Genomic DNA, 57,671 nt, shown 5'->3' with positions numbered 1-57,671 from the left:
ATGAAATACTTCACAGTCACTCTTTTTACCTTCAAGGAAAGCGAAAAGTTTTACGTGTAGCCTGCTAGATATTCGTTGGTGTTTTACAGAAGGTGATGGTGACATGAACACAACTCCATCAACATATTCCAGCAAGTTGTCCGTTTTCCCGCGCATCGCATAAAATTCTTCTATACTTACAAATCTTTCTTGCGCCATGCTCATTTTCTACACCATCCCTCCCTGCTTTTTTAGACGAACTTTATATTACGATTATAATACATCTTTACCTTTCTCTATTGTACGTTATAACAAGAAAGTTTAGCTTTGCGTATCATCCGGCTTGTCGTAGAACCAGTCGCCCTCTTTGGGGTTGGAGATAATGCATACAAACGAAACAAACTCCCTCTGCTACTATGGCAACAAGGGAGTTTGTCTGCAAGCTGAAGCCCGGATCATATCCGGGCTTACTCATTTCTGCCACTATCCACGCATTTTTGTAGCACGCAAGCGGGCGCATACTTTTTTTAATCGTTCATGGTGCCTTAACACACGCTGCCTCGCGTCCTCAGCTTCCGGCATACTCGGGCGAAGCAAAGGAATGGCCCAGTAATCTACTAATACGTCAAATACTTGATCAAAATATTCAACGGGGCCATAGGATGCTTCGCGGGCAATAACGCTCATTCTTTCTCCATAATCCGGCATAACAGCGCCAGGCATCGTAAAGTTAATCATTACGCCAGCTATATAGTAAATATAATTCTCGTCAACTTCCAAATGCGCTTTAACTGCATCGCGGTAAAAAGCATAATGCAAAACTTCATCTTTTGCCAAACGGCGCAAGAGCGTAGAAAGCACCGGATCTTGCTCTTTTGCGACGCGCGCCACATTATTGTAGAACACCATGGTAGCCAATTCTTGCAAAGTCGTATACGCCAGCGTTTCCAATGGTGTCATGAAATTCCCTACCCAGCCGTGTTCAACCGTTTGCTTGCGTAACTGATGAAGCTTCCGCGGGTCGCCGTTACGGGTCAGCAACAGATACGTCTCCAGTAGGCTGGAATGCTGATCCTCTTCCGCTGTCCACGTATGGATAAAATCATGCATCACTGAAAATGAACCCTTAAACGTCTCGCACAAATAACTGGTAAACCAGGGCAAATTTACTTCTGTCAGAAGCGCTGTTTCTACGGCGATGCGAAGCGCTTCGCTCAAGTTGCCTTGCCCCGGCTCATACGGCACACTTTTGAAATCCTGTCCCCTATCCCATGGCAAAAATTCATGGTAACTCCAATCGATTTTTCGAGATCGTTCCAAATGCGTTGTGTATAATTCCCGAAATCTTTTTTCCAAACGATGGTCTAAATGGCTGTTTAATAACAAAACAAAACCTCTTTTCTCCTCACGGCTGTTCTTTTCCTACATGCTTTGCAGTTAGTCTTTCATTATCGGTATTATACCACGCGAAAAAGAAATGTCAGCCTTTTCGGGAATTTTTTATGGTTTCGTCTTGTTTTATACAAGGATACGTCCGCATTCATCACATGTAACTAATGGCTTTCCTTTATGCCATGCTTCCATTTTTGCAACGGAAAGCGGGAGGAAACAGCCCATGCAGGAACGGCGTCTAACTTCGACTACAGGATTTTCTACATTTTCTTTTACCTTATAGTAAAGCTCAAGTGCTTTTAGACTAAGCGAAGCCTCAAGTCCAGCCGCTTTGTCTTCCCATTCCCGCTTGCTCTCATGCAGGGAAAACTCCTTTTCAAAGCGCTCTTCCATAAACCGTTCCGTATCTTTATTCACCAGCCACAACTCCTGTTGGGCAAGCGCAAGCGCGATTTTTCCATCAATATCATCATCGGCCGGTTCACCGATTTGTTTGATTTTTGCCTCGACCTCCCGTCGTTTGGCTTCTAATTCTGCTTCCCGTTCTTTTAGCTGATCAAGCGCTTGTTGCACCGCTTTTATTTTTTCTTTCGCCTGATGCCATTCCAGCAATTTTCTCGCTTCCACCATTCTTTTCTCTCTCCTGATTCAACATCTTCTCAGATTGTTGACAAATCTACCACTTCTTCCCGATACTTCTTCCTCGGCTTGGTTGATTTTCTGCAAAGAAGTGATAGCTATCCGCACGCACAACATCTGGGTATAAGGTCTGTCTACAATCTGTTCTTTCCTCTATATCATAGAAAAGTAAACGGATCAGTATTGACTTTAGATACAATGATTTCTGTTTCTAAATGCTCTTCCTTTAACCGTTTATCCAGCACATTTTTAACGCCTTGCTTCATGATTTTTTCAACGTTATGGCCAGGGTCAACAATCGCAAGGCCCCCCGCCATGGCATCATGCGCTGTATGATAGTAAATATCGCCAGTAACAAGCACATCGGCTCCCTTAAATATCGCTTTAGGGACGAAACTGTTGCCATCTCCGCCGAGCACGGCTACTTTCTGAACTTTTCGCTCCAAATCGCCGACCACACGCAATCCTTTAACTTCGAAAGCTTCTTTGACCTGCAAAGCAAACGTACGCAACGGTACAGGCTCTTTCAGTTTGCCGATACGACCGATGCCAAAGGTCGCTCCTGTCTGTTCCACCGGATAAATGTCATAAGCAACTTCTTCATATGGATGGGCTTTTATCATCGCTTTCAATACGCGCGACTGCGCCTCTTCCGGCATAATCGTCTCCAGGCGCACTTCTTCGACCTGTTCCAGCTTCCCCTGTTCCCCGATATACGGATTGGTACCTGCACGTGGCATAAATGTGCCAGTTCCCCGTACACCGAACGTACAATGGCTGTACTGCCCGATCCAACCCGCGCCTGTCTGCGACATCGCGTCGCGCACAATATCGATGTGCGACAGCGGCACATAAACCACGATTTTTTTAAGTTTTTGTTCATGCCATTTTTCCAGAATCTCGACTTCTTCCAAACCGAGCGCTTCGGCCATTAAATCATTGATGCCACCTTCCGCCACATCCAGATTAGTATGAGCGACATACACCGCGATATCGTGCTTAATTAGTTTCTCATATAGACGCCCTGCCGGAAGGTCGGTACGCAAATTCTTTAGCGGACGGAAAATCACCGCATGGTGCGCAATAATTAAATCCACCCCTTCCGCAATGGCCTCATCCACCACCTCCTCAAGCACGTCAAGCGCAATCATCACTTTTTTTACATTTTTCTGCAATGTCCCGACTTGAAGGCCAATTTTGTCGCCTTCCATTGCAAGATGTTTGGGCGCGAATTCCTCGAAATACTGAATTATTCTCTGTCCATTTGCATACATGCGATCATCTCCTCCATCCATGCCAGTTTTTTTTGTACCTCTCGCTTTTTGTGCTCCGCTTCCGGGCTTTTGGCATATTGCAGCTGGTGTTGCACCGCCTTCAGCTTCTCCTGCTCCTGCACAAGCTTCTTACGAAGTACCGGAGATTTTTCCTCCCATAAATACGGTCCAATTTCAAGTAAGTCTTCAAGTTTTTTATCTCTGTTACGGTATGGCAAAATAGGATCACCTGGCACAGCCTCAAGAATTTCATAAATAATGCCGTCTTCTTCAAGAATCTTCTCCCGGCTAAGCTGAAAGCCATGCTCAAGAAGCCAGCGCCTAACGATAGGCGCCGCCACATTTGGTTGCAGCAACAGCTGGGATACACCGGAGAGCTTCTCCGCTCCTGCTTCCAAAATGGAAGCAATAAGGCTTCCTCCCATGCCGGCGATGCATATGGTATCTACTTCTCCGAGCGCCACAACGGCCAGACCATCGCCCAATCGAACGTCAATTTTGTCCGTAAGCCCGGCGGCTTGCACCTGGCGCACGGCCGCCTGCCAAGGCCCATAGTTTACTTCACCAGCGATGCAGCGCAGTGCAATTCTTTTTTGAACTAAATATGTAGGGAGATAGGCATGATCAGAGCCGATATCCGCCACTATACTTCCTTTTTTCACCATATCTCCGATTGTTTGCAGTCGTTTTGAAATTTCAATCATCTATTTCGCTCCTCACTCATACCTTCCCTACTAGATTAACATTCTCGGTTAAAATTTAACAACAGAACAATAGCCGCTTAACCTTATGCTGATACGCTATGATTAGGAATCTTTGTCTTAAATCGAATCCGTGTCATTTATCTGTCGCCCGTCTTTAGCATGATATTCAAGGAAAGGCGTGATTATTTTGAATACGCTGCCTGCTCTCCAAGTAAAGCTGGCTGATTGTGAGGACGAACTGAAAAAGGCGTTGCGTTTACGCTATGAAGTGTTCGCAGAAAAGGAAGCGAATCCGGCGCTGTATAACGAAAGCCGAATGGAAAGCGACATCTTCGACGAGCATTGCGACCATCTTATCGTAAAAGATACAAATACGAATCAGGTGGTTGGGACGTACCGTTTGCTCCCAGGCGAACGCGCTGTCATGCATAAAGGGTTTTATTCAGAAACAGAATTCGATCTATCCGGATTCACTGTCCCTAAATCCCAAATACTTGAAGTGGGACGAAGCTGCGTTGCTCCCGAGTATCGAGATGGAAAAACGATTCAACTCCTGTGGGAAGGCATCGCTGGCTACATCATGGATGGTTTATTCTCACATCTTATCGGCTGTGCCAGCATTCCCGTCCAGAACATACATGAACTAAACCGGATGTACACGTTTCTTTGCGCTAAAAAGATGATAACGGACCGATTCAAAGTACAACCGCTAATGTCACACCGGGTTACAGGATTGCGTACGGTGGATATAACCGGGCAGGAAAAAAACATTCTGCGTACGCTCCCGCCCTTGATTAAAGGATACCAACGATTAGGGGCGGAAATCGCCGGGGCCCCCGCATTCGACCCGATATTTCAGACCACCGATTTTTTCATTGTGCTGGAAACGTCACGCATCGCGCAAAAATACAAGCGGCACTTTATAAAAACTCCATAGGAAAGGGGCGTAACATCTTGTACGAATGGCTTGCAAAAATCACGACATCGCCGTCTCGCTTGCGCCTTTTACGCTGTGCAGGAACCAAACTTCCGGGATGGCTTGCCTGGCTGCTCTGCGCATTTTGCGCTTTTCTGCTTTATATATGCTCCACGAACCTGCGCGGCCGTATAAAACAAAATATCAGCGAAATTCTGCCACAGCGGAAAAAATATTCTTTATCCTTTCTTAGCTATCGTTATTTCTTTCATTTATTCCGCTTTTTGTTTGAAATAATTATCGATGTGCAACAAACTCCTTCTCGCCAAAAAGTAACGGTAAAAACGGAGGGACTCTATCATCTTGAACAGGCGTTGCGGCTCGGACGCGGCGTAGTGCTGCTCACTCCGCATACAGGCAACTTTTTCGCTTACTATATGTATCTTTCAAAAAAATATCCCTGTTTAACGGTAGCTACCGCAAGCAGCCCGGAACTGTTCCCTCTTTATGAGACATTTAGGCAGATGGGTTGCCGTGGGTTGGATTACGATACGACTCCGCCGCGCGAATTGTGGCGCACTCTTCGTCAACATCTGAAAAAGAACGGGGTCGTTATGCTGCTAGGCGATTTCTTCCGTCCCAACTTTCCACCCGCATACCTGTTCGGAAAACCGACGCGCTGTCCTGCGGGCAGCGTGACGCTGGCCTTGGAAAGCCGGGTGCCTATCATTCCTTTTTACGGATGTTGTACCGGTGGATTCTCCCACCGTATGGTCTTTCTGCCGCCGCTGTTTCTTTATGAACAGTACGCCCCGCAAGAGCGCGAAAAAGCAATGGAAGCTCTGACCCGAACGCTTGAATTTCTTATCCTGCAGGCACCTTCCCAATGGTTATACTGGTTCAACGCGGATGAACGCTGGATTCGTAGGCCTGAAGAAAAACAAGAGGCTGTCAATTGATGCTGGCAGCCTCTTGTCCATTTCAGTTTGTTTTCAATCCAAATGCTTGAATCGCGTTTTCCCGCAGGCGAAACTTCTGTATTTTTCCAGAAGCGGTCATCGGATATTCATCTACAAATTGCACATAATGGGGAATTTTGTAGCGGGCAATTTTACCGTTGCAGAATTCTTTTACTTCTTCTACCGTCATCGTCTCGCCCTCTTTTACTTTAATGCATGCAAGGATTTGCTCGCCGTACAGTTCATCTGGCACGCCGACAACCTGAACATCAAAGATTTTCGGATGCTGGTATAGAAATTCCTCGATTTCGCGCGGATATACATTTTCACCGCCACGAATAATCATATCTTTCAGTCGGCCGGTAATTTTGTAATAACCATTTTTATCAACAGTAGCCAGATCCCCCGTATGCAGCCAGCCTTCGCTGTCAATCGCTTTTGCCGTCTGCTCCGGCATCTTATAGTAGCCTTTCATCACATGCACGCCGCGCGTGCACAGCTCTCCTTGTACGCCTGGCGGCACTTCTTCGCCTGTGGCCGGGTCGATAATTTTCACTTCCACGTGCGGCAATACGCGCCCAACGGTGGTGACACGCTGTTCAATAGTGTCATCCGGACGTGTCTGTGTAATAACCGGTGAGGATTCCGTCTGTCCGTATGCAATGGTAATTTCACTGATGCCCATTACTCCCACCACTTTTTTCATCACTTCAATCGGACACGGGGAGCCGGCCATAATACCCGTGCGCAACGAACGCAAATCAAACTTACTAAATTCCGGGTGGTTTAGCTCAGCAATAAACATCGTCGGTACGCCGTAAAGGGCCGTGCACTTCTCATCCTGTACCGCCTGTAGCACCTTCAGGGGATCAAACGAAATGAGCGGCACCATGGTTGCGCCTGTGGCCATGCAAGCTAACGTTCCCATCACGCAACCAAAGCAATGAAAGAACGGAACCGGAATGCAAATCCTATCTTTCTCCGTAATGTTCTGGCAGGCGGCGACATTAATAGCATTGTTGACAATGTTTTTGTGCGAAAGCATCACGCCTTTCGGGAAGCCAGTCGTCCCGGATGTATACTGCATGTTAATCACGTCATCTGCGTCCAAGCTGCCCTGTATACGCGCAAGTTCTTCGTCTGATACTTCCGCTGCGCGCTCGAGCAAGTCCGCCCATGTAAACATGCCAGGCTTGCGTTCGTCTCCGATAAAAATCACATTTTTTAAGCAGGGAAGGCGCTTTGATTTTAGCTGTCCAGGTTCGCATTCTTTCAGCTCCGGGCAAATTTCGTACATCATATCGGTATAGCTAACCCCCCGGAAAGAGTCAATGAGCAATAATGTTGTGGAGTCAGACTGGCGCAGCAAATATTCAAGCTCTTGTACCCGGTAGCTTGTGTTAACCGTAACGAAAACGGCTCCCATTTTCGCGGAAGCGAACTGAGTAATCACCCACTCCGGCACATTGGTCGCCCAAATGGCGATATGTTCACCCGGCTTAATGCCCAGCGCGATTAACCCTTTCGCTACCTGATTACAAAGCGCCTGAAACTCGGAAAATGTGTACCTCAGCCCCAATTCGGGATAGACAACCGCTTCTTTATCTGGGAACCTGGCAGTCGTCTGATCCATCAATTCCCCAATGGTGATTGTTACCGGCTCGCTCACTTTCATTCCTCCTTCATTTCCCTGGTTTAATTATCTGCAGCCAATTTCGCGAGAGATAACCATGCGCAACACTTCAGAAGTCCCTTCTCCGATTTCAAGTAATTTAGCATCGCGGAAGAAGCGTTCAACCTTATACTCTCTCATATAGCCGTTTCCGCCGTGGATTTGAATCGCCTGGTCACATACCCGCATGCACATCTCCGAGGCGAACAGCTTCGCCATAGCGGCCTCTTTCGTGAATTTACGCCCTTGATCCTTAAGCCATGCTGCTTTGTATACCATGTTGCGCGCTAGCTCAATATTCATCGCCATATCAGCTAACTTAAACTGAATCGCCTGAAACTTGGACAGTGTCTGTCCGAATTGCACCCGCTCTTTGGCGTAGGCAAGCGCTTTTTCGTACGCTCCCTGCGCAATGCCGACCGCCATCGCGCCAATGCCAATGCGCCCGCCATCCAGCACAGCAAGAAACTGTTTGAAACCGTTTCCTTCCACACCGAGAATATTTTCGTGCGGAACGCGTACATCTTCTAAAAACAGTTGGGTTGTATTGGACGCGTGTAAGCCCATCTTTTCGTAATCCGCCACAACAGAAAAGCCTTTGGCGTCCGTAGGCACAATAAAGGCAGTAATGCCGCTTGTGCCTTTGCTTTTATCGGTAACAGCAGTGAGCGCAAGTGCTTTGGCATAACTAGCATTGGTAATGTAGCATTTAGAGCCGTTAAGCACCCACTCATCGCCATCTCTGACGGCTATGGTCCGTGTTCCGCCCGCATCAGAGCCTGCTTGCGGCTCAGTAAGGCCGAACGCGCCCAAGTATTCACCTCGTGCAAGCGGCGTTAAATATTTTTGCTTTTGTTCGTGGGTACCAAACATATTAATCGGCGCGCCGCCAAGCGAAATATGGGCTGAGTAAGTAATGCCTGTGGAGGCGCATACGCGACTCAATTCTTCTACGACGATGGCGAAACTAATGGTATCGGCGCCCGCTCCGCCGTACTCTTCTGGAAACGGAAGCCCCATCAAATCCAACTTCGCCATTTTTTTGAACACTTCAAGTGGAAATTCTCCCGTTTTATCTCTTTCATCTGCGCCAGATTCCACCTCTCCTTCCGCAAAGTCGCGGATTACATTTTTAATCATCCGTTGTTCCTCAGTGAGGTTAAATTCCATGCTCTCCCCAACCTTTCATCAACTATGATTGAGCGCTAGCTCATAATTGTGAACCTAAAAATAAAAACGTTTACATTTCTAATTTATCTTATTTTTCATAATTATAATTATATTTTTTTATTCTACATTTTACTAAGGTTTCCTGCTAACGTTTTCAATTATTTAAGAAAATCGTTAAAAAAAAGCCGGTTTTAGAAAACCGGACAAATACGTGGTTAGTGAAGAGAATACCGATCGCCAAACCAAGGCCACCAGAAATTTTTAAGCGAGAGGAGAAGGAAAGAGGCAATAAATATTTTGAGGTAAAAGAAAGAAAGCAACAAATCTTTGTCAGTCGACGCAATAAACAAAGTGGCGATCTCAGCGCCAAAAAGAGCAAGGATTCCATTAAAAAAAAGGACGGCCGATGTGCGCTGTTGACGGCGTTTCCAGAGCAATCCAAAAGTAAGAAGCAGCATCGCAACCGGAATCCAAAATGCTTCCATTCGCCACCAGGTGAATTGATCGTATACTTCGCAATACGTTATCCATCCGTAAATTCCCTGAAATCCGAGCAACGCGCAAAAAGAAAAGTAACGCTTGCCTGCTGTAATACCGACGATATACCAAATCAGGCAAGAAGCTGCTACATATGAAATAATCTCCATCGCTCCGTATCCATAAAATCCCAGTACATATACCCCACCGAGCGCGAGCAAAACGGAAGCCAATCCGAGAAATACATGACTCGAGACCTTCTGCCGCTTAACAAATCCCAAAATATAAAAAAACAGTGTCAAAAATCCAATCAGCGCCATTTGCATTGTCAAAGTAAAATCGGTAAAATGAAAAGCAAGATAGAATAACACAATAATGAACAAAGCGATGCCTGCCCATTTTGCCTCCGGTTTTGGAACGGAGAATATCGGAAGCGCTTCGAAAGTTACAGTAGTCTCGTTGCGTGTATGTTTAGCGGCGGCCTCGCCTTCCGTATACAGATTAAGCAAAAAATCGCAATACTGGCGAGGCAAAAGATTGTTTGTGCGCCAATACTCAATTTCGGACGTAATTATTTTCTTTTTCTGCTCATTCATCGAACTTCACCTCTCATGCTAATCTGTATCTGCGAGAAGAAAAAAGAAAAAGCCTACGCAGTTCATGCGGCGCAGGCTATCTGCAATCAATAGCGCAAAGGATTATTCTAAGAAGTCTTTCAAACGTTTGCTACGGCTTGGATGACGAAGCTTGCGCAGCGCTTTCGCTTCAATTTGGCGAATCCTTTCTCTTGTCACGCCGAAAACTTTGCCTACTTCTTCGAGTGTGCGAGTTCTGCCGTCGTCTAGTCCGAAGCGTAAACGAAGCACATTTTCTTCCCGTTCGGTCAGCGTGTCAAGCACGTCTTCTAATTGCTCTTTCAGCAATTCGTAAGCGGCAGCATCGGACGGCGCCAGAGCATCTTGATCCTCAATAAAGTCGCCTAGGTGGGAATCATCTTCTTCTCCAATCGGGGTTTCCAGCGAAACAGGTTCCTGTGCGATTTTCATGATTTCCCGAACTTTCTCTGGCGTAAGATCCATCTTTTCGGCGATTTCCTCAGGGGTAGGCTCACGTCCCAGTTCCTGTAATAGCTGGCGAGAAACACGAATTAATTTATTAATGGTTTCCACCATGTGAACCGGAATACGAATAGTACGCGCTTGATCCGCAATCGCTCGTGTAATGGCTTGTCGGATCCACCATGTGGCGTACGTACTAAACTTATAACCTTTCTGGTAATCAAATTTTTCAACCGCTTTAATAAGACCCATATTTCCTTCTTGGATCAGGTCAAGGAACAGCATGCCTCTTCCCACGTAGCGCTTGGCAATGCTGACAACAAGACGCAGGTTAGCTTCTGCAAGACGGCGTTTCGCTTCTTCGTCACCTTGTTCAATCCGCTTCGCCAGTTCAATTTCTTCTTCCGCTGACAAAAGCGGCACTCGGCCAATTTCTTTTAGATACATACGAACAGGATCATTAATTTTTACCCCTGGCGGTACAGATAAATCGTCGAAATTGTAGTCTTCGTGATCTTCACTGTCATCCTGCGGTATAATATCATCGTGATCATCATCTTCTGATTCGTTAATTACTTCAATCCCTTGATCATTGAGGTATTCAAAGAATTCGTCGATCTGATCCGAATCCTGATCAAAGGTGGCCAAGCGTTCCATAATTTCTTTGTAGGTGAGTACTCCCCTTTTTTTTCCTTGTTCAACAAGTTGCTCTTTCACTTGCTCAAGATTCTGTTCCATTTCTGGTTTGCTCTCTGTTTTCTTGGCCATGGTGTTCCCTCCTTCCGGCGCTCTTATCTTTCTTTACTTATTTTAAAGCTCGTTTCAACGGGATGAGTTCCAGACTGATTCGGACTGCTTCCGCTGTGTTTCCCATACGTTCGTATTTCAGCTTTTCCTTTTCCAGCTTTTCTATTTGCATACGCTTTGAGTTTTTTATCACATGCTCCATATAATCTTCCAATATGCGTGGAGACATCAGGTGCGCCTGCACATCTATAGTGGCAAGCTCAGCGGCCTTCTCCACCAGCCGTTTCTCGTCCTGCAGATACGAAATGAACCGGGCCACATCTGGCTTATATCCTTCCGCATAATAGCGATAGAGATGAGCCGCGAGCGCAGCGTGGTCTTCAATGGCAAAGTCAGCGCCGACTTTCGCCTGTACCTGCTCCGCAATTTCCGCACTATGCATCATCAGTACAAGCAAATATTGCTCCGATTTAATGTAGGCGGGCAGCATCGGTTTTTCGGCAACATATCTACTACTATCTATACTATTATTCCATCCATCTTTGAGATTATCCCTGTTTCCTGCCTTTTTTTGCTGTTTAAAAATCTTTCTTTGCTCCTGTTTTATCGCATCGAGCGAAAGGTGAAATTCATCGGCCAATTGACGCAAGTAATGATCCCTTTCCACCGCGCTCGGCAAACGGGATATTTCTTCAAGCGCTTCATGAATGAATTTCATCCGCTCCGTCTCATCGTTCAATGCGTAACGCGAACGGATAACCTGCAAACGGTATGAAGGTAACGAAAAAGCATTTAGCAAAATTTCCTGCTTAAATTTCTCTCCGCCGTGTTGCCGAATATAATCGTCCGGATCCATACCTTTCGGCATCTGCGCCACTTTTACGGTGCAACCCGCGGCAACGAGCAAATCCGCCCCTTTAAACGCCGCTTCAATTCCAGCCTGATCCGAATCATAGCAGAGAATCACACTTTCCGCATTGCGACGAATCAGCCGCGCCTGCTGTTCGGTAAGCGAAGTGCCAAGCGAAGCGATCCCGTTATGCACTCCGGCTTGCCAGGCAGAAATTACATCGACGTATCCTTCAAACAATATGGCTTCCTGTTGCCTGCGAATATGCGCCCGGGCACGATGCAGATTGAAAAGCAATTGGCTTTTGTTGAAAAGAGGAGTCTCTGGACTGTTTAAATACTTGGGCTGTTCATCCCCCAGCGTACGGGCACCAAACGCAACCACCCGTCCCTGAGAATCATGAATCGGGAACATGACCCGTCCCCGGAACCGATCGAATGGTCGGCTGTTTTTGTCTTTTCGGCTCAATAATCCCGCTTCTTCCATCAGAGACAGTGAAAAGCCGCGCTTCTCAAGAAAGTGAGTGATAAAATCCCAGCTTTCCAGGCTGTATCCGAGCCCAAACTCCTCAATTGTAGCAAGTTGCATCTGTCTGTTCAAGAGATAGTTTCGTGCTCGGCTCCCGTGATCCGTATTTAGCAAAAGGTGATGATATAATTTCGCCACAAGGTCGTGAGCGGCCAGCATGCTTTCTTTCCTTTTGCGGGCTTTCTCATTCTCGGATGTGCCTTCTTCTCTCGGTATATCGATCCCTACGCGCTGGGCCAGATTGTGCACCGCTTCCGGAAATTCGAGACCCTCTATTTTCATAATGAAAGAAAACACATTGCCGGACTCACCGCATCCGTAGCAACGAAAAATCTGTTTGTCAGGATGTACAGCGAATGAAGGACTTTTCTCAGAATGAAACGGGCAAAGCCCAAAGTAGTTGCGCCCGGTCTTCTTTAGATGAACATATTGCCCAACAACATCCATAATGTCATTCTGCGCACGCACCTGCTCGATGACATCTTCAGGAATTCTTCCTGCCATGCTCCTCACCTGTACTTCCTATCTTGGCCTTCTTGGTTACTAAAAAGGCAACGGAATAATAATATTCGTCAAAACCTCTTAAATTCCTTCTTCGTTGCACAAAAGTTTTCGTAGATTTTGTCGAAAACACTCGACTTCGTTAGTAGTCAACGGACGCAGCCCTTTCAGCCTTTTCCCGGCTTTAGCCGTTTGCCGCGAAATGTGACGGTTCATAAGCAGAAAAGAGATATTATCTCCAGTATACCCTTTTCCTCTTGTTCCCAACGCTAGACATCCTTTTCCCAAGGCAAGGCAGGCCAACCCATAGTCATCGGTAATAATCAGATCGCCTGCTTTCACACCATTGATAATATACATATCAACGGATTGATAACTGGCATCCACGAAAATCACGCGGGCCAGCGGATGTGACAACGACAAATAGTGGTTATACGAAGAGACAAAAATGACCGTGATTTGCTTCTGCTCAGCCTCTTGAAGAATGACATCTTTCACCGGACAGGCATCAGCATCAACCCATATTTCAGGCTTTATTTTATTCATATCCGTAGTATTCTACATGAATGTTTTTTTTCCTGCACAAAAAATATAGTTTGTCAATTTCGAAAGTTGTCGAAAGTAAAGAAAATGAAGAGAAAGCATATGTTGCTTTGTCATCGTAAAGCAACATATACTTTCTTATGCGACAAAAAAACGCAGCATGAAGGCTGCGCTTTCGCTTTTATTTTTTTATTCCGTTGCGCCGAATGATTTCCATGATAATATTGGCTGTTTCTTCAACGGCTTTGTTCGAGACATCGATGACGGGACAACCAACTCTCTCTATAATTTTGCTTGAATATTCAAGCTCCTGCTTAATACGCTCCATGCTTGCATAGTTGGCTTCCGGCGTAAGACCAAGCGATTTTAGACGCTCGGTACGAATCATATTTAGCTGATCCGCATTAATCGTCAAACCGATGCACCGTTCACTTGGAACAAGAAATAATTCTTCCGGTGGTTCGACTTCCGGCACGAGCGGAACGTTGGCGACTTTCAATCTCTTGTTGGCTAAATACATCGACAACGGTGTTTTGGATGTGCGGGATACGCCAATAAGAATAACATCAGCCCGCAGAATACCGCGCGGGTCACGACCATCATCGTATTTCACAGCAAACTCAATCGCCTCAACTTTGCGGAAATAATCTTCATCAAGCTGGCGAACAAGTCCGGGCTTATTGTTCGGCTCTTTGTTCAAATACATCTGTAGCGCGTCTACCATTGGGCTCATAATATCGACGGCTACCACATTTTCTTCGGCCGCCTTCCGCTTAATGTGTGCTTTGAGCGTGGGAATAACAAGTGTATAAGCGATAATTGCCTTTGATTCAGCAGCAGCCCGGATAATTTCATTCAATGTCCCTTCATCTTCTATGTAAGGAAACTTACGAATTTGCACAGACTGCCCCGCGAATTGGGTGGCTGCAGCCCTTACTACAAATTCGGCCGTTTCACCGACGGAATCGGAAACAACATAAACGGTTGCATCATGTAGAAATGTAGGAAACATGGTTCCTCCTTTGCTATACGTTTATTTCATTGCCCAGCTCCACAAATCCCCGAGTAATCGTTGTTTTCGTCACACGGCCCACCACTTCATACGCATTTTTTCCCGCGTCTTTTGCCGGTCGCACAACCGGAAGGGAGTCAATCTGATAATCAATTAATTTTTTGGCCGCGTCCAACAGGCTATCTTCTGGCGTACAGATAATGATATTAGGCATCCGCGTCATAATAATGCTAACCGGCATATCTTCAAGGTTCTGCTTGCCCAGCGCAGCCCTAAGCAAATCCTTGCGGGAGACAACTCCCGCCAGATGTCCCTTGCCGTTTACAACAAACAAGGTCCCCACATCTTCAAGAAACAAGGTGCATATCGCGTCATATACAGAGCTAGATTCTTTAATAATAATAGGCGGGGCTTTATAGTCTTTCACAATTTTACGACTGACTTCTTCTTTAATCAACTGATTGCTGTCTTTTCCGGTATAAAAATATCCGACTCTTGGCCGTGCATCCAAAAATCCGGCCATGGTCAAAATCGCCAAATCGGGACGCAACGTAGCACGCGTAAGCGACAAACGTTCAGCGATTTGTTCACCTGTAATCGGCCCTTCATTTTTAACAATTTCAATAATATGTTCCTGACGTTTCGTGAGTTCTATGACCGCTCACCTCCTATTTCGGAGATCAATCATGACATACTAATCGTACACTTCTCTACATATAGTATATACTATATAATCCTAAACACGTCCTGCAAGTAATTTTTCGTTAAGAACAAAAAAGGCGCAGAGCGCGCGGCGCTTTTTCACATAATGAAAAACCGAGACGTCTTCTGCACCTTTCTTTCTTGTTTGATTTTTACGCAAAAACAATCTTGCTAAAGTCGGCAAACGCAAAGACGAACGTCGCGATAGAAGCTAAAAGCGCCAGACGATTCGTTTTTATTTTTTCATCTTCTACCATAACCATAACATGGTCAAAGAATGCGTCGATAACAGCTTTTAATTCTCCTATGCGGCTTAAGACCTTGTCAAACTTACGCGCGTCAAGCAGTGCTTCCGCTTCATGCTTGATGGTCTGGAACGCCGTCCATAGTTCACGTTCTTCGCGCGTTTCAAATAGATCCGGATTTACTTCTTTCGTCTCCGCTTTCTGTGCAAGGTTGTTCACCCGGTTAAACGATTCAACGATGCCTTTGAATTCTTCTTCATCGACCTGTGCCATCAGTGCTTCCGCCCGTTCTACCACATCAGTCACACGGGTCGAGTCGGCGCTGAGCACCGCGTCGATCACATCATAACGTACGTGCTGTTCTTGCAGCAAGTTTTTCAGACGCAGCGCAAAAAATTCACGCAAATCCTGCTTAATCTCTTCTTTATCGCGCTTTAACAACGATTTTCCATCAAGAATCGACAGCGCTATATCAAACAGTTCCTCAAGCGAAATGTGAAGCTCTTTGTCAAGCAGAATTTGCACAATACCGGCAGCCTGGCGGCGCAAAGCGTACGGATCCTGCGAACCAGTCGGCACGATTCCAATAGCGAAGCAGCCGACAATCGTATCGAGCTTGTCGGCGATACTCAACACAGCTCCTTCGTTCGTGGTCGGCAAACTGTCTCCGGCAAAACGCGGAAGATAGTGTTCAAAAATCGCACGGGCTACGATCGCGTCCTCACCAGCGAGACGAGCATAGCGCTCCCCCATAATTCCCTGTAGTTCCGGAAATTCGTATACCATTTGCGTGACAAGATCAAACTTGCTGATAGCCGCTGCGCGCGCCAGTTTTTCCTTTTCTACAGCAGATAGTTCCACTTTGGTGGCGATTTCGTCTGAAGCTTCCTGAATGCGGCGAATTTTATCACCAATGGTGCCTAGTTCTTCGTGGAATACAACACTTTCTAGGCGTACCACCGCATCTTCAATTTTCAGCTTTTGGTCTTCCTGATAAAAGAAACGGGCATCAGATAAACGGGCGCGCAGCACTTTTTCGTTGCCGCGAGCTACTGTCTCAAGCGCGCGTTCATCTCCATTGCGAACAGTTACAAAGTGCGGCAAAAGCTCACCTTTATCATTTTGTACCGGGAAATACCGCTGATGCTCGCGCATCGATGTCACAAGCACTTCCTGTGGAATTTCCAAGAACTCTTTCTCAAAGCTTCCCGACAAAACGGTCGGATATTCCACAAGATGGATAACCTCGTCCAGCAGCCCCTCGTCAATCGGCACGTTCCAGCCTTTTTCGGATTCCAGTGCTTTAATTTGCGAAAGAATGCGTTGCTTCCTTTCTTCGGGATCGGCTAGCACATATTGCTCGGCGAGGGCGCTCGCGTAATCTTCCGGCTTTTCAAGCTTTACGGCTTGGCCCAAGAAGCGGTGACCCTGCGTTTCATTGCTTGAGCGAATGCCGGCAATAACCATCGGAATGACGTCGGAACCGAACATCGCGACAATCCAGCGAATCGGGCGGACAAAACGCAGGTCATATGCACCCCAGCGCATATTTTTCGGGAAAGAAAGGCCGGTAATGATTTCAGCAAGCTGAGGCAAAAGTTCCGCCGTCGGCTGTCCCGCTTGGTGTCTGCGGGCGAATACATATTCGGCGCCACCCACCTCTTTTACATACAGATCGTTCGGAGTTAAACCTTTGCCGCGGGCAAAACCGAGCGCAGCTTTTGTCCATTCGCCATTTTCGTCCATCGCGATTTTTTTCGCTGGCCCGCGCAACTCCTCATTGATGTCCTCCTGCTGTTCGCTCACGTCTTTAATCATCACCGCGAAGCGGCGCGGAGTTTCAAAGCTCTTCACTTCGCCGTAGGAAATACGGTTATGATTCAACCATTTTTCCACTTTTTCTTTCAATTGTTCGCACGCGCCGGCAACAAAGCGGGCCGGCATTTCTTCTGTACCAATCTCAAGCAATAGCGTCCTGCTCATTCGCTTAAACCTCCTTCTTCAACATCGGGAACCCGAGCTCTTCCCGCACATGATAATACGTCTGCGCCACTTCGCGGGCCAGATTGCGCACCCGGGCGATATAACCCGTGCGCTCCGTTACACTAATGGCCCCGCGCGCGTCGAGCAAGTTGAATGTATGCGAACATTTCAGCACATAGTCATACGCCGGAAACACCAGCTTTTGCTCCATGCAGCGCTTCGCTTCCGCCTCGTATGTGCTGAATAGATCAAATAACATTTTTGCATCCGATACTTCGAACGTATATTTGGAATGTTCATATTCGGCTTGTTTAAATACGTCACCGTATGTGTAGCCGTTTACCCACTCCAAATCAAACACGTTTTCCTTGTCCTGAATGTAGGAAGCGAGACGTTCAAGACCGTATGTAATCTCGACCGCCACCGGGTTACAATCAATGCCGCCTACTTGCTGAAAATACGTAAATTGTGTGATTTCCATGCCATCAAGCCATACTTCCCAGCCAAGCCCCCAGGCGCCCAGCGTTGGGGCTTCCCAGTTATCCTCCACAAAACGGATATCATGCTCCAAAGGATCAATGCCAAGCTCTTTTAGACTTTCCAGATACAATTCCTGAATATTATCTGGCGATGGCTTCATAATCACTTGAAATTGATGGTGCTGATACAGGCGGTTCGGGTTTTCGCCATAACGTCCGTCCGCCGGACGACGGGAAGGCTCCACATATGCTACGTTCCACGGCTCCGGACCGATAGAACGCAGGAATGTCATTGGGCTCATCGTACCCGCGCCTTTTTCAACGTCATACGGTTGGACGATGATACAATTTTGCTTTGCCCAAAAGTTCTGCAATGACAAAATAATATCCTGGAAATTCATGATTCGTACCTCTTTTCTTCTATAAAAATTGATATCATGAAGATGGAAAAACAACGTATGGCACACACCTCGCGAGTGTTTCCTCGTTTACGAATAGAGCGAAAGGATATGTTACTTTATCACTATAAAGCAACATATGCTTTCTTATACCAAAATAAAAAGCTCCCGTCTCTATGCAGTATGAGAAATCATACAACATAGGGACGGGAGTCACTCCCGCGGTTCCACCCTATTTGATCGGCTGAATAAGAGAAAAGTTAGAATATATAAGCCGATCCACTCTTACATATAAACACGCTCAGAAGTGCCGTTCACCAGTGTTTGCCGCCGGGCTTACACCATCCCCGACTCGCTATGAGGCCCCCTGTCTGGTTACTCCTCTCCATCATTGCGCGACGTTTATAGCTATCAATTTTGTAGATAAATATAAACATTTTTGAGGTCATTGTCAACTCTCATTCTATATTCTGGTCTGCAAAGCCAAGCTGGTCTATTTGATCGAGAAAGCGACGCGATTTCAAATATAGCCCCGTGCAGTCTTCAAGAAATGCGTACAATATACGGCGCAACTGTCGCTTCGTTTCCAGTTTGACCCGGACGTTACCAAGCTGCGGCATGTTCATTTGCTGTAGCAGGCGCAAAATTTTTACCGTGCCAGGGCTGGCAACGATAAGCGAAGGGTCATCTTCTCGTTGACAGGACTGGCAAATAAAACCACCTTCCTGAATGCTGACGAAAAATGGGGCATCCTTCGTTCCGCAATTCATACAAGCATGAAATTGAGGCCGACACCCGGTCACGTAGAGCATTTTCATTTCGAACAGACGTGCGATGATTTCAGGATCTTTGCCTTCCTCCATCCACTTTAGGGCATACAGCATCATCTCGAATAAATATTGGTTTGGCTCTTTATCCTCGGTTAGACGATCCAGCAATTCCGCTAAGTATACCGCATACGCCGTTTTTACTAAATCTCCGCGGATGGCACGGAACGAATTCAACAGATCTCCCTGCTGAAGCGAACCCATGCCTGAGCCGATTTGATAAAGAAAATAGCCGTACGTAAAAAGCTGCGATACGGCTGTAAAGCGACTTTTCGATTTTTTTGCACCACGGGCCATCAGGCTAATCTTACCGGCCTCACGCGTATAAACAGTCAAAATTTTGTTCGCTTCCCCATAATCGGTGGTGCGGACAACGATTCCTTCCGCTTTTCCAATCATTCCTTCATTCCCCTCTGCTGGCGCTATTCTATACTTCCGTAAGAGAAGGCTGATCTACACCAGCGATGTTCTCAGGCTCTGTAAGCTCTTCCAGGAATAAAGCATCGTCATGCTCCGTATACAGCAAGTAGGCATAAATACTACCTGTCTGGGCAAAATAATGCCAATAAAAGTCTTTGAGCATTTGTATCCATCCTTTCGGAGAAGATAAGCAAAGCATGAGTGACGAAACTTTATTCTTATCATAACCCGATGCCGCATGCGCTATCCGTTGGAACATTTACCAGAAAACCGATTACTCTTCATCATAAAACCCGAAGTTTCTGAACAGATTCTCCTGATTGCGCCAATCTTTTTTTACCTTAATCCACAAATTGAGATATACTTTTGTCCCAAGCAAACGCTCGATATCCTCACGTGCCCGCATGCCGATTTCTTTTAGCATGGAGCCTTTCTTACCAACCAAAATGCCTTTTTGCGAAGGTCTTTCCGTATAAATTGTAGCATAAATGTCGACAAGATTCTCATTATCCTCACGCGGTTTCATTTGTTCAATTACCACAGCGATGGAATGCGGCACTTCCTCACGGGTTAAATGCAGGATTTTTTCGCGAATAAGCTCCGCAACAACAAACCGCTCCGGGTGATCTGTAATTTGATCCGCCGGATAGTATTGCGGACCTTCCGGCAGCCGCTCAAGCAACTGTTCCATTAAGCGGTTTACATTGTTGCCAAGCAACGCGGAAACCGGCACGATTTCCACAAACTCATACTTCTCCTTGTATTGATCAATAAACGGAAGCAATTCGTCCGGGTGCACTTTGTCGATTTTATTGATAACCAAATATACAGGAGTTTTGACTTGTTTAAGCTTCTCGATAATATACTCGTCGCCCGGCCCGAATGTTTCCGACGCGTCGACGAGAAACAAAATCATATCCACTTCACGTAGCGCGTTTTCCACTGTACGGTTCATATAGTTGCCGAGCTTTGATTTCGGTTTGTGCACGCCCGGCGTATCGATGAAAATAATCTGCCCTTCTTCCGATGTGTAGACGGCGCGGATTTTATTCCTCGTCGTCTGGGGTTTATCTGACATAATCGCAACCTTTTGTCCAACGATGTAGTTCATCAGTGTTGATTTCCCGACATTCGGGCGACCAACAATAGCAACAAATCCTGACTTGTATCCTTTTTTATCCATTCAAATCCTCCTGGTTAAATGCTCCTGGCAGCAGTTCCGCTACCGTTACGACTTTTATCTCTCCTTTTATGTTACTCATAATTACTTCCATCTGCGGCGGGCACAATTCGAAAATCACCTGACGACATGCCCCACAGGGTGAACAGGGTCCTGGCGTATCCGCGACGACGGCCAGCCGCTCGAATTCATGGTCACCTTCTGCGTACGCGGCAAACAAAGCGGTTCTTTCCGCGCAATTGCACACTGAATAAGCAGCATTCTCAATATTACACCCGTGATACACCTTGCCGTCTTTTGTCAAAAGCGCGGCCCCAACTTTAAAATTGGAATACGGCGTATACGCTTTTTCACGCGCCTTGAGCGCTTCCTGTACAAGAGCTTGATTATCCATCATCGGTCATCCTCCTTTTTTCCGGGCGAAAAATCTGGGCCACAAGCCACAGTACAAAGATACACATGCCTGCGACCGTGAGAAAAAACGCAGCGCTATCCCGATCCCTTATATGGATCATTCTCCTTTCCCCATTCTGTATAAACTGCCACAAAGGTTCAAAAAAAACATATACTCCTACAAGTATGGAAAGGATGGCGGCGAACAGCACGGCGCCCGCAGCCGCATCCTTGGCGACTTTGGCCAAAGGGTGGCGCTTCTCGCCCACCACCAAATCGACGGTTTTTTCAATTGCAGTATTTACCGTCTCCAAAATTAGCACAAGAAAAACAGAAAAAAAGACCAGCAAAACATCCCCTTTCGGGACAGCCAAAAACCATCCCAAAAAGAGCACAAGCAACGCCATGACAACATGGATTTGCATGTTTCGCTGAGTCTTCACAGTATAGCATATTCCACGGGTAGCATGGCCCAAGCTTCGCTTCAATCGCTGCCATTCATTTCTCATCCGCATGCACCTAGTCGCGCGTGAGACGCACCCGATTCAAAATTTCTTCCTGCCGCCCGAACATTTCTTTTTCCTGCTCTTTTGTCTCGTGGTCATAGCCAAGCAAGTGCAAAAAGCCATGCACGGCAAGAAACCCCATTTCCCGTTCAAAAGAATGACCGTATTCTTCGGCTTGCTCCTTCGCTTTCGGTACAGAAATAATAATATCTCCAAGCATATTTGGCATCTCTTCCATGTCTTCGCCAAGGAAAATCTCCATCTCGTCTTCCCCTGTCTCGTTCATCGCAAACGAAAGTACGTCGGTCGGACGATCAATACCCCGGTATTCCCGGTTCAGCTCGTGGATGCGTTCATTGCCAACAAACGTGACGGTTACTTCCCCATCCACCTCTTCCACGCGGGCTGCCTCTGTAAGCGCCCGGCTCACAAGATCAAGCACATTTTCCGGTACTTTCGGAACATATTCCTGGATAAATTCGATCTCTATACTCATGCTTGGTTCACCGCCGCCTGTTTATCGTCCGGATACTCAATCCGGTTGTGGAAAAAGCCATGCAATGTCTCGCAAATCGTGCGCGTAATGATCTCCAGTTCTTGCATCGTCAAATCACATTCGTTAAACTGCCCATCTTCCAAACGGTCTGCAATAATCCGGCGCACAAGCTGCTCGATCCGCTCTGGTGTCGGCCTGGAAAGCGAACGAACAGCTGCTTCAACACTATCGCAAATGCCGACAATCGCCGTCTCCCTTGTCTGTGCTTTCGGTCCCGGGTACCGGTATTCTGACTCAAGCACCGACGCGTCAGACATTTTCGCCGCTTTATGGTAGAAATACTTCAAAAGCGTCGTACCATGGTGTTGCTGTGCAAAATCAATAATTTGCTTCGGCAGTTTATGCTCCTCAAGCATGCGTACACCATCCTCCACATGTGCGATAATAATGCGCTTACTAAGCGCCGGGGATAACGTATCATGCGGATTATCACGATTCATCTGATTTTCAATGAAGAAGTGCGGACGCTTCATTTTGCCGACATCGTGATAATACGCTCCGACACGTGCCAAAAGCCCATTTGCGCCCACCGCTTCGCATGCCGCTTCCGACAGGTTTGCCACCATCATACTATGATGATACGTTCCTGGCGTCTCCATTAACAGACGACGCAAAAGCGGTTGGTTTGGATTGGATAGCTCAAGCAAGCGCATCGGAGATAAAATGCCAAACATCCCTTCAAAAAACGGCAGAAAGCCGATCGTCAACACAGCCGCCAGCACACCACTCAGGGCGCCAAATGCATATGCATTAACAAGTTCACGCCATGTCACCGTGGAAGAGACGAGCAGGTACAGCGCGGAAATAATCGCTATATTTACCATCGAAACGATAAATCCCGCCTGCAAAATCCGCGACCGCTTCGTCGCTTTGCCGAGCGAGTACGCCCCTGCCACTCCGCTTAAAAATCCGTAGAACAAATAGCGAAAATCCACAGGTAGTAAACTCTCATAATTGAACACGATGCCGGCTACAAACGCGAATAATAGGCTGCAAACGACCGCAAGCTGCGTATCCAGCAAAATTGCGATAAGCATGGAGCCGAGCGCAACCGGCACCCCGTAGCCCGGCGAGAAAAAATCGACCGTCTGGCCCGCACTTATAATTTTCATAACCAGAATGTTTAAGAAAATAATGAGTGAAAACATTAGAATGTGCGTATTGTTTTTATACACATTCCGGTGCGCTTGTGCCATATACATCGCAAGAAAAGCAACGAAAAACGTGACAAACAGCGCAAGCCCGAGAAGCGGACGTTTGCTTGCATTTTGCTCCAGTAACCCCGCCGCATCCAGCTTTCGGTACACTTCCTCAGAGATATACTGATCCTTTTCTACCAGCACTTCTCCCTTATAGATCATGACTGGCTTTACGGAACGGCGAACGGATTCTTTAAGGGCGTTGGTCGCCTCCTCATCGATCGTCAGGTTCGGCACAATGCTCGCCATCGCGACCTCTCTCACTACTTTACGCACCTTGCTATCAAGATCCGCAAGTACGATCTGCTGATTTACTCGCTGCTGTACAAGTTCCGGGTTCGACGTAACTTTTTCATCGACCCCTTTCTGCATAATTGAAATAACAACCTTGTTCGTTTCTTGGGCCGCTGCATGTAATGCCGGAACCGGCAGCGTCAGAAGCGCCTGCAACGTTTCTGCTGACAGGGCAAACGGAACGTTTTCTTTGAATTCTTTCAGTCGGGCTTCCGGTGTTAACTCCTGCTTCGCTTGCAATTCGCCCGCTTTTTTGAAAATATAAGTGACCAGTTTTACCTGATGGGTCGTAATGTTATCGTTGCGCGAGTAGACTGGCTGCACTTCGCTAGCCGCCTTGGTCCGCGCCTGCTCGGTCGCCTCAGTGTCTTCCACCGTCACCGGGGCGGTCAGCGTAACATCGCTTACCGTATTTACACGCAAATCAAACGTTTTGGGCAGTACATCCCCCATAAGGGGGAAATAAACCATTAACCCGAGAAGAACAAACAGCAACCGGCGAATGGTCGCACTTGTCTTCCACGATTCGGGAACAAAAAGATGCAGCCGCCTTAGTCTCCATTTCATATCATACAACCCCTTTTAGCGAGATTCCTCGTCCTCCTGTTCATAGGCGGTAATAATCTTCTGCACCAGCGGGTGACGAACCACGTCCATTCCGGTTAAACGCACAAAGGAAATCCCGTCGATTCCTTCAATCTTTCGACACGCGTCCTGCAAGCCAGATTTCTTTCCGCGCGGCAAGTCCACCTGAGTCACATCTCCAGTAATGACCATTTTCGAGCCAAAACCAAGGCGCGTCAAAAACATTTTCATTTGTTCGGGTGTTGTGTTCTGTGCTTCATCGAGAATGATAAACGAATCGTCAAGCGTGCGGCCCCGCATATATGCCAGCGGCGCGACTTCAATAATGCCCCGTTCCATATACTTCATCATATTTTCTGTGCCCAGCAAATCCTGGAGCGCATCATACAGCGGCCGCAAATATGGATCCACTTTCTCCTGTAAATCTCCTGGCAAAAATCCGAGATTTTCTCCCGCCTCCACAGCCGGGCGGGTCAACACAATCCGCTTTACTCTGTTGGCCTTGAGCGCATTCACAGCCATCACGACCGCAAGGTACGTTTTACCCGTACCGGCTGGGCCAATGCCAAACACGATATCATTTTTCTTGATCGCGGTAATGTAGTGGCGCTGTCCAATCGTTTTGACGCGGATTTGCTTTCCCTTTACCGACGTAGCGATCGGTTGATCATATAGCTCCATTAATTCTTCAAGCGCGTCTTCCTTAGACAGTTGAATCGCATACAACACATCCTGCAAGGATAGCTTTACACCACGGCGCAATAGGGATGACAGCACTTTAAGCAGACGCACATTACGATCCACTTCCTGCGGCAAGCCGGAGATGGTAATTTCCTCACTTCGAGCGAAAATGTGCGCAGGCGTGGCATTTTCGATTTCTTTCAAGTACGAATCGTGCGGGCCGAATAGTAAGCTGGCTTCTTCCGCACTCTCAAGACGTATCGTTTTGCTTGTCTCTTCTACGTGCAAAAGACCTCATTCTCCTTCGTAAGTAATAGGCTGTTCAGCTGCGATATCTTCAACTACGACAAAATAAATCTTCATATAAACTTTACCATTGTCTTGCTTTTCGTGCAAAACTTTTTCCGTCTTGACATACCCTCCTTTTTTTAGACGTTTTTCTAAATTCTCGCGTGCATATTTTTTTCCGATTTCTATTGCTTCCTTTTCTGTCAGGCTCACTTCAATCATTTGGCGTTGCCGAATGATCTCTTTTTTTACACCGAGCGGCAAGGCCGCTTTTCCGATTGTAAGCCAGCTTGTATCTTCCGTTTTGGTGGATTGGGCATACGGTTCGGCAGTGAACCCCTGGATTTTGACGGCATGTTTTCCAAACATAAGATAGCGGTTCGTATAGCTTTCCCCGGTTAATACGAGGCGCTTTTGTTTCAGAGGAACCATAACGGTCGATTCATACCACGTCTCCCCTTCCACCCGACCTGTCGCCGGTACGAGCACCGTTTGTTCCCCGTCACCCAACACGCCGGAGATAAGAATGTCTCCCGGCTTCACCAAATCATTCGGCCGCACCATCTGGCGCCCTTTTTCAGCGAAAATAGAATGCACAATCGCTTTCTTTGTAGCGATAATATGACGCGGCCCGAAATTTTCCTTCTTTTCGGGCAATACTTTTTCGACAACGCGGATAAGCGCTGTCGTGCCTTTCATTTCAAAACCGATCCAAGAAGCTTGCGGAATTTTCTTCATTAGTTCTCGCTGCATTTGCTCGGCGGAAGGCAGACGAAAAATTAGCGCGCCGCGTTTAATCCCAAACTGTTCGGCCACCTGCTTTATCTGCTGAGAAGAAATTTTTTCATTGCCAATCACTTGCACACTCCATACTACGTTAGACAGGAAGTAAATTCCTATAAAGAAAATAAGCACGCCCGCGACGAACATAGAGCGCGTCCACATTTTGTGCAACAAAAAAGGAAAACCGACGCGTCGGACAATATAAATCCGGCATCCGGTTTCTTTTAAAAACGGCCTGAGCTGATAGAAACTTTCGAGAGGAATGCTCAAATAAGCTTCCTCTGCACTCCGGCGGATATCCCAAACATAGATGCCTTGTCCGACAATGCGGTTCAAAAAACGCTCAAGGCGTTTGCCGCGCACTTTAAGAACAAGGTATCCTTTAAGCCAGCTTCCCCCTTGATTCATACCCGTCTCCCCTTTCCCTATTCATCAAGAAACACGACTTGGTGAATGGTTCCTTCTACAAGCACTTCCTCCTGCAATATCATGCGAATGATCAAGTTCTTCCCCCGGATTAAGAGCTGTCCTTTCGTTAAAAGCAAGCGGAGTTCCTGATTGCTGAACCAAAGGACTCCGCGATGGTTTTCAATATACATCTGCAGTTGGCCAATCATGGTAATGCGCGGCATTTCCATCGTTAAGTCCTGCGGCACGTCCAGCACACCGGTAGCAATCCGCCGCCATTTTTCGCTCCATTTTTTCACCCGAAAGGCCCCCCTTTTCCGCATCCGGACCTAAAAGAAAGATGCATAGTCTCTACCTTCACGATATGCGTAAAAGACAAAGAATATGAAGACGGAAAACGCAAAAACCCCGCATGCGTAATGCATGCGGGGTCATGATCCATCGCTACATTTAAGATAAAGATTCCTGAACAATTTTATTGACCAAGCTTCCGTCGGCGCGCCCTTTCACTTTTGGCATAAGTGCGCCCATAACTTTACCCATGTCTTTCTTCGAAGAAGCACCGGTTTGCTCAATCGCTTCCTTAACGAGCGTACGAATTTCATCTTCGCTTAATTGTTCAGGCATATATTCCATCAATATTTTAATTTCATCACGCGCGGATGTTGCAAGGTCGTCACGACCAGCTTTTTCGAATTCTTGGAGGGAATCGCGTCTTTGCTTCAGCTCACGAGTCAAGACAGTAAGCACTTCATCGTCAGACAGTTCTTTGCCCTGATTAATCTCCTCGTTTTTAATCGCGGATTTCACCAGGCGGATGACGGAAAGTTTGAGCTTGTCTTTATCTTTCATCGCTTGCTTCATGTCATTTGTCAGACGATCGATGAGTCTCATTAATTATTCCTCCTAAAACTTGCGCTTACGAGCCGCCTCGGACTTCTTCTTGCGTTTGATGCTCGGCTTCTCATAGTGTCTACGCTTTTTCAGTTCCGCAAGAACGCCGTCCTTGGAGCAGTCACGCTTGAATCGACGCAGCGCTTGGTCTAACGACTCATTTTTACGTACACGAACTTCTGCCATTTATTTCCCCTCCCTCCGCCTTAACCATCAGTGACGACCCAATGAAAGAAAAGGTTCTCCAAAAGCCGTCAAAAAATATTATATTACACAGGCATAAGCTGGTCAACCTTGAGCCTCCTTTTTTATCTTTTCCTCAGACAGGTTATTCAAAACCTATTCTTTGCCCACAATCGCGCTATAATGAATAATGATGGGAAAGAAAAAGACGAACCGGGAGGACATCATTTATGTTTACCGTAAAAGAGATTATGGAGATTACCGCGGGGGAACTGCTTGCGGGAGATCAGAATACTGTTATTACATCCGTTCACTTCGATTCCCGCCAAATAAAAGAAGGCGCCCTATTTGTGGCGCTGACCAGCGGGGCAAGAGACGGTCATGACTTTCTTGTGAACGCCGCAGCAGGCGGAGCCGTCGCCGCTTTCGTGTCAGACCGCGCGAAAGCGCTGAGCGCCGGATTGCCCAGTACGTTTGCGCTCATCTGCGTAAAAGACACGGAAAAAGCATTCCAGCAAATCGCCCGCATATACCGTAACCGTCTGACCATACCGATCGCCGCAATTACGGGAAGTAACGGCAAAACCACCACCAAGGATATTCTGGCCCACCTATTGTCAGGGCAAAAGAAAGTATATAAAACATACAAAAACTTCAACAACCATCTTGGTGTTCCGCTCTCGCTCCTGCAAATTACGCCCGACACCGAAGCGGCGGTGCTAGAATTGGGAATGAATCACGCGGGGGAAATTGATTTTCTCGCCGGAATAGTGCGTCCAACGTATAGCGTAATTACAAACGTAAACGATGCGCACATGGAATTCTTCGAATCCAAGGAAATGATCGCCCAGGCAAAAGGGGAAATTCTCGGCCATACCGACCCGGACGGATTCGCTTGTTTAAATCAGGATAATGAACTGGTAGCCAACCTCGCGCATCTGAACCCGGGCAAAACATATTTTTACCATGTACAGCGCGCAGGTGAAAAATCCTGTACAGCTGACATTACCGCTTCGAACCTTTCATTCGACGAAAACGGCAGCCGCTTTGTGGTAACAATGAACGGAGGTGAACCATTCGAATGCTTCATGCCGCTGTTCGGTGAACACAACATTTCCAACGCGCTCCCCGCGATCTTTATCGCAATGCATCTTGGCATCTCCCGCGACGAAATCATCAAACAGCTTGCGACGCTTACGATTTCCGCAATGCGCTTTGAACGCTTGGAAGGAGCGAACGGACTGCTGGTAATTAATGACGCATATAATGCTAGCCCGTCTTCCATGGTCGCTTCTGTCGAAACGTTCCTTTCCATCTATCCGGATCGGAAAAAAGTGCTGATACTCGGCGATATGTTCGAATTGGGAGCGCAAAGCGAAGCGTATCACCACGAAGTCGGTAAGAAGCTAAAAGAACTGGACAAAGAATTTGAGCTTGTCGCCATCGGCAAAGATGCGAAGCACCTAGCGAAAGGCTACGGACCAGAAGCGAGATATTTCGTGGACAAGGACGAAGCCGCCGCTTATCTGGAGCGATTCAAAAGCAACAATTATGCCGTGTTGCTGAAAGCATCGCGTGGAATGCATCTGGAAACATTGCTGGATATATTGTGCTAAATAAAAAAGCGAAGCCGGGCCTGCGGGATGATCCCGCAGGCCCGGCTTTTTTGCTAGTATCAATCATTAAATTGTTCCGCGACAAGCTCATTCGCTTTCTTTTCTTCATAACGCTCAATGCCAAATTGAATCAAGCGATCGATAAGCGCCGGATACGACACACCAGCCTCTTTCCAAAGCATCGGATACATGCTAAACGCCGTAAATCCAGGTACTGTATTGATTTCGTTAATATAAACCACATCGTTCGCTTCATCCCAGAAAAAATCCACGCGGGACAGGCCACTGCAATCAAGCGCTTTGAACGCTTTAACCGCCATCTCTTTCATTCGCTCCACTACACTTTCCGGCACATTGGCCGGAATGTCAAGACGTGTGCCGTTGCTTTTATATTTCGCTTCATAGTCATAAAACTCATTGCTTGATGTGATTTCTCCGACAACCGATGTCGCGGGCTCGTCATTCCCTAACACGCCAATTTCCAGCTCACGGCCCGAAATAAATGCCTCCACAATAATTTTCCGGTCAAAGCGCGCCGCAAAGCGAAGCGCTTCTTCTAATCCGGCGCGATCCTTCGCTTTGCTAATGCCAACGCTTGAGCCCATATTCGCCGGTTTAACAAAGCATGGCAGACCTAGCTCCGCTTCGATTTTATCGCAAATTGCCGCCATATTCCGTTCAAGCTCGCTACGCAAATAGCTCTGATATTTGCACTGCCGCAGCCCTGCGCTTGCAAACACTTCTTTCATTACCACTTTATCCATGCCGACCGCGGAACTGAGCACACCACAACCAACATAAGGTACACCGATGATTTCTAAAAATCCCTGCAACGTACCGTCTTCACCGTTCGGCCCGTGGATAACTGGAAAAATCACATCCACCATATTTTTAAGAGCAAAAACATCCGGCGCCTGATGAGAATCAAGAGAAAAACGAAGCTCATCCACATGCGCTAGTTCCTTTTCGATCCACGGTCCTTGAACCCATTGGCCAGTTACATTAACATAAATCGGCAACACATCATAATGCGTTTTATCTACCGCATTAATAACAGACAGAGCCGTGTGAATTGACACCTCATGCTCGCTTGATTTTCCCCCGTAAATCACGCCTAGTTTTCGTTTGTTTGACACCCGTAACGTCCTCCTTCATTACTCTATCGCACAGCCTATTTCCCGTGCTGAAAAAGCAGGCCATTGCCTACGTTTTTCGCTTCTTCATCCTATGTACAAATAAAATTTCGTGCAACGTATTTATCATATCAGTTTTTCGAGAGCATGAGGGCATTAATATTTTCGCAATTTACGAAGGCTTAACAAACATGAAATCAATCCGCCGCTCTTGTTGAAGCAACCGATTCGCCAAATGGCAGAATTGTAATGTTGTGAACTTGTTATGTATGTTCTTTTGTTTCAATGTATAACGTGAAAATAAATTTTTTTACATTCAATCGTACGCGAGATCCGTCTTCATTTTGTTCAATCTCCCGCATTTTTTGTCTGACATCAGCAAAATCAAAATATTTGGAGGCATACATTTCAAACTTTGGATTGCTGTAATCCTCTAAGCCAAGCGAAGCGATATTTTGCAGGGCCCGCGCCACCGTGCGACGGATTCGCTGCTCCATCGCTCTTACCTCCCGCTGTACTTCAGCAGCATTTCTGTATGTCGCATACTCGGTAAAGATTTCTTTCAAAGACGGCAATTCACGCACCTGCTCATTTTTATACCGCTTAAGCAGATATTCGATAAGATGAATCAAATCCTGACTCCCCGATTCGCCGAGAATACCAAAATCCGCCAGAACACTGCGAATAAAAGGCGTGGCCCGATCTTCCGGCGGCTCTTTCGGCAGCTTATCGAAAAGGGAAAGCGTATGACGAATTCCTTCAAGGGAGCGTTCTAACCGAATATGTTCCATGACTTTCTTAATAACTGAAATTACTTCAATCCGATTAATCGGCTTATGGATGAAGTATTCCGCACCTTTGCTGTATGCCTCCGCTACCATATCTTTGTGCTCCACCTGCGAAATCATAATAAATTTACCTTCATACCCCATCTCCTGCAGACGGGAAATGGTTTCAATGCCATCCTGTTTCGGCATCAACAAATCGATCAGCACGATATCGCAATTCTTTAAAATAATACTCGCTTCCGCACCGAGACCGTCTTCCGCTTCTCCCACCACATCGCCCAGATCTTCGTATTCAATTGCGTTATGAAGCATTTTACGGGAAGATGGATCATCATCAATAATGAAAAAACGAAATCTCACACGCTCACCCCCACAACCTATGTATCGGAATTGAAACTTCAAATACGGTTACTTCTGAAATTTGTCCTTGCACCAACCTTATCGTTCCTTCGAAGCTTTCTACCACATCTTTCACGTGTGCAAGCCCAATACCCGTAGAAGCATTGCCCTGTTCGTCATATTTCGTTGTATAGCCGGGCTTAAAAATAAACGCCTCGTCTCCGGGCATAATTCCTGTGCCCGTATCGCTTATCCGGAATACAAGACGCCTGTCCCGCTCATATGCGCGGACAGCTATCGTACCCGTCTCCTCAATCGCTTCCACCGCATTGGAAAGCAAATTGTTCAGCACAGAAAGCAACGAATACACATGTCTGGTCGTAAGGGACGTTTCCACTTCATTTTGGAATGAAATGTCTTTTCCCAGCATACGCGCATATTTTTGATTGGCGTTGAGAACGAGACAAACAATTTCCGCGATGGTCAACTCTTTTACGATCTGCTCCTGCTGAATGATTTTGCTTACTCCGCTCAAAATCCGCTGCGAATCTTTTTTAATCTCATGCACTTCTTCCGCGATGCTGAGCGCGCAGCAGGAAAGCGGCGGGTCGAGTTCAGGCAGATTTCCTTTGGCCTCCTGTTTTTTTAACTCGCGATATAAATTATAGCTGTTCCGCGTTGCTTGTTCGATGTGGCCCATTACCTTCTTAAGATATAGTGCCTCTACATGCAAGTCGCTGCTAATCATTAGCATTTTTTCAAAGCGCAATTGTTGTTCGCGGCTTATCTCGCGCAAATGTCGCATTTGGATAATGGAAAAAAAACCTACGATAAAAAAGCTGCGTACAAATGCAAGAATAAGCAGAAAAAACGGTGGCCACGGCGGAAAAGAAAACGGAACGCCATGGGAGATAAGGATTTTACGCACGATAAGCTCCAGCATATTTCCAGAAAAATCGGCTACCACGCCGAGCGCTCCCAGCTTCAAGAGAGCTTGCAAATAATTCCAGAATTTACCCACCCAAAGTATGAGAGCAAAAAACAGGTAAAACGCAAGCGAAGGTACATGAATAAACGCGCTTTCATATAACCGAAATCCGTCACCCAGAGCCATGAAATCAAGCCAAATACGGAATAAAACCACTGCGCTTCCCATCAATAGAGAAGCAAACAAAATCGGTATTTCACGAAACCATATCAACCAGAAAAAAAAGATACCGCTACCAAAACTAATGCGAAAATCACTGTGAAACGGCTGATATTTCAATTCGCCCAATAACATAGTGGTCGTTACCATAATAACGATTATCAAAGCTTTGTTACGCATGACCGCGCTCTTCCCTTCTACAGAAAAGAAGCCCCTCAAGCAAGGGCCTCTATCATATGCATCCGCGCAGGCAGAGCCCATCTTCCATTCTCCTGCTTCATTGTACGACAGTTTTAATGGTTATAAGCACAAGCCCGATTAAAAAGCCGCACAGCGCACCGTTCACCCGAATCCACTGAATATCTTTCCCAATTTTTTGTTCCATCATTTGAATAAGCGTTTCGTTATCCAGCTTATCCAAGTTTTCACGAACAAGACTACCGATTTTCGAATGGTTCTGATCCACCAGCACGGCAATCTGCTGCTGTGTCCAATTTTCAAATCGAAGCATCATTTCTTTATCCGCGCGCAATGTAGCAAGCAAACGCGAAAGGAACGGAACCGCGTATTGAGCCGAATAGGCATCGCTGCCTACGAATGCCAGCGCCTGTTCGCGTAAATCCTGGGCAATATCCGCCAAACGTTCACGCAAACGCGCTTCTTCGATGAAACTGTCCTTCCATTGTTCGACGATGTGCAACAACTCCTCATTTTCCCGTGCTATCTCCAACTCGCGGCGTGCATAGGCCAGAATCGCTTGCCTGTTTTTGTTTTCTGGCCGGCGCAAATCATCGCTTATACGCAGCAATAAATTTTGCAACACACCGCCCAATTTTTCCTCGTTGAGCATGCCGGTAAACGATTTTAAGGCAAACTGCATAAATCCGTCCAATTCAATGTTATCAAGCGCGCGCAACGCTAAGGAGCCCAGCTTATGACGCGCCTCGCTTCGTACTGTCCACTCGCCCACTTTCCCAAGCAAAAAATCAAACACTTTCTCTTCATAGCGCCCGTCCAGTATCTTATTGATCAAGCGGCGCAATAGATCAGCCATGTTCACGCTTCTGGCATATTCCTTGAGTTTTTGCTCAATGATCGGAAACACCGGTTCTATATCAATATTGCGAACAACCTGTTCGCTTACCGCCCTTAGCGCGCTTTTAACCTGCGGGGAAGCAAGCTCTTTTTCAAGCATATCGAGCACTTTTTCGGTAATATTCACTTGCTTTATTTTTTCTTCGATGCTTGCTTTGTTCAGCCAGTCATTTTCCAAGGTATGAACAAGCGCATCTGTAATCCGTTTGCGGTTTCTCGGCAACAGCGCCGTATGCGGAATTTTCAGCCCCAGCGGATGGCGAAACAGCGCAGTGACCGCGAACCAGTCCGCCAGGCCGCCAACTAGTCCCGCCTCAAATCCACCTTGTAAAATTCTGGACCAAAGCGCATCCGGAAACGGCAACGTAGCAGCGAAGCCGGCTGCCATCACGCCGAGTGAAACACTTGCGATATGTTTTGCTTCTCCTGACATTCATCTTCCCTCTTTACTGTTTTACTGGCAGTTTTCATATCAAGCTTACCACAAACGGCACACAAGCTTACAACAATTTTCTCTATGGGCATGAACGGAATGATGGCTAAAGTGTTTCTTACACATGAAAAAAGCCGACTTCGCTCTATTGAGCGAAATCAGCCAGTTATACCTAAAACGGAGGGCGGTTCAACCACTGGCCGCCATCCATCGTGATACATTCACCATTTATATATTCTGCTTCCGGTGACAAAAGAAAATACGCAAGATTCGCAATTTCCTCTGGCTGTCCCAGACGTCTGAGCGGTACGCTTTCCAGTGTTCTGCGCGCAGCTTCTTCCGATTCCCACAGTCGCGCTGCACCCCCGGTATTGTCAATCGGTCCCGGCGCAATCGCATTGACACGAATGCCATACTTTTTGCCCCATTCGACAGCAAGCGTTCTTGTCATAGCCATAACTCCTGCTTTGGCCGAAGCTGAATGGATAACACCTTCCCCAGCCAGCCAGGCGTACGTGGCCAACATGTTTAGAATACTACCTTTATGTCCGGTAGCAATCCATTCTTTGCCGACCGCCTGCGAACAATACCATGTTCCATTAAGTACAATATTAATTACCGCATTCCAACCGTTAATCGAAAGCTCCTCGGCCGGACAAATAAAATTTCCTGCGGCGTTATTCACAAGAAAATCGATTTTGCCGAATGTCTGTTTTGTTTCATCCACCATGCGTTGGACGTCTTCCGGATTGCGCACATCCATCTGCACACATAACACTTGTCCATCCGTCTGCTCAATTTCCTGCCTCGTTTTTTCCAAATTGTCTGCATTGCGCCCTGTAATGACGACAAACGCCCCTTTCTCCGCAAATTTCTTTGCCATCGCCTTCCCCATCCCGCTGGAACCTCCGGTAACGATCGCTACTTTCCTGTTCATCATTTCCCTCCCTATTTTTTAGAATTATATTAATTTTATACTGAAATGAACAAAAATGAAAATGAATAAACAATCATTTAATGTATGATATTAAAAACCTTCCCAGCAACCATTTGGCCGGGAAGGTTTCCTTTACTGTATTCCACCGTTCTTTTCTACAATTTGAAGTGCCGAATGATGTTTTTCCTCTTCAACTACTATAGTCAACAGTATATCACGTCCTATTGTATCGTCCTGTCCTCCATCGCTCATTCCGCTGGCACCTACATCTGCTGCCAATAACACCCCTGCATCTCGGTTCGAAACATCAGCGCCTAACGTTACATCAGCCAGCGAAGACATATTACTAGTAATTGGATTCATGATACGCCCTACTCCATCTCCAGGAAACCGGGAAATACGGTCGATTTGCATATCTACCACACCAAGCGTCTGTAACTCTGATGCCGCTTTTTCAGCTTCTTCCGGACTTTTAAAATATGCAAGTATGTTCTTTTCGCCCATTTTCATCCCTCCTTGTCATTCCCCTATATTTTTTAATAAATACCCATTTTTTTATGCAAGTGAATTCTCCGTTCCTCTTCTCTCCTTCTTGGCTCCCGCACCGGTAGAAGCATCAATAGAAATCCGACAAGTACGATGAAGCCAGAGATGCCAAACGGAGCTTGCGGGAAGAGCTTATGGCCAAGCACCCCGGATAAAATCGGAGCTACTCCCGCTCCTAGCCAACGCACAAAATTGTAAACTCCTGACGTTATGCTGCGCTCATACGGCGAAGATTCCATCACATGAGTCGTAAACAGGGCGTTGTTTAATCCTGAGAAAAGACCGGACAGTATGACCAATACGATTTGCAACCACGTTAGTTTAACAAAATACAGAGCGAACAAAAACAAAGAGAAAAGCAACAATCCCCAGCGCAAAAGTTTTTTTACATCATACTTTTTTTCCAGCTTGTGTGATAAAACAGCCGAACCATAGGCAAGGCAAAGTCCCCAACCGAAAAAAATGAGCCCCAATTGAATAGTGGGTAAATTCATCACCAGCGGCGAATACGCCAACACAGTGAAAAATCCGTAGTTATAAAACATACCTGCAAGCGCTCCGCGCAAAAACGGTGAATAGGAGAACAGGTGCCCCATTTCTTTGAATCCTGCCGTTTTTCTTTTTGGTCGCTGCCCAGGTACCTTAACAAAGAAACACACCAAAATAAAGGCAATAAAAATGAGTAAACCTGTGGAAATAAACGGATAACGCCACGTATAGCCGCCCAAAATACCACCAACCAAGGGACCACCGGCCATTCCCAAGCCAATGGCCGCTTCATACAATCCAACTGCTGAACTTACCTCTTTCGACAGGGCAATCAACAAGGTCATCGCCGTGGCAAAAAAGAAAGAGTTGCCAAGACCCCAGCCGGCCCGAAAGCTTGACAGTTCAGCAATCGTATTGGAAAATCCGCACAGCAAAGCAAAAATAGTAACAATGATAAGACCGGCTACCATCATCGGCTTATCTCCGAATTTCCCGGCCAGCAAACCCGCAGGCAACATCATAATCGCCATTGTAAAAATATAAGACGTAAACAGCATTTCAACTTGCCAGTGCGTAGCCCCGATTTGCTCAGCGATCGAAGGCAGAATCGGATCCACCACCCCAATTCCCATAAATGCGAGAAATGTGGCAAACATGGTAATGATTCTTGCCCTTCGTCTTTTGTTTTCCATCATCCTCTCACTCCTTTATGTTATTCTTTCACACAACGCAATCCCCTGGCGATGCGTAGCAAAGCAGCTTACCAACAGCCGCTTTGAAAAGCAATTTATATGTCATTTTTTATATATAAAAGACATGAAACAGTATACTGCCATCTATTTGCAGACGTCAATATTTATATATATAATTTTTTACATATATTCTGACCATAAACCGGAGGGAACCATATGAACGCTTTAGGATATGCTTTGCTTGGTATGCTGATGCGCAAGCCTTGTTCTGGATATGAGCTAACCCAGTTGCTCGAAGTATTCTGGCGGGCAAAACACAGCCAGGTGTATCCTCTGCTGGCCAAACTGGAGCAAGAACAATATGTTACATTTGAACATGTTGAACAAACAGGAAAACCGGATAAGAAGATTTACTCAATTACCGATAAGGGAAAAAAATTGCTGCAAAAGTGGATTGCTCAAACACCGGCCGCTCCAGTGATACGGGATGAATTTTTGATTAAGGTATATTCCATCTGGCTGACAGATAAAAATACGGCGAAAAAGCTGTTTTGGGAACGTATTTCAACATTTGAAGAAAAAGTTACACACCGCAAAGAAGAAATCAAAAAAATGGAGGAAGAGTACGGGGAAACCATTACAAATTTTACATCCCGCCACTTTGGGCGGTATCTATTATTTAAACGAAAGCTAAGACAGGAAGAAGAAGAGATTATCTGGTGCCGCTGGGTGCTCGATCTGCTGGATAAAGCGAATGAGGACTCTGAGACATCCATAGAAGGAAAAAGGGAGTAAACACAAAAAGGGAGGCGTTCGCAAAAACACGTCTCCCCATTCTTCTTATTTCTTCTCTTGCTATTCTTCAATCTTCCGGCGGCGCTCTTTGGGCAACGATTTTTCCCGTTCAAGTCGCATTTTCTTTTCACCTAAACAACAGGTAAAGCCGTTTCAAAAACAGCTTCAAGAAATCATAAAAAACAAAGCTTTATATCCTGTTTTCTTTACCGGAATTTGCATGATCTCATTACAAATGGTAATTGTTGGACATTTGACGATTTTTCTTACCAACACCGAATCATTATCGCCGATGCTGGCGGGACAAATCTTTTCGGTTTCGTTGTTTTTGGGAATGGTAGGGCGGATTATTTTGGCATCGATTAGCGATTATTTTTACAGAGGAAATCGCAGGAAACCGCTTTTATTTTCTGTTCTAGCAGCTTTTGCTTCCGTATTAATCTTCACAATGAATATACATACTTTACCGCTTTGGAGTTTATTTTTGCTTAGCGGTTGGTTAGGTTTCTTCGGTATAGGTTGGTATAGCCTTTTTATCGTTGAAGTTGCTGAAAAATCATCAGAAGATTCAGTTGGTGTAACTGTCAGTTTTGCACTTACTTTAAATCAATTCGCTATCATTTCAGCCCCGCCTATTTTTGGATTCATTGTGGATGTAAAAGGATATACCTGGGCATGGTTAAGCATAGCTTTTTTACTTCTTCTCTCAGGAATCGGGTTATTGAAAAACAAAAATTGCTAAAAAGGGTTCTTACCACTAGATTATTGACAAATTAATAGGGTAACAGTCTGTGAAGCCTTAAGTCTTTGATTTTCTCGGAACACGTCTATGAACCGCTCTGATTCGAAAATAAGCGCTCCGTCACCTTCTGCACCGCGTCCTGCGATGCATCAGATTGAAGACAAACTCCCTTTCTGCAAGGGGAATTTGTCTTCAATCTAAATTCATACAATCATACCCAGCGCAATTCTTTGGGATAATGGTTTAACCCCATTTATGGCGTTCTGTACTATTGCGTTACATCCTTTTAAATCAGGGGATTAACGTTTTTTGTTGTGTTTTGTTGCTTTAAAATGTGTTAACTTTGTTGCCATATTGTCCCCAATGCTGTCCCCATAATATTCTTGCTTTTATTCAACTATTGATTCCCATCAGTTGCTCAAATTCTGATAAATCTTTTCATTGTTCAGGTTTACAAGCAAAGAAAATGATCAACGAATGGGAATAGTTATCTCTAGTCCCTTGACTACATCTGAAGGAAGAGCATTTTGATCTTGAGTAATAGGACGTATAGTTAAAGATTTGGGTGGTTCTTGAAAAGGTTGGTAGATCGCTTTCCAACGAACGGTTTCTTTCTCCCTATCTATTTTATTTTCCTCAGCTGATGAACTAAGAAGTCCTATTTTATTTCCTTTATCATCAATTACTTCAAAAATCGTCGAAAGTGCTCCGCTTGGTTGGATCAATTGCCCCACTAATTCAGTTGAGTTGACTGAGAATGTGACCTTTTCAAGTATTACGGTCATGTCTTTATACGTTTTTGTTAACATTGGTACAATTTGTTTATTTGAAGTGTCATTCTTCACAACTGGGAAGGAAAAAGACCAATCCCCCTTTATATCTCCAATCTGTGTAATAGCAAGATCGAACTTAAATTTGTCGGGTAATGGTTCACTTGTGCTAAAGTTAATGACGCCCACAGTATGATGGTCATCAATACGATGGCTCGCCCCGCCAGCCCCCCATTTCTCAAGTAAGTTTCCATTTATTTTTATAGCTTTTTCTTGATAAACCCTGTCAGGCAATTTATCAGGAGACTCCAGTATATATCCAACGGAGACCTGTGAGCCGTCATAAAAGACTTCCGTGATGGTAACCGTGATATCCTTGTCAGTCGCGACTTTCTGTATATTAGTGACTAAACCTTTTTCTTGGGCCTTTTTGAGTCCGTCACCACCCACAATACTAAATACCGATTGAATTAGAGGCATCTGTTTTAGAGTTTGGGCAAAACCGGGGTATGTAACACCGACTCCTATTACCAACACTAGCGACGCTGCGGCAGCTGTTATGAGAACGCCCGTTTTTTTGAAAATTTCCCTTCTCCCATACGCAATAGAAGTAGTTACCGATTTTTGGAGTATGGGCCACGATTGTCTAGTTTTCAATTCTTTTTGTTCCTCTAATTTTTGAAACACACGTTTTTTGAAATTCTCAACATTTACAGTATGATTTTCGTGATAAAGTTTAGCAGCTTTGATTTGCTTGTCCAAACTCATGATATTCCTCCTCCCATACTTTTCTTAATCGTTCTCTGCCTCGTGCTAGTCTAGACTTCACTGTTCCTTCATTTATCCCAAGTATTTCGGAAATTTGTTTTAACGATAACTCTTCAAAGTAATACAGAATTATGGGGGTACGATAAGGTTCCAAAAGTTTTAGAACAACCTCGTACATTTTTTGATTAGACTCCATTGCTAAAAAGGTATCTTCCGAGCTAATATCAGCACGCTCAGGCAATAGTGCGGATATGATTTCCCTCCACCCTTTCCTTTGTGCCATTCTACACTCGTTAATGACAATTTTAGCAAGCCAAGGGAATGGGTCATGCTCTTCCTTGAATTGATCCATTTTTTCGTACACCTTAACAAAAGCATCCTGTACCTTATCCTCTGCTGTTCCCCACTCACGAACGTATGTATACGCAAGGCGAACTAAACGCTGAGTGTACAAATCCATCCATGTTTCTAGTCGTTTTTCACGCTCCAATTTTATCCTCACCATCCTTTCACCTGTATTATGCAAAAAAGCAGAAATAGGTTCCCAGTTTAAAAAAAAATAATTAAACCATTCACAACCAAAATATGGATATGACATCGACAAAAAACACCCTTTCAGGAGTTCTAAGATTCTGCAAGTTATTCCGCTATTCTGCCCGTTAGCCATCCATGCAGCACAAAAAAGTGCTGCACCATAGAGAATGACCCCCTGTCAAGTAGACAGGAATAAAAAAGCACTTTTAAGCAGCCTGAGTCCTATATTCATAAGGACTCAGGTTATTTAATTTCTTTTGGAAATGTTGATGGTTATAAAAACGAATATATTTGTGTACGGCATCTTTCACCTCTTCAACCGTGCGGAAAGAGTACAGATTGAAACACTCTGACTTGAAATGGCTGAAGAAGTTTTCCATGCTGCATATTGACTAATATAGCGGAAAAATACTAGCAGACTTACGTTTTCAAGATTATGGTCCATTAGCGAAAGCTATTTCCATTGGAGTTGCTTTACACGAAGGTCATTATTTTGGGCTAGCTAATCAATTGCTTGATCTAATTATCTGTCTTGGTCTTATAGGAATTACAATAAGCGGTGTGATCATGTGGTGGAAACGGAAACTAACTGGAAAATTCGGCACTCCATCCTTGCCAAAAGATTTTAAAATACAAAAAGGAGCCGCTTTTATTATCATTGTTTTTGGTGTCATTTTTCCGTTAGTTGAAATATCTCTATTAATTGTGTTAGCCTTAGATTGGCTCGTAATTAAAAGAATGCCGGCAATAAAGCAATGGATTGGATAGAGGATGCCATTGATGTAAATACTGTGTGCTGTAGGAGTTACTCATGTACCGTATCACAAGACTGATTCATCGCATAGCAGGAATAATCGGGGCCATTCTCATGCTGATTATGGCAATCACAGGATTGTTACTAAATCATCGATCATTCATTGGCTATAGTTCAGAAATGGAAATGAAGCTACAGAAATTTATATTTGGCCTTCACTCTGGAACAATAGGGAAAATGTCTATTGTATGGCTTACTGATGTAGGAGCGATTTGTATGATTGTGTTAAGTATGACAGGAATATGGATGTGGTTTAAAGGAGATCGCAAGATGAAACCTGTAGATACACGTTTAAAAAGGGGAAATGATGAATGAGAACCAAAAACGTTATATTTGCTTCACTTGTTTTGTTATTTGGTTTAGGACTAACTGGGTGTAGCTCTTCATCTCAACAACCAGCACAAGATCATGTTCATCATGAAGAAGGACAACCTCATCAGCATGAAGGTGGAGATACAACGAGTCCTAATAATACTCAAGTAGAGAAAGCAATCAAAGATGAAATACAAGGACTCGCTACCATTGAAAGCAATGTTAATAAAAATGATTTCCAAAGCGCTAGTACATTATTTGACCAAATTCATGAAGAGTATCATTCTGCTATACTCCCTTCAGTAAAAGCCAAAAACGCAAAATTAGCTGAGGATATGCATGGTAAATTTGATGCTTTAGAAGACGCTATTAAGAATAAGGATAAAACCAAAACGTCAAATATGATTAAAATAAATCGCGACAATCTCAATCAAGCTGCTAAAGAGTTAGGGATTTCATTAAAACAATAGGTTTGGATACAGCGAGCCAATGAAAACAAAAACAGAAGCAAGGAACGTATACACCAAAGAACAGGTAACGGCTCTGCTACAAGCAGTACGAGAAGAGGAGATTCAGATGTACTGGCAAATATGCTGAGCAATGAAAAAGGTAACCAACAATCATCTGGTCAGTACTTCATAGAATTTGCTCTTGTTAGATGATATAACGCTGCGCTTGTCTACAAATTGTCCCCAATTCCCCTCTTATAAAAGACAACCTGTAATATAGAAAAACCCCTTAATTAATAAGGGGTTTATGACTATGTTTCATACACTCACACCCAGCGCAATCCTTTGGGATAATGGTTCTTTAACTGTCCCTGCACCAGCTTGCCCCAGCCTAGCGGATAGCCATCCACCGTCACCACGTCCCAACCCTTTCCAGTCTTCTGCACAAACAGGCTTTCCCCTTTTAAATACCGGTACACTTCATCGCTGTCAGTGGAAAAGTTGACATTCCGCTTCCATTCTCCGGGCTTCAGTGCCAGCGCCAGTGCGTGTGAAGGTTCAAACCGATCCTTCTTAACGGTTCCCATATGCCAGCCCGCCCGCGCGATCTTGAGTCCTTTCAAACTTGGCAGACCATCCGCCAAAAGGTAGAGTTGTTCACCGAACAACGCATACTGTCCTTCGGGGATAAATGTCAGCGTTTCGCGACAGAATGCTTCAAATAATTTGCGCGTAGCTGCGGGAATCGGCTTTACCTTTCCTGCCCCCGGTTTTTCTGATCGCTCCCCAGTGCTAGCGCTCTTGCGCAGGCGGGCGAGAAAATGTCCCTCTCCGCTCAATTTGTGGGGCCAAAGGCGGTATGTATTCGCCAGTTTCCCACGCTCAAAGAAACATTCTCCCTGCGCCACCGGCTCCAGGGAAAATTCAGGGTGTGATAAAAGAAACCTTTCAATCTGCCATTCATTTTCTTCTTCCGAAAATGTACAGGTGGAATATACCATCACGCCGCCTGGCTTCAGCATGATGGAAGCCGATTCCAAAATATCCGCCTGCATGAATGCACAATGCCCTATCTTCTCTTCCGACCAATCATCGCACGCTTCCGGCAGCTTGCGGAACATCCCCTCGCCCGAGCACGGGGCATCCACCACAATCTTGTCAAAGAAACCGCGGAACCGTTCGGCCATACGTTCCGGCGTTTCATTCACCACTAAAATATTACGCGCCCCCCAGCGCTCCAGATTTTCTGAAAGCACTTTTACGCGGGTTGGGTGGATTTCATTCGCTACCAGCAAGCCGCTATTTCCAAGATAGCTGGAAATATGGGTTGATTTTCCACCTGGTGCTGCGCATAAATCAAGCACAATATCTCCTGGCTCTGGCTTGAGCGCTTCCACCACCGCCATTGCGCTTGGTTCTTGAATATAATATAGACCTGCTGCATGGTACGGATGCTTTCCAGGTCTATCCTTTTCATGATAATAAAACCCGAGCGGGCACCACGAAACCGGCGTCAAGGAAAACGGCATCTTTACGATGAATTCATCCAGCGGTACTTTCGCCGGATTCAGACGCAATCCATGCGCTGCGCTCCCGGTATAACTCGCGAGAAATGCTGCCGCCTCCTGTTCACCAATCATCTGCTTTATCCGTTGCACAAAACGTTCAGGTAACGCTGTCATTCTATCCATCCTTTTTTCTTGCTGTGATGCCAAATATATTACCAAAAATCGTCCAGAAAAACGAGGCAAAATGAACAGAAGGGCGGGTGCCCGGTTAAAAGCCGGACATCCGCCCTTTACATGAAACCAAAATTAGTTTGTTTTAATCGTTGTCTTGATATGGACGGTCGCGTTTTTCGCATCCCATTCCACACTTGCACCTAACGCTTCGCTTACGAAACGCAACGGCACCATTGTACGATTGTTAACGATAGTAGCTTTTTGGTTCAGCTTTACTTTCTTGCCGTTCACCACAGCATTTTGGTCACCGATTTTAATCATCACTTTCCGGTTTCCTTTCGTCGCATACACAGTTTGTTTCTTGGCATCCCACTTGATTTCGGCTCCCAGTGATTCGAAGATGCTGCGCAGCGGAACAACTGTGCGATTATTGATGATAATCGGCTTCTGGTTTGTAATCATAATTTTGCCATTTATTTTAATTACGATTACACTCGGCTTTTTCGCCTCTTCTTTAGGCTTGTCCTCTTTTCCAGGAGTGACCGTGACAGAATCCCCCGTCGTTACCGTAACCGAATCTCCTGTCGTTGCTTTCCATTGCTTTTCAATGTTATCCATAATATGCTGTCTCGCCGTTTCGTTTTTTACGTGCTCCAAAGCGTTTTCAAGGCCAGTTTTCTTCGTGGTTGATTCCTGTTTCTGCGGCTTGGCTGTAGCATCCGCCGTTTGTGCGAACACGGAAGTCCCTCCCGCAAGCAAAGTTGCCGCCAGCAAACTGCTTACAATTTTCTTATTCATGCCATTCTCTCCTTTTCATGATGATGTTTCGCCTGTACTGTCATAACTTTCGCAGAGAGGATATTTTTTCTGTCGCATTTTTCGACATAAATAAGAAAGGGCCCCGTCTATCATACAAATGGGGAATCGCTGTTACAGCTTTACAGCTTCAATAAGCGGATAAATTCCTTATTGCGATGTACTCTTTCCATTTCGTCTGCCAAATCATATTTTTTCAGCAAATGAAATACGTAATTCAACTCTTCCTGCGTGCGTCCACTTTCCAAGTACGTGGGCAGCACCGCAACAATGCGATCCGGCAAATGCGGTGCGATGACTTCCAGTTTTTTACGTATATCTTCAAGCGAATGATCAAGATTGCAGGTTGATTTTTGCTCCATATTATCTTCCTTTCCCTTCGATACGTCATACTAGGTTTGCGTCTATTTTATACGCACCTGCCTGTACCGCTGGACATATGTATGGCTATAGACCCGTTATCTCCTTCGGGTCCATCCTTGTTTATCCGGGTCTGTCATGCCTGTCTCGTATTCCGCATACAAATGGGATAGATGCAGACGGAAGGAGAAAAAAAATGCTCACTCTCGCGTTTCCTCTACTTGCGGGGCTTGGACTTTTCATGGGCGGCATGCATCTCATGCGACTCGGACTTTTTGCGCTCGCGGGCAAAAGCCTGCAAGGCTGGCTCACGCGCTTTACAAAAACGCCAACGCGCGGGCTCATCACAGGAACCATCGTGACAATGATTATCCAAAGCAGCAGCGCGGTAGCCATTGTAACCATCGGACTTGTAAACGCTAACCTGCTTTCGTTTCCGCAAACGGTAGGAATTATCCTTGGGACGAATATTGGGACGACCTTCACCACACAGCTCATCGCGCTTAATCCACAAAAATGGGCCCTTCCCATGTTCCTCATCGGCTGTTCCATTCTCTGGTTCCGCTCCCCCATCATACGGGCGATCGGCATATCCATATCCGGCTTTGGTTGCGTATTTCTTGGAATCCAGATGATGCAGATGATTGCTGTGCCATTGCAACATACACCGTTCTTTCTGTCAATGCTGGCGCGCCCAGAAGCAAGTTACTTCAACGGAATTTTCATCGGTACCATCTTCACGGCGCTTTTGCACAGCAGTTCGGCGGTAACAGCCATTACCATGGGATTTATGAATGAAAACATCCTTTCTCTTGGCATGGGAATCGCCATTATTCTCGGCAGCAATATCGGCACGTGCATAACGGCAGTACTGGCAGCGATCGGCGGCAATGCGGCAGCGAAGCAAGTCGCTTGGGTTCACGTATTCTTGAATATTGCGGGCGTTCTTCTGTTTCTGCCGTTCATTTCGCAACTTGGGACGCTAGTATCATTACTGACAAGCGATCCCGCGGTACAAATCGCCCACGCGCAAACGCTGTTCAATGTCATTTGTTCGCTCCTAGCGCTCCCGTTTGCGCATCCGATCGCAAAGGCAGCGCAATTTTTCATTAAAAAATAAGAAAAACTCACGATTTTATACCTCGCGAATTTTCTCTATCTGCACTAAGAGAGTAAGATAATGAATAATACGCCCCTTCTTCCTTCGCGCCTTTTCACTTTCCACTCCACATCGAACCATACAAAGGTGAAACAGCAAACACGAGTGTCCCACTCTTCGAATTTACTCAAATGTTTTGGGGATGCAGCTTTTGACATGGACGTACGATAAAATGGTAACTTTGTAGAAAGATAACACAAGCGCAGGAAGAAAGGGCATATTTTTTATCCTAGCTCCTTAGCATATTAATATTGCTCAGCGTTTGTGCCACCCTGAACGATAGCGACGCCACCACTCGTACCAATACGGGTCGCGCCGGCTTGAATCATCGCTTCCGCATCTTCAAAGGTACGTACACCACCGGACGCTTTAACACCCATCTCTTCGCCAACCGTTTTTCGCATCAATGCCACATCTTCCACCGTCGCACCGCCGCCTAAGAATCCAGTCGAAGTTTTGACAAAGTGCGCGCCCGCCTCTTTACTCAGGCGGCAAGCCCTCACTTTTTCCTCTTCCGTCAACAAACCGGTTTCAATAATTACTTTAACCAGCGCATCGTCACCAGCTACCGCCACAACCCCTGCGATATCCTGTAACACCGCTTCATCATCGCCCGATTTCAGCGCGCCGATATTGATAACCATATCGATCTCGTCTGCTCCGTCCTTAATCGCTCTCGCTGCTTCAAATGCTTTGACTTCAGCGATGCTTGCACCGAGTGGAAATCCGATTACGGTGGCGACTTTTATATCGCTGCCTACAAGATTCTGCTTTGCGCGTTCAACCCAATAAGGATTAATGCAAACAGCGAAAAATCGATGTTCTTTCGCTTCCTGGCATAGTTTATCGATCATCCCAGCTGTCGTTTCCGGCTTGAGCAACGTATGATCGATATAAGTTGCAAGCTTGCCCGGTTCCATTGTCATGATGTTTGCCCCTTTCGCGTACTAAGTCCTAACAGTTGATAGGCTTTTGCCAGAACGGAAATATTATTCTGGTACCCATGTTTCGTTTGTTTCTCCCATGCCGCTTCTGGCGACATCCATACTGCTGTGTTTATTTCTTCAAGTTGCGGCGCAAGCGTTCCCGACATCGCTTCCACAAGATAGTAATGAACTTCTTTTTTCACGGCCCCAACTTTCGGATGGTAATAGTTATAATAAATCGTTTCCAGCGGCTGGACAACCTTTCCTTCAATTCCTGTCTCCTCTTTGATCTCTCTAAGCGCGGTCTCCTCCATCGTCTCGCCCTCTTCCTGCTTTCCCTTCGGCAGAGACGCTTTTAAATACCTGTCTTCAATAATCATGAGTTCGATCTTGTTGTCTTTTGTTCTCCTATATACAACGCCTCCTGCTGAAACCTCCTTTGCCATTCAACATTCCTCCTTGCAAAAGCATCCTTTTTCAAAAGTTTATCTCACTCTGCCTGCCCTTTACCACTTTTTTTAGCATATTTATTCGTAGCCACCGCTCCTCTTCTATAAAGCCCGCTCGTCTGCCCCTAGTTTTTTCCATTCTTCCAAAACTTGTGTTCCGATGGTATCTTTAAACTGATAATAGACAGGCGCCAGGCGTTTTTTCCATGCTTCTTTCTCCTTATTTGTCTGCATATGAATATGAATCAAATTTTTTGCTTTCATTTCCGCGAGCGCCCTGTCGTTCATTTTTTTCGCGTACTGGCGAATCCAGGCCGTCGTTTCCGCCATTGCCGATTCAATTGCCGCCCGTTGCTTTGGGGACAACTTATCCCACGTCGTTTTATTTATTAATACAATATACCCAAGATAGCCATGATTACTAACTGTCATATGCCGCTGTACCTGGTATAAACGTTTGCTGTAAATATTGGATAGCGTATTTTCTTCTCCCTCCACGTTTTTGAACTGCAATTGCCGGTACAAATCATTAAAAGAATAGCTTTCCGCTTTCGCGCCCAGCGCCCTGAATTGTGCTTGAAGAATCGGGCTTGCCATAATCCGAAATTTCATCTGCTTAAAATCCTCTGGATCAATGAGCGGCCGATTGGCGGTCATCTGCTTAAAGCCATTATCCCAAAGCGCCAGGCCTTTAATATTTTCGTCATTGATGGCCTTAAATAACAATTGGCCAAGCCGCCCGTCCATCGCTTCTTTTACTTCGCTTTCGTTTTTGAACGCATATGGCAAGTCCATAATCATCCAAGCCGGATAGCGCGAGGACAGCTTAGAGGTGGCAGGCGCAATCATTTCGACTTTGCCTGTCTGCAAGGCCTGAAACTCTTTTTCGTCATCAAATAGTGTAGCGTTAGGATACACTCGGATTTCCACCATACCGTCCGTTTTTTCCCGAACAAGCTGAGCGAACCTAGAAACAGCTAAGCCTTTCGGCGTATTTTCTGCTACCACATGGCTGAAGCGAATGATAACTTTTTTGTCCAACCCTTCCTGTTCAGCATCATAATGTACAGGCTCTTTCGCGCTGAAGCCGAAACCGACAGCAATCGAAATGGCTAATCCTGCAAGCAGAAATACAATCAACCACCCAAGGGATTTCACGTTACATTCTCCTTTTCCTGCTTTCGTATTCCTATCATAGCATAAGAAAAACTCGCAGATATTGCACGCTCGTCCTTTTTCTTTCCATCAAAAAAGCGTCGGCTATATTCTAGCCGACGCGCAAATTGTTGCTAAAACAAACCGCCAATTAAGCGGAAACTTGTTCATTATACGAGCCGTTTTTGCTCTCTGTCTCTGTACGGAATTCATCTTCCATCTTCGCAACTACCACAGTAGCAACCCCATTGCCAATGAGGTTCGTAATCGCCCGCGCTTCTGACATAAAGCGGTCCACACCGAGAAGAAGCGCCATACCTTCAACCGGAATCGTCGGGAATACAGCCAATGTTGCCGCCAAAGTTACGAAACCCGAGCCCGTAACACCAGCTGCTCCTTTTGAAGTAAGCATCAAAATAGCGAGAAGCGTAATTTCCTGGGTAAGAGTCAAATCAACCCCATAAGCCTGAGCGATAAAGATGGCGGCCATAGATAAGTAAATGGCTGTACCATCCAAGTTAAATGAATAACCGGTAGGAAGCACAAGTCCAACAACAGATTTTGAACATCCGTACTTTTCCAGCTTTTCTATCATTTTTGGAAAGGCAGCTTCAGAAGAAGAAGTACCTAATACGAGAAGAATCTCTTCTTTGATGTATTTAAGAAAGCCAAAGATGCTAAATCCATATATTCTAGCTATTAAACCAAGTACAAGAATAATAAACAAAAACATTGTAATATAAACGGAACCCATTAGTTTTCCCAAATTGTGCAAAACTTCAATCCCAAAATTGCTAATTGTATAAGACATCGCGCCGAACGCTGCAATCGGGGAAACTTTCATGACCATATTTACAATACCAAACATGCCTTCTGTTAACTTTTCAAATAAATCAAGCACCGATTTTGCACGTTCTCCCATCGCCGTCAGCGATATGCCGAACAAAACAGCAACAAAAAGAATCGGCAGGAGTTCGCCGTTCGCTAAAGCTCCAAAAATGTTCTCTGGAATAATGCTCATTAAAAAGTCTATTATACCGTGGCTCGTTTCAGCAGCCTGTTTCGTATATTTCGTTATATCGCCTGTGGCCGCAGCTTTATCCATACCTTGTCCCGGCTTAATTATATTAACGACAATAATTCCGATAGCCAAAGCAATTGTACTTACGATCTCAAAGTAGATGAGCGCTTTTCCCCCAATGCGGCCAACTTTCTTTAAATCGCCCATCCCTGCAATTCCGACTACAATCGTAAGGAACACGATGGGGGCGATCACCATTTTAACCAGCTTAATAAAAATATCCGCCAAAACCTTCAATTGCGAGCCAAAGTCAGGGAAAAATTGTCCAACTAAAATCCCTAAAATAATGGCGCATATTACCTGCACGGTAAGATTTCTGAAATTTAGCCTCATTTTCTTTTTCATCCTATCCTCCCTTTCATTTACTCACGGTTACGCTCCGCTGAAGCGAAAGGAAGGAAGTGATGAAGTTCAAAAACGTTAACGGTTGCGATTGCAATAAGAACTGAAACCGTCCGTTTTTTTTGAATCTTCATCAAACCCTTCCCTTTGCTAATTATTTATCTTGTCTGATAGTTTTATGATAACGTTTGCAAAGGAAAGGAAGAAGTTTTCGTATTTATTAAACATTTTGTTCTTTTTGTTCATCAACCCACGTATACATTTTCATCGGGCGTCCTACCGTGCCGTATACCATATGCGATTTCGCCTTGCCAACCGATTCCAGATATTCGAGATAGCGGCGCACCGTGACGCGGGACATGCCGATGATCTGTCCGATGTCTTCTGCAGACAAATCCGTTTCCGCTTCCCGAAGGCAGTTGGATACTTGCTGAAGCGTAAACGCTTGGATCCCTTTTGGATAGTTCGTTTCTTCTTTTGTAGACTGCTTTTTGCCCGCAATGGCCAATGTGCGGGCGCCATCGAATATTGTCTGCGAAAATACGGCTGACTGATTACGGAGAAAATGCTCTTTATAACGCAAAAGCGCTTCCTTGATTCGTGAAAACTGGAAAGGCTTAAAAATATAATCAACGGCACCAAGACGCATGACACGCAGCACAGTGTCCCGATCGTTAGCCGCCGTTACCGCAATAACGTCCAAGTCAAACTCCTCCTGGCGAATAATGCGCAGCGTTTCCAGTCCGCCTTTGCCTGGCATGTATAAATCAAGAATAACAAGGTTCGGCGCCAGTCGTCTGATCTTTTCAATCGCTTCCTCCCCGTTCCTCGCCCAGCCTATTACTTTAAAACCTTCTACCTGCTCAATAAACGAGGCGTTAATCTCTTGTACCATCGGATCATCTTCGACTAATAAGACCGTAATCGGTTTGCTCATGTTGTTTCCTCCTTTCGCTCCATCGGAAGCTTTACGCGCACCCATGTGCCATATCCGACCATACTGTCCACTTCAATCTCGCCTCCGCTCCGTTCCACAATGGAAGAGACAAGATATAAGCCAATACCACGCTCGTCTTTTTGCTTCGTGGAGAAGCCTTTGGCAAAAATCTGATGCCGTATTTCTTCCGGGATTCCAATCCCGTTGTCCTCCACTTCAATCGTTAAATAGCTCTCGTCCTGCACGATCGACACATCCACCCGTCTTTCACGGTCGTTCATCTCAGATAACCCGTCAAACGCGTTTTCGATCAAGTTCCCGATAATAATCACAAGGTCATGGTAGGTAACCCCTTCCGGAAACATGCGAAATTCGCTATACGGATCGATACAAAGCGCAATATCCAGCTCTTTGGCTCGGCTAATCTTCCCGATCAAAAGTCCTGTCAAGTTTATGTCCTGAATGCGCCCGCTGATATAATGGGCCACATTTTCCTGCTCTTCGTCAAGCTGGAAAATGTAACGAAGCGCTTCCTGTTCCTTGCCCAGCTGGATCAACCCAGCAATCGTATGCAGTTTGTTACTGTGCTCATGATTTTTTGCGCGCAGCGCATCCACAAATGCCTTAACTCCGGTCAGTTCTTCCGCAAGGCGGGTCACTTCCGTCTTATCCTGGAAAATAGCGATAGCTCCTGCAATCTTCTCTTTGACACGAATCGGAATTCGATTGCTTAAAATCAGCGTATCGCCCACATAAAACTGCTGGTTATAAATCGGGCGGCCCAATTCAAGAATTTCTGGCAGGCGCGTGTCGGGAATAACATCGCGGATGTTTTCACCGATCGCCTTTCCTTTCACTTTCAGCATGCGCCGCGCCGCATCGTTAATCACGGTAATGCGTTCTTTGTCATCAATAGCAATAATGCCCTCATGGATGGCATGAAAAGCGGATGTACGTTCGTCCAATATCCGGGCCAGCTCCTGCGGCTCCAATTGGAATGTTTGCTTCTTAATATGGCTCGCCAGCAAATAAGAACCCCAGATACCAAAACAAAGCGTAAGCGAAAGAATAAGAACGATTTCTTTACTCATATCCTCAAGAATTGTGAGAATGTGAGGAACTGTATTCCCTACCATCACAACGCCGATCTGCTGATGTTCTTCATTCATAACCGGAGCGTACGCCCGCACTCCTTCGCCAAGACGGCCTTCGACCCGTTCGACATAGATATGTTCAGCAAACGCCGGCTTCGCTTCATTTACATTAAAATGTGTGCCGACACGACTTTCGATAGGATGCGAGAACCGCTTCCCGTTCATGTCAACTACGACAATGTAATCAGCCCCGTAGATAGCACGCACCTGTTCAATAAGCGGCTGGACACGCAACTCGCCGTTCAGCAACCCTACCGCGCGTTTGACTTCCGGCATTTGCGCTGTGACTTTAGCGATCAAGAGCGAGCGTTGGCCAACCTCTTCCACTTTCATACTAGAAATTTTACCCAAAAGAATCGTAGCGGCCATCAGCAGAGAAAATAGCACAATGCCAAATGCGAGCAGTGTAATTTTCCAACGGATAGGCCAGTTATTCAAATGAAACATACAGGACTCCTTTTCATGGTAGAAACATCTCAACTTGACGCTTTCCTTAAAAAATTATAAAAAGAATCACCATGAAAAAAAAGCGAAACTGCGGAAAACAGTTTCGCTTACGCCCTGTTTCGTTCAGCGTCTCATTACGCTTTGAGCGCTTCTTCACTGAGCACGCGGACGAACGTTCCTTTGCAATATTCAGAGCCCGGAGCGTCCAGACGAACTTTACAAATTTTTCCTACCAACGTTTCGTTAGCCGGGAAAACAAGCTTCAGATAATTGTCGGAATGGCCCACATACAGGCCGCTGTCCGTCGCTTCTTTGTACGGCTCTTCCGGAATCACTTCCAACACTTCGCCTACAAACTTGCTGGAATAATCCAGCGCCAGCTTATTAGATAGCTGAATCAACTCATGCACACGACGGTTTTTTACTTCTTCGTCCACCTGGTCTTCCATGCGAGCCGCCGGTGTACCGCTGCGCTTAGAATACGGAAAGACGTGCAGTTCGGCAAATTTCATTTCCTCAATGAAACGATACCCGTTCATAAACATTTCTTCCGTTTCACCTGGGAAACCGACGATAACGTCCGTCGTAATCGCCACGTCCGGCAACGCTTCATGCAATTGCTCAATTTTGCGGCGGTATTCATCCGTCGTGTACTTGCGGCGCATACGCTTCAAGACATAATCGTCACCCGCCTGCAACGGCACATGCAAATGACGGCACATCTTGTCGGAAGAATTGAGCACTTCGATGACTTCATCCGTAATCTGACTCGCTTCAATCGAGCTGATGCGGATACGTTTCAATCCCGGCACTTTGCTGTCAAGGTCGCGTAGCAGGCGCGCCAGATTATAATCTTCCAAGTCTTCACCATAACCGCCGGTGTGGATGCCAGTCAGCACGATTTCTTTATACCCTGCGGCCACCAGCTTGTTTGCCTGTTCGATCACACTTTCCGGCTTGCGGCTGCGCATTAAGCCGCGCGCCCACGGAATAATGCAAAACGTACAGAAGTTATTGCAGCCTTCCTGAATTTTTAGCGACGCGCGCGTACGATCCGTAAATTCCGGCACATCAAGCTCTTCGTATTCACGAGCCTTCATGATGTTCGTCACCGCATTAATCGGCTGACGCTCACGCAAATACTGGTTGACATAGTCAATCAGCTGGTCACGGCCGGACGTGCCCACAACGATATCTACACCCGGAATCGCCATAATCTCGTGCGGCGTCGTTTGCGCATAGCAACCCGTAACAGCAACAACCGCATCCGGGTTACGACGGATGGCACGACGAATAACCTGGCGGCTTTTCTTATCTCCCGTATTTGTGACCGTACATGTGTTAATAACATAGACATCCGCTTTTTGTTCAAAATCTATCTTTTCGTAGCCGGCCTGCTTAAACAACTGCCAAATCGCTTCAGTCTCATAGTGATTCACTTTACAACCAAGCGTGTGAAATGCTACAGTTGGCATCTCTCATCCAACTCCTTATTCGTGTAATACTTTGATATCCTGACATCCGTATCATAGTATGCCGGTATATCAAGCCAAATGTATAGACTCTCCACTCTCATCTGACTACTGCTGTTCAAACTGATAAGAAACGCAAGACAAGGCGTATAACGGTGCAGTTTCTGCGCGCAAAATCCGCCTTCCCAACGATACGCACAAAAACCCGGCCGCTTCCGCCTCTGCCACCTCTTTCTCGTCGAAACCGCCTTCCGGGCCGATAACAATCAAAATTTTCGAGCCGGGTGCCGCTTCAGCAAGAACGCGGTGCAGCGTGACCGTTTCTTCTTTCTCGTATGCAAATAAAGCATAATGAAAACGGGACGCGGATGCAAGAAGCTCGCGCCAAGTTAACACATTTTCTATAATGGGAACATGACTTCTATGCGACTGCTCAGCAGCTTCTTTGGCAATTTTTTGCCACCGTTCCAGCCGTCTTCTCTCCTTTTTTTCGTCGAGCTTAACAACCGTGCGCATAGAAGTGAACGCGCAAAAAGAAAAAGCACCGAGCTCAGTGCCTTTCTGAATGACTACCTCCATTTTATCACCTTTCACAAGCCCCTGTGCAATGGTAACTTGCACCGGAAGTTCGCGATTCGGCCCCTCTTCTCTCAAGATGCGCACACGCACGGCATTGGGTTGGATTTCCTCAATTACACCGCGCACGTCGCGTCCTTGTCCGTTGCAACAAATAATCTCATCGCCGCTCCTAAAGCGCATCACTTTTGCGATATGGTTTACGTCATCCCCGACAATCGTTACGTATTGTTCATTCATTTGCGAAGGATTCACAAAATAGCGCTGCATTCATATCCCTCACTCTGCTTTTCGTTCCGCAATTATGCACACCCAACCTGAGATTAGGGCGTTTCGATCGTAAATGGTCGGCGGGGCAACCGTATCCGCGAATGAATCGTTCGCACCGTCTTCATTGTCATACATATCGTGCATATAGTGCGATTCTTTTACCCGGAAGCCCGCTTTCTCCATTGCAGCTTTTACTTCTGCTTCTTTCTGGGTAATAATGCCAGAAGCAATAAACAATCCGCCCGGCTTCAGCACAGCCGCCGCGTCGTCAACAAACCGCAGGATCACTTCCGCAAGAATATTGGCAACGACAATATCAACCGGTCCCTTTATACCGTCGAGCAAATTGTTCTGCGCTATTGTTACTTTGTCTTCCACACGATTCAGTTTCACATTCTGAATGGCAGAATGGACAGCTACTTCATCAAGATCAAGCGAGCGCACGGAAGCAGCACCAAGTTTTGCGGCCGCGATACTGAGCACACCAGTACCGCAGCCTACGTCAATCACGCTTTCCCCGCCCTGAATGAGTTCATCCAAGGCGCGAATGCACAGCACAGTTGTTGGATGTGTTCCTGTGCCAAATGCCATGCCTGGGTCCAGCTCAATCACTAATTCGTCCGCTTTCTTCGGCAAATAGTTTTCCCAGGTAGGAGTGATTGTAATCCGCTCGGATACTTCGACTGGTTTATAGTACTTCTTCCAGGCGGTGGCCCATTCCTCTTCCTGCACTTCCGCAAGCGTCACCGTGCCCGGGCCGGCATCAATGCCGTACGAAGACAGGTTGTTGACCGCTTCTTTGATTTCTTCCACCGTTTCTGCAAGATAGCTGTTGACGAGAAGATAGGCTTTTACAATGACACCTTCAGTCGGATAATCCTTCTCCGAAAGTTCGTAGATTTCGCCATACTTATCATCCCAATCACGCCCAAGAACTTCCGGATCTTCAATAACTACGCCCGTGGCACCTGCCTCGTGCAAAATATTCGCAACCGCCTCGACCGCTTCCTGCGCCGTATGAATGCTAATTTCAGACCATTTCATCGCTTTCGTCCCATCCTCCCGTTACGCTATCTTGTGTTTTAAAGTTCTCCCCGCAACACTTTTTTCATTTTGTCAAAGAAAGAAGTTTCTCCGCTGCCATGCATTTCTTCTCCGCTGATCTCAGCGAATTCGCGCAGCAATTCTTTCTGTCTTTCGCTAAGTTTGGTAGGAGTAACAATGACAACTTTCACGTGCTGATCCCCTTTGCCTGAGCGGTTCAAATAAGGAACACCGTGACCGCGCAGGCGGAATCTTGTTCCAGTCTGGGTACCGGCCGGAATTTTCAGCTTCACTTTGCCGTCAAGCGTCGGAACCTCAATCTCATCACCAAGCGCCGCTTGGGCAAATGTAATCGGAACCTGACAGTAAATATCGTTTCCATCGCGTTCAAAGAACTCATGGGGTTTTACCTGGAAGACAACATACAAATCTCCCGGGGGGCCACCGTTTATTCCTAACTCACCTTCGCCGGCGATGCGCATTCTTGCGCCATCGTCCACGCCGGCCGGGATTTTGATATGAATTTTGCGACGTACCTTTTCACGTCCGCTCCCGTGACATTTGCTGCATTTTACCTTGATAAACTTGCCGCTTCCCTTACAGTTCGGACATACCCTGCGGTTTACGACACGGCCAAACGGTGTATTCTGTACGATCTCCTGCTGTCCGGTGCCACCGCATGTCTGGCACGTTTCGATCTTGCTGCCCGGCTCAGCCCCGGAACCGTTACATTTGGAACACGTCGCTTCTTTCGGAATTTCAATATCGACTTCTTTTCCAAACACTGCATCCTTAAAATCGATCCGCATCGTGTATTGCAGATCATCGCCCTGACGCGGCGCGTTCGGGTTGCGGCGCCCGCCGCCGAAAAACATGTCAAAAATGTCGCCAAAACCCCCAAAATCTCCGCCAAAGTCAAAGCCTCCGCCACCAAAACCGCCCTGTTGGGCGCCGGCATGGCCGAAGCGATCATAGTTAGCGCGCTTCTGCGGGTCGCTTAGCACATCGTACGCTTCTTTTACCTCTTTAAATTTCTCTGCCGCATCCGGCTCTTTGTTAACGTCCGGGTGGTACTTGCGAGCCAGCTTGCGGTACGCTTTTTTGATCTCGTCTTCCGAAGCGGACTTGGAGATGCCTAACACCTCATAATAATCGCGTTTCATTGCTCTTCACTCCCGCACTACTTTACTCATAAAGTCCATCATATCAGGTTGCGAAAAAAAGTCAAAGTCAAGGTGCCCCTGACTTTGACTTTTCGATCACTTGATTATTTTTTTTCATCCTCGTCAACGATTGTATAGTCGGCATCCACTACATTATCGTCCTTTTTCTGTGCAGTGTCTTCCGCGCCCTGAGCTGCCTGCGCCTGTTGCGCCGCTTGCTGATACAGTTTTACGGACAGTTGCTGTACCACTTCTTGCAGTTCATTTTTCGCGGTGCGGATCGCTTCAATATCGGAACCTTCAAGCGCAGTTTTCAGCTTGTCTTTTGCCGCGTTCGCTTTGTCGATTTCAGCTTGATCTACCTTGTCTCCAAGCTCTTTTAATGTTTTCTCGGTCGCAAAAATCATTTGATCCGCTTCATTGCGCAGTTCAACCTGCTCTTTGCGCTTCTTGTCGGATTCGGCGTTCTCTTCCGCCTCTCGTACCATGCGCTCAATTTCTTCTTCACTCAGACCAGAGGAAGACGTAATCGTGATTTTTTGTTGTTTGCCCGTGCCTAGGTCTTTCGCCGACACATTGACGATACCGTTCGCGTCGATGTCAAACGTAACCTCGATTTGCGGCACGCCGCGCGGAGCCGGCGGAATATCCGTGAGCTGGAAGCGACCCAATGTTTTGTTGTCAGCCGCCATCGGACGCTCACCCTGTAACACATGAATATCTACAGCTGTCTGGTTGTCAGCCGCAGTGGAGAATACTTGCGACTTGCTTGTCGGGATCGTCGTATTGCGCTCGATTAGTTTCGTCATTACGC

59 protein-coding genes and 1 pseudogene (2 of these 60 cut by a window edge) are annotated in these 57,671 nt (G+C 46.1%); 9 read left to right on the top strand and 51 right to left on the bottom strand.

Annotated features, from left to right (window positions below; all coding sequences use genetic code 11):
• From ACH33_RS05590 to ACH33_RS05570, 5 genes and pseudogenes are all read right to left on the bottom strand, one after another.
• Positions 1 to 204 (bottom strand): annotated as a pseudogene (locus tag ACH33_RS05590) (Uma2 family endonuclease); its annotated part reaches 15 nt to the left of the window's first position; the annotation flags it as partial.
• Between the two features lie 258 nt (positions 205 to 462).
• Entirely contained in the window at positions 463 to 1,365 is a 903-nt protein-coding gene (locus tag ACH33_RS05585) for an acyl-ACP desaturase (protein ID WP_057898115.1), read from the bottom strand.
• A gap of 132 nt (positions 1,366 to 1,497) precedes the next feature.
• Complete coding sequence (locus tag ACH33_RS05580; RefSeq protein WP_057898114.1) at positions 1,498 to 2,001, bottom strand: C4-type zinc ribbon domain-containing protein; 504 nt, start codon at positions 1,999 to 2,001, stop codon at positions 1,498 to 1,500.
• A gap of 167 nt (positions 2,002 to 2,168) precedes the next feature.
• Positions 2,169 to 3,284 (bottom strand): Nif3-like dinuclear metal center hexameric protein, encoded by a 1,116-nt coding sequence (locus ACH33_RS05575; RefSeq protein ID WP_057898113.1) that lies wholly within the window; start codon positions 3,282 to 3,284, stop codon positions 2,169 to 2,171.
• A complete protein-coding gene (locus tag ACH33_RS05570; protein ID WP_057898112.1) occupies positions 3,260 to 3,988 on the bottom strand; it encodes a tRNA (adenine(22)-N(1))-methyltransferase in 729 nt (242 codons plus the stop codon). Before ACH33_RS05570 ends, ACH33_RS05575 begins: the two co-directional genes overlap by 25 nt.
• A gap of 178 nt (positions 3,989 to 4,166) precedes the next feature.
• On the opposite strand from ACH33_RS05570, the gene ACH33_RS05565 reads away from it, so the two are divergent.
• Together ACH33_RS05565 and ACH33_RS05560 are read left to right on the top strand one after the other, a co-directional pair.
• Entirely contained in the window at positions 4,167 to 4,925 is a 759-nt protein-coding gene (locus ACH33_RS05565) for a GNAT family N-acetyltransferase (protein WP_057898111.1), read from the top strand.
• A gap of 17 nt (positions 4,926 to 4,942) precedes the next feature.
• The gene (locus ACH33_RS05560) at positions 4,943 to 5,863 is read left to right on the top strand and encodes a lysophospholipid acyltransferase family protein (RefSeq protein ID WP_057898110.1); all 921 of its coding nucleotides are present in this window, start codon (positions 4,943 to 4,945) and stop codon (positions 5,861 to 5,863) included.
• Positions 5,864 to 5,885: 22 nt separating this feature from the next.
• Here the strand turns inward: ACH33_RS05560 and ACH33_RS05555 are convergent, their stop codons facing one another.
• The 22 genes from ACH33_RS05555 to rpsU form a co-directional block, all read right to left on the bottom strand.
• Positions 5,886 to 7,538, bottom strand: coding sequence for an AMP-binding protein (locus tag ACH33_RS05555; protein ID WP_057898109.1), 1,653 nt, complete (start codon positions 7,536 to 7,538; stop codon positions 5,886 to 5,888).
• A 24-nt stretch (positions 7,539 to 7,562) separates the two neighbouring features.
• Positions 7,563 to 8,705 (bottom strand): acyl-CoA dehydrogenase, encoded by a 1,143-nt coding sequence (locus ACH33_RS05550; RefSeq protein ID WP_057898108.1) that lies wholly within the window; start codon positions 8,703 to 8,705, stop codon positions 7,563 to 7,565.
• Positions 8,706 to 8,920: 215 nt separating this feature from the next.
• Positions 8,921 to 9,778: a hypothetical protein gene (locus tag ACH33_RS05545; protein WP_057898107.1), complete on the bottom strand. Its 858-nt coding sequence runs from the start codon at positions 9,776 to 9,778 to the stop codon at positions 8,921 to 8,923.
• A gap of 102 nt (positions 9,779 to 9,880) precedes the next feature.
• On the bottom strand, positions 9,881 to 11,008 hold the full coding sequence (rpoD, locus tag ACH33_RS05540; protein ID WP_057898106.1) for an RNA polymerase sigma factor RpoD: 1,128 nt from the start codon (positions 11,006 to 11,008) through the stop codon (positions 9,881 to 9,883).
• A 37-nt stretch (positions 11,009 to 11,045) separates the two neighbouring features.
• On the bottom strand, positions 11,046 to 12,869 hold the full coding sequence (gene dnaG, locus ACH33_RS05535) for a DNA primase (protein ID WP_057898105.1): 1,824 nt from the start codon (positions 12,867 to 12,869) through the stop codon (positions 11,046 to 11,048).
• A 78-nt stretch (positions 12,870 to 12,947) separates the two neighbouring features.
• Positions 12,948 to 13,412 (bottom strand): YaiI/YqxD family protein, encoded by a 465-nt coding sequence (locus ACH33_RS05530; protein WP_057898104.1) that lies wholly within the window; start codon positions 13,410 to 13,412, stop codon positions 12,948 to 12,950.
• 178 nt (positions 13,413 to 13,590) lie between these two features.
• Complete coding sequence (locus tag ACH33_RS05525; RefSeq protein WP_057898103.1) at positions 13,591 to 14,421, bottom strand: pyruvate, water dikinase regulatory protein; 831 nt, start codon at positions 14,419 to 14,421, stop codon at positions 13,591 to 13,593.
• A 13-nt stretch (positions 14,422 to 14,434) separates the two neighbouring features.
• Positions 14,435 to 15,076: a transcriptional regulator CcpN gene (locus tag ACH33_RS05520; protein ID WP_057898102.1), complete on the bottom strand. Its 642-nt coding sequence runs from the start codon at positions 15,074 to 15,076 to the stop codon at positions 14,435 to 14,437.
• 199 nt (positions 15,077 to 15,275) lie between these two features.
• Complete coding sequence (gene glyS / locus ACH33_RS05515) at positions 15,276 to 17,351, bottom strand: glycine--tRNA ligase subunit beta (RefSeq protein ID WP_057898101.1); 2,076 nt, start codon at positions 17,349 to 17,351, stop codon at positions 15,276 to 15,278.
• A gap of 4 nt (positions 17,352 to 17,355) precedes the next feature.
• On the bottom strand, positions 17,356 to 18,231 hold the full coding sequence (gene glyQ / locus ACH33_RS05510) for a glycine--tRNA ligase subunit alpha (RefSeq protein WP_057898100.1): 876 nt from the start codon (positions 18,229 to 18,231) through the stop codon (positions 17,356 to 17,358).
• Positions 18,232 to 18,686: 455 nt separating this feature from the next.
• Positions 18,687 to 19,454, bottom strand: a complete 768-nt coding sequence (gene recO / locus ACH33_RS05505) for a DNA repair protein RecO (protein ID WP_057898099.1) — start codon at positions 19,452 to 19,454, stop codon at positions 18,687 to 18,689.
• 28 nt (positions 19,455 to 19,482) lie between these two features.
• Positions 19,483 to 19,638, bottom strand: coding sequence for a YqzL family protein (locus tag ACH33_RS19825; protein WP_204244857.1), 156 nt, complete (start codon positions 19,636 to 19,638; stop codon positions 19,483 to 19,485).
• 111 nt (positions 19,639 to 19,749) lie between these two features.
• Positions 19,750 to 20,658 (bottom strand): GTPase Era, encoded by a 909-nt coding sequence (gene era / locus ACH33_RS05500; RefSeq protein WP_057898098.1) that lies wholly within the window; start codon positions 20,656 to 20,658, stop codon positions 19,750 to 19,752.
• Positions 20,651 to 21,049, bottom strand: a complete 399-nt coding sequence (gene cdd, locus ACH33_RS05495; protein WP_057900255.1) for a cytidine deaminase — start codon at positions 21,047 to 21,049, stop codon at positions 20,651 to 20,653. Before cdd ends, era begins: the two co-directional genes overlap by 8 nt.
• A complete protein-coding gene (locus ACH33_RS05490; RefSeq protein ID WP_082705912.1) occupies positions 21,042 to 21,557 on the bottom strand; it encodes a diacylglycerol kinase family protein in 516 nt (171 codons plus the stop codon). Before ACH33_RS05490 ends, cdd begins: the two co-directional genes overlap by 8 nt.
• Positions 21,558 to 21,567: 10 nt before the next feature.
• Positions 21,568 to 22,050, bottom strand: coding sequence for an rRNA maturation RNase YbeY (gene ybeY, locus ACH33_RS05485; protein ID WP_057898097.1), 483 nt, complete (start codon positions 22,048 to 22,050; stop codon positions 21,568 to 21,570).
• Entirely contained in the window at positions 22,047 to 24,170 is a 2,124-nt protein-coding gene (locus tag ACH33_RS05480) for an HD family phosphohydrolase (protein ID WP_057898096.1), read from the bottom strand. The genes ybeY and ACH33_RS05480 overlap by 4 nt, the downstream gene beginning before the upstream one ends.
• A gap of 15 nt (positions 24,171 to 24,185) precedes the next feature.
• On the bottom strand, positions 24,186 to 25,157 hold the full coding sequence (locus tag ACH33_RS05475; protein WP_057898095.1) for a PhoH family protein: 972 nt from the start codon (positions 25,155 to 25,157) through the stop codon (positions 24,186 to 24,188).
• A gap of 6 nt (positions 25,158 to 25,163) precedes the next feature.
• Positions 25,164 to 26,348 (bottom strand): sporulation protein YqfD, encoded by a 1,185-nt coding sequence (gene yqfD, locus ACH33_RS05470; protein ID WP_057898094.1) that lies wholly within the window; start codon positions 26,346 to 26,348, stop codon positions 25,164 to 25,166.
• A 17-nt stretch (positions 26,349 to 26,365) separates the two neighbouring features.
• Complete coding sequence (yqfC, locus tag ACH33_RS05465; RefSeq protein ID WP_057898093.1) at positions 26,366 to 26,647, bottom strand: sporulation protein YqfC; 282 nt, start codon at positions 26,645 to 26,647, stop codon at positions 26,366 to 26,368.
• Positions 26,648 to 26,798: 151 nt separating this feature from the next.
• Positions 26,799 to 27,242: a GatB/YqeY domain-containing protein gene (locus ACH33_RS05460; protein ID WP_057898092.1), complete on the bottom strand. Its 444-nt coding sequence runs from the start codon at positions 27,240 to 27,242 to the stop codon at positions 26,799 to 26,801.
• Between the two features lie 12 nt (positions 27,243 to 27,254).
• Complete coding sequence (rpsU, locus tag ACH33_RS05455) at positions 27,255 to 27,428, bottom strand: 30S ribosomal protein S21 (protein WP_057898091.1); 174 nt, start codon at positions 27,426 to 27,428, stop codon at positions 27,255 to 27,257.
• 227 nt (positions 27,429 to 27,655) lie between these two features.
• Between rpsU and ACH33_RS05450 the strand changes: the two genes are divergently transcribed.
• Positions 27,656 to 29,041 (top strand): UDP-N-acetylmuramoyl-tripeptide--D-alanyl-D-alanine ligase, encoded by a 1,386-nt coding sequence (locus tag ACH33_RS05450; RefSeq protein ID WP_057898090.1) that lies wholly within the window; start codon positions 27,656 to 27,658, stop codon positions 29,039 to 29,041.
• A gap of 59 nt (positions 29,042 to 29,100) precedes the next feature.
• On the opposite strand, the gene ACH33_RS05445 is transcribed toward ACH33_RS05450, so the two are convergent.
• The 7 genes from ACH33_RS05445 to ACH33_RS05415 all read right to left on the bottom strand — a co-directional run bounded on the left by ACH33_RS05445 (position 29,101) and on the right by ACH33_RS05415 (position 36,640).
• Positions 29,101 to 30,177 carry a D-alanine--D-alanine ligase gene (locus ACH33_RS05445; protein WP_057898089.1) on the bottom strand — a complete coding sequence of 359 codons (1,077 nt, stop codon included), beginning with the start codon at positions 30,175 to 30,177 and terminating at the stop codon, positions 29,101 to 29,103.
• 260 nt (positions 30,178 to 30,437) lie between these two features.
• Positions 30,438 to 31,322, bottom strand: coding sequence for a response regulator (locus ACH33_RS05440; RefSeq protein WP_062731148.1), 885 nt, complete (start codon positions 31,320 to 31,322; stop codon positions 30,438 to 30,440).
• Between the two features lie 4 nt (positions 31,323 to 31,326).
• On the bottom strand, positions 31,327 to 32,628 hold the full coding sequence (locus ACH33_RS05435; protein WP_057900253.1) for an ATP-binding protein: 1,302 nt from the start codon (positions 32,626 to 32,628) through the stop codon (positions 31,327 to 31,329).
• Positions 32,629 to 32,725: 97 nt separating this feature from the next.
• A complete protein-coding gene (locus ACH33_RS05430) occupies positions 32,726 to 33,976 on the bottom strand; it encodes a DUF445 domain-containing protein (protein WP_057898088.1) in 1,251 nt (416 codons plus the stop codon).
• Between the two features lie 172 nt (positions 33,977 to 34,148).
• Positions 34,149 to 34,913: a 2,4-dienoyl-CoA reductase gene (fadH, locus tag ACH33_RS05425; protein ID WP_057898087.1), complete on the bottom strand. Its 765-nt coding sequence runs from the start codon at positions 34,911 to 34,913 to the stop codon at positions 34,149 to 34,151.
• 132 nt (positions 34,914 to 35,045) lie between these two features.
• The gene (locus ACH33_RS05420; RefSeq protein WP_057898086.1) at positions 35,046 to 35,417 is read right to left on the bottom strand and encodes a hypothetical protein; all 372 of its coding nucleotides are present in this window, start codon (positions 35,415 to 35,417) and stop codon (positions 35,046 to 35,048) included.
• Positions 35,418 to 35,449: 32 nt separating this feature from the next.
• Positions 35,450 to 36,640 carry an MFS transporter gene (locus tag ACH33_RS05415; protein ID WP_057900252.1) on the bottom strand — a complete coding sequence of 397 codons (1,191 nt, stop codon included), beginning with the start codon at positions 36,638 to 36,640 and terminating at the stop codon, positions 35,450 to 35,452.
• A gap of 216 nt (positions 36,641 to 36,856) precedes the next feature.
• Here ACH33_RS05415 and ACH33_RS05410 point away from each other — a divergent pair, with 216 nt between their 5' ends.
• Together ACH33_RS05410 and ACH33_RS05405 are read left to right on the top strand one after the other, a co-directional pair.
• Positions 36,857 to 37,435: a PadR family transcriptional regulator gene (locus ACH33_RS05410; RefSeq protein ID WP_057898085.1), complete on the top strand. Its 579-nt coding sequence runs from the start codon at positions 36,857 to 36,859 to the stop codon at positions 37,433 to 37,435.
• A gap of 88 nt (positions 37,436 to 37,523) precedes the next feature.
• Entirely contained in the window at positions 37,524 to 38,177 is a 654-nt protein-coding gene (locus ACH33_RS05405) for an MFS transporter (protein WP_057898084.1), read from the top strand.
• Positions 38,178 to 38,647: 470 nt separating this feature from the next.
• Here ACH33_RS05405 and ACH33_RS05400 read toward each other — a convergent pair whose 3' ends face one another.
• The 3 genes from ACH33_RS05400 to ACH33_RS20530 all read right to left on the bottom strand — a co-directional run bounded on the left by ACH33_RS05400 (position 38,648) and on the right by ACH33_RS20530 (position 40,629).
• A complete protein-coding gene (locus tag ACH33_RS05400; RefSeq protein WP_057898083.1) occupies positions 38,648 to 39,715 on the bottom strand; it encodes a DUF4179 domain-containing protein in 1,068 nt (355 codons plus the stop codon).
• On the bottom strand, positions 39,684 to 40,313 hold the full coding sequence (locus ACH33_RS05395) for an RNA polymerase sigma factor (RefSeq protein ID WP_057898082.1): 630 nt from the start codon (positions 40,311 to 40,313) through the stop codon (positions 39,684 to 39,686). Before ACH33_RS05395 ends, ACH33_RS05400 begins: the two co-directional genes overlap by 32 nt.
• A gap of 142 nt (positions 40,314 to 40,455) precedes the next feature.
• On the bottom strand, positions 40,456 to 40,629 hold the full coding sequence (locus tag ACH33_RS20530) for an IS3 family transposase (protein ID WP_082705909.1): 174 nt from the start codon (positions 40,627 to 40,629) through the stop codon (positions 40,456 to 40,458).
• A gap of 28 nt (positions 40,630 to 40,657) precedes the next feature.
• Between ACH33_RS20530 and ACH33_RS20320 the strand changes: the two genes are divergently transcribed.
• Genes ACH33_RS20320 through ACH33_RS05380 form a run of 3 tightly spaced genes read left to right on the top strand, consistent with a single transcriptional unit; the run spans position 40,658 to position 41,845 of the window.
• Positions 40,658 to 41,017 (top strand): PepSY domain-containing protein, encoded by a 360-nt coding sequence (locus ACH33_RS20320; protein WP_257721599.1) that lies wholly within the window; start codon positions 40,658 to 40,660, stop codon positions 41,015 to 41,017.
• 43 nt (positions 41,018 to 41,060) lie between these two features.
• On the top strand, positions 41,061 to 41,378 hold the full coding sequence (locus ACH33_RS05385; RefSeq protein WP_057898080.1) for a PepSY domain-containing protein: 318 nt from the start codon (positions 41,061 to 41,063) through the stop codon (positions 41,376 to 41,378).
• Positions 41,375 to 41,845, top strand: a complete 471-nt coding sequence (locus ACH33_RS05380; RefSeq protein WP_057898079.1) for a hypothetical protein — start codon at positions 41,375 to 41,377, stop codon at positions 41,843 to 41,845. The genes ACH33_RS05385 and ACH33_RS05380 overlap by 4 nt, the downstream gene beginning before the upstream one ends.
• Positions 41,846 to 42,150: 305 nt before the next feature.
• Here ACH33_RS05380 and ACH33_RS05375 read toward each other — a convergent pair whose 3' ends face one another.
• The 3 genes from ACH33_RS05375 to ACH33_RS05365 form a co-directional block, all read right to left on the bottom strand.
• Positions 42,151 to 43,506, bottom strand: a complete 1,356-nt coding sequence (locus ACH33_RS05375; RefSeq protein WP_057898078.1) for an RsmF rRNA methyltransferase first C-terminal domain-containing protein — start codon at positions 43,504 to 43,506, stop codon at positions 42,151 to 42,153.
• Positions 43,507 to 43,638: 132 nt separating this feature from the next.
• Entirely contained in the window at positions 43,639 to 44,304 is a 666-nt protein-coding gene (locus ACH33_RS19820; protein WP_204244856.1) for a copper amine oxidase N-terminal domain-containing protein, read from the bottom strand.
• Between the two features lie 140 nt (positions 44,305 to 44,444).
• Entirely contained in the window at positions 44,445 to 44,684 is a 240-nt protein-coding gene (locus tag ACH33_RS05365) for a hypothetical protein (protein ID WP_057898077.1), read from the bottom strand.
• A 194-nt stretch (positions 44,685 to 44,878) separates the two neighbouring features.
• Between ACH33_RS05365 and ACH33_RS05360 the strand changes: the two genes are divergently transcribed.
• Positions 44,879 to 45,802 (top strand): Na/Pi cotransporter family protein, encoded by a 924-nt coding sequence (locus tag ACH33_RS05360; protein WP_057898076.1) that lies wholly within the window; start codon positions 44,879 to 44,881, stop codon positions 45,800 to 45,802.
• A gap of 284 nt (positions 45,803 to 46,086) precedes the next feature.
• Here the strand turns inward: ACH33_RS05360 and deoC are convergent, their stop codons facing one another.
• From deoC to dnaK, 11 genes are all read right to left on the bottom strand, one after another.
• Positions 46,087 to 46,767 (bottom strand): deoxyribose-phosphate aldolase, encoded by a 681-nt coding sequence (deoC, locus tag ACH33_RS05355; RefSeq protein ID WP_057898075.1) that lies wholly within the window; start codon positions 46,765 to 46,767, stop codon positions 46,087 to 46,089.
• Positions 46,764 to 47,213 (bottom strand): NUDIX hydrolase, encoded by a 450-nt coding sequence (locus tag ACH33_RS05350; protein WP_057898074.1) that lies wholly within the window; start codon positions 47,211 to 47,213, stop codon positions 46,764 to 46,766. The genes deoC and ACH33_RS05350 overlap by 4 nt, the downstream gene beginning before the upstream one ends.
• A gap of 105 nt (positions 47,214 to 47,318) precedes the next feature.
• Positions 47,319 to 48,374, bottom strand: coding sequence for a DctP family TRAP transporter solute-binding subunit (locus ACH33_RS05345; protein WP_057898073.1), 1,056 nt, complete (start codon positions 48,372 to 48,374; stop codon positions 47,319 to 47,321).
• Positions 48,375 to 48,522: 148 nt separating this feature from the next.
• Positions 48,523 to 49,785: a dicarboxylate/amino acid:cation symporter gene (locus ACH33_RS05340; protein WP_057900250.1), complete on the bottom strand. Its 1,263-nt coding sequence runs from the start codon at positions 49,783 to 49,785 to the stop codon at positions 48,523 to 48,525.
• Positions 49,786 to 50,014: 229 nt separating this feature from the next.
• On the bottom strand, positions 50,015 to 50,731 hold the full coding sequence (locus tag ACH33_RS05335; RefSeq protein WP_057898072.1) for a response regulator: 717 nt from the start codon (positions 50,729 to 50,731) through the stop codon (positions 50,015 to 50,017).
• Positions 50,728 to 52,332: an ATP-binding protein gene (locus ACH33_RS05330; RefSeq protein WP_082705907.1), complete on the bottom strand. Its 1,605-nt coding sequence runs from the start codon at positions 52,330 to 52,332 to the stop codon at positions 50,728 to 50,730. Before ACH33_RS05330 ends, ACH33_RS05335 begins: the two co-directional genes overlap by 4 nt.
• Before the next feature lie 134 nt (positions 52,333 to 52,466).
• Entirely contained in the window at positions 52,467 to 53,807 is a 1,341-nt protein-coding gene (mtaB, locus tag ACH33_RS05325) for a tRNA (N(6)-L-threonylcarbamoyladenosine(37)-C(2))-methylthiotransferase MtaB (RefSeq protein WP_057898071.1), read from the bottom strand.
• Between the two features lie 105 nt (positions 53,808 to 53,912).
• Positions 53,913 to 54,650 (bottom strand): 16S rRNA (uracil(1498)-N(3))-methyltransferase, encoded by a 738-nt coding sequence (locus ACH33_RS05320; protein ID WP_057898070.1) that lies wholly within the window; start codon positions 54,648 to 54,650, stop codon positions 53,913 to 53,915.
• Positions 54,651 to 54,659: 9 nt separating this feature from the next.
• Entirely contained in the window at positions 54,660 to 55,694 is a 1,035-nt protein-coding gene (gene prmA, locus ACH33_RS05315) for a 50S ribosomal protein L11 methyltransferase (RefSeq protein WP_082705906.1), read from the bottom strand.
• A gap of 38 nt (positions 55,695 to 55,732) precedes the next feature.
• Positions 55,733 to 56,857, bottom strand: coding sequence for a molecular chaperone DnaJ (gene dnaJ / locus ACH33_RS05310; RefSeq protein WP_057898069.1), 1,125 nt, complete (start codon positions 56,855 to 56,857; stop codon positions 55,733 to 55,735).
• 104 nt (positions 56,858 to 56,961) lie between these two features.
• On the bottom strand, positions 56,962 to 57,671 hold the final stretch of the coding sequence (gene dnaK / locus ACH33_RS05305) for a molecular chaperone DnaK (RefSeq protein ID WP_057898068.1). 1,126 nt of this gene lie beyond the right edge of the window; only the last 710 of its 1,836 coding nucleotides appear in the window; its start codon lies off the right edge, out of view — the gene reads right to left on this strand; it ends in the stop codon at positions 56,962 to 56,964.

The sequence above is a fragment of the Aneurinibacillus sp. XH2 genome (assembly GCF_001439585.2).
Classification (GTDB): Bacteria; Bacillota; Bacilli; order Aneurinibacillales; family Aneurinibacillaceae; genus Aneurinibacillus; species Aneurinibacillus thermoaerophilus.
Note: the sequence above shows the minus strand (reverse complement) of the source record. Positions and strands in the feature narration are given on the sequence as shown.

Excerpts from the sequence above, each read along its gene's own strand:
- ACH33_RS20530 (WP_082705909.1), bottom strand. The coding sequence starts at position 40,629 with ATGGAAAACTTCTTCAGCCATTTCAAGTCAGAGTGTTTCAATCTGTAC.
- cdd (WP_057900255.1), bottom strand. The coding sequence starts at position 21,049 with ATGGATAATCAAGCTCTTGTACAGGAAGCGCTCAAGGCGCGTGAAAAA.
- ACH33_RS05335 (WP_057898072.1), bottom strand. The coding sequence starts at position 50,731 with ATGAGCAAACCGATTACGGTCTTATTAGTCGAAGATGATCCGATGGTA.
- ACH33_RS05385 (WP_057898080.1), top strand. The coding sequence starts at position 41,061 with ATGTACCGTATCACAAGACTGATTCATCGCATAGCAGGAATAATCGGG.
- recO (WP_057898099.1), bottom strand. The coding sequence starts at position 19,454 with ATGATTGGAAAAGCGGAAGGAATCGTTGTCCGCACCACCGATTATGGG.
- ACH33_RS05570 (WP_057898112.1), bottom strand. The coding sequence starts at position 3,988 with ATGATTGAAATTTCAAAACGACTGCAAACAATCGGAGATATGGTGAAA.
- ACH33_RS05550 (WP_057898108.1), bottom strand. The coding sequence starts at position 8,705 with ATGGAATTTAACCTCACTGAGGAACAACGGATGATTAAAAATGTAATC.
- ACH33_RS05365 (WP_057898077.1), bottom strand. The coding sequence starts at position 44,684 with ATGGAGCAAAAATCAACCTGCAATCTTGATCATTCGCTTGAAGATATA.
- yqfD (WP_057898094.1), bottom strand. The coding sequence starts at position 26,348 with ATGAATCAAGGGGGAAGCTGGCTTAAAGGATACCTTGTTCTTAAAGTG.
- ACH33_RS05450 (WP_057898090.1), top strand. The coding sequence starts at position 27,656 with ATGTTTACCGTAAAAGAGATTATGGAGATTACCGCGGGGGAACTGCTT.
- ACH33_RS05340 (WP_057900250.1), bottom strand. The coding sequence starts at position 49,785 with ATGAGGCTAAATTTCAGAAATCTTACCGTGCAGGTAATATGCGCCATT.
- ACH33_RS05420 (WP_057898086.1), bottom strand. The coding sequence starts at position 35,417 with ATGGGCGAAAAGAACATACTTGCATATTTTAAAAGTCCGGAAGAAGCT.
- ACH33_RS05415 (WP_057900252.1), bottom strand. The coding sequence starts at position 36,640 with ATGGAAAACAAAAGACGAAGGGCAAGAATCATTACCATGTTTGCCACA.
- dnaJ (WP_057898069.1), bottom strand. The coding sequence starts at position 56,857 with ATGAAACGCGATTATTATGAGGTGTTAGGCATCTCCAAGTCCGCTTCG.
- ACH33_RS05430 (WP_057898088.1), bottom strand. The coding sequence starts at position 33,976 with ATGTCAGGAGAAGCAAAACATATCGCAAGTGTTTCACTCGGCGTGATG.
- ACH33_RS05580 (WP_057898114.1), bottom strand. The coding sequence starts at position 2,001 with ATGGTGGAAGCGAGAAAATTGCTGGAATGGCATCAGGCGAAAGAAAAA.
- ACH33_RS05320 (WP_057898070.1), bottom strand. The coding sequence starts at position 54,650 with ATGCAGCGCTATTTTGTGAATCCTTCGCAAATGAATGAACAATACGTA.
- rpoD (WP_057898106.1), bottom strand. The coding sequence starts at position 11,008 with ATGGCCAAGAAAACAGAGAGCAAACCAGAAATGGAACAGAATCTTGAG.
- ACH33_RS05555 (WP_057898109.1), bottom strand. The coding sequence starts at position 7,538 with ATGAAAGTGAGCGAGCCGGTAACAATCACCATTGGGGAATTGATGGAT.
- ACH33_RS05400 (WP_057898083.1), bottom strand. The coding sequence starts at position 39,715 with ATGAGTTTGGACAAGCAAATCAAAGCTGCTAAACTTTATCACGAAAAT.
- ybeY (WP_057898097.1), bottom strand. The coding sequence starts at position 22,050 with ATGAGTATAGAGATCGAATTTATCCAGGAATATGTTCCGAAAGTACCG.
- glyS (WP_057898101.1), bottom strand. The coding sequence starts at position 17,351 with ATGAGCAGGACGCTATTGCTTGAGATTGGTACAGAAGAAATGCCGGCC.
- ACH33_RS05575 (WP_057898113.1), bottom strand. The coding sequence starts at position 3,284 with ATGTATGCAAATGGACAGAGAATAATTCAGTATTTCGAGGAATTCGCG.
- ACH33_RS05525 (WP_057898103.1), bottom strand. The coding sequence starts at position 14,421 with ATGTTTCCTACATTTCTACATGATGCAACCGTTTATGTTGTTTCCGAT.
- ACH33_RS05350 (WP_057898074.1), bottom strand. The coding sequence starts at position 47,213 with ATGGCAAAGGAGGTTTCAGCAGGAGGCGTTGTATATAGGAGAACAAAA.
- deoC (WP_057898075.1), bottom strand. The coding sequence starts at position 46,767 with ATGACAATGGAACCGGGCAAGCTTGCAACTTATATCGATCATACGTTG.
- ACH33_RS05330 (WP_082705907.1), bottom strand. The coding sequence starts at position 52,332 with ATGTTTCATTTGAATAACTGGCCTATCCGTTGGAAAATTACACTGCTC.
- mtaB (WP_057898071.1), bottom strand. The coding sequence starts at position 53,807 with ATGCCAACTGTAGCATTTCACACGCTTGGTTGTAAAGTGAATCACTAT.
- ACH33_RS05545 (WP_057898107.1), bottom strand. The coding sequence starts at position 9,778 with ATGAATGAGCAGAAAAAGAAAATAATTACGTCCGAAATTGAGTATTGG.
- dnaG (WP_057898105.1), bottom strand. The coding sequence starts at position 12,869 with ATGGCAGGAAGAATTCCTGAAGATGTCATCGAGCAGGTGCGTGCGCAG.
- glyQ (WP_057898100.1), bottom strand. The coding sequence starts at position 18,231 with ATGAATTTCCAGGATATTATTTTGTCATTGCAGAACTTTTGGGCAAAG.
- fadH (WP_057898087.1), bottom strand. The coding sequence starts at position 34,913 with ATGAACAGGAAAGTAGCGATCGTTACCGGAGGTTCCAGCGGGATGGGG.
- ACH33_RS19825 (WP_204244857.1), bottom strand. The coding sequence starts at position 19,638 with ATGCTCAAAGACTTTTATTGGCATTATTTTGCCCAGACAGGTAGTATT.
- ACH33_RS05395 (WP_057898082.1), bottom strand. The coding sequence starts at position 40,313 with ATGTCATATCCATATTTTGGTTGTGAATGGTTTAATTATTTTTTTTTA.
- ACH33_RS05375 (WP_057898078.1), bottom strand. The coding sequence starts at position 43,506 with ATGACAGCGTTACCTGAACGTTTTGTGCAACGGATAAAGCAGATGATT.
- era (WP_057898098.1), bottom strand. The coding sequence starts at position 20,658 with ATGGATAAAAAAGGATACAAGTCAGGATTTGTTGCTATTGTTGGTCGC.
- ACH33_RS05480 (WP_057898096.1), bottom strand. The coding sequence starts at position 24,170 with ATGAAATGGAGACTAAGGCGGCTGCATCTTTTTGTTCCCGAATCGTGG.
- ACH33_RS05380 (WP_057898079.1), top strand. The coding sequence starts at position 41,375 with ATGAGAACCAAAAACGTTATATTTGCTTCACTTGTTTTGTTATTTGGT.
- ACH33_RS05530 (WP_057898104.1), bottom strand. The coding sequence starts at position 13,412 with ATGAATAAAATAAAGCCTGAAATATGGGTTGATGCTGATGCCTGTCCG.
- ACH33_RS05435 (WP_057900253.1), bottom strand. The coding sequence starts at position 32,628 with ATGCGTAACAAAGCTTTGATAATCGTTATTATGGTAACGACCACTATG.
- rpsU (WP_057898091.1), bottom strand. The coding sequence starts at position 27,428 with ATGGCAGAAGTTCGTGTACGTAAAAATGAGTCGTTAGACCAAGCGCTG.
- prmA (WP_082705906.1), bottom strand. The coding sequence starts at position 55,694 with ATGAAATGGTCTGAAATTAGCATTCATACGGCGCAGGAAGCGGTCGAG.
- ACH33_RS05360 (WP_057898076.1), top strand. The coding sequence starts at position 44,879 with ATGCTCACTCTCGCGTTTCCTCTACTTGCGGGGCTTGGACTTTTCATG.
- ACH33_RS05460 (WP_057898092.1), bottom strand. The coding sequence starts at position 27,242 with ATGAGACTCATCGATCGTCTGACAAATGACATGAAGCAAGCGATGAAA.
- ACH33_RS05410 (WP_057898085.1), top strand. The coding sequence starts at position 36,857 with ATGAACGCTTTAGGATATGCTTTGCTTGGTATGCTGATGCGCAAGCCT.
- ACH33_RS05490 (WP_082705912.1), bottom strand. The coding sequence starts at position 21,557 with ATGAGAAATGAATGGCAGCGATTGAAGCGAAGCTTGGGCCATGCTACC.
- ACH33_RS19820 (WP_204244856.1), bottom strand. The coding sequence starts at position 44,304 with ATGAATAAGAAAATTGTAAGCAGTTTGCTGGCGGCAACTTTGCTTGCG.